Here is a 56,167-nt window from a genome sequence, read left to right on the forward strand (position 1 = left end):
GCCTGGTGCAGGTACCGGAGACGTCCGATGCTGCGCGTGACCTGGGCCGCTGCGTCCCCGTCGACGTCGAGCAGGGCGCGGGTGGCGTGACCCACCGCATCACCGGCGAGTTCGCACATCACGCCCAGATCGGCTCGCAGCGATTCGAGCTGCTGGCGAAAGTCGGTGCGCACGGGGGTCTCCTGGATGACGTGGCCGTCGTGCAGGCGAGGTACCCGGGATCCGGGGCGCCAAACCTCCGGACTAGCGGCGACGGCTGAGGTCCACGATCAGCGGCCGGTGGTCGGAGATGGGCATCTGCGGCGCACGGGCCTCGGTCGCGATCAGGCCGTCGTCGTCGGTCAGCAGGTGGTCGAGTTGGCGGCTCGGCGAGTCGAACGGAAACGTCGGCGTGGTCGCGAGTGCACGCATGCCCGAGGAACGCCGTGCCGCCCTGGGTCCCAGATTCAAGTCGCCGGCGATCACGTGGGGCCCGGGCAGGGCGCGAAGATCGTGGGTGAGGTGACGCAGCTGGCGCCGGTTCCAGCCCGGCACGAAGGACAGGTGCGTGTTGGCGACGGTGAGCGGGCCGAGTGGGGTCTGGAAGCAGCCGATCACCGCGGCGCGGGGTTCCTCGTCGATGACGATCACCCGGTTGAGCCCGCGCACGTAGACCGGCACCTTGACCGGGATCCTGGACATCCGTACCACCTGCCACGCCGTCGCCGGATAGCGCGACAAGAGCGAGATGCCATACGCGGCCGCACCGGGTCGTTCGTCACCGGTGGCAGCGCTCCACGCGGCGCCCGGCGTACCGGCGATCGCCGCGACGAAGCGATGGGTGACCGCGCCCATGGCCTCGGCCGCCGCCGCCGTCAGATCGGCGAGGTTGGACCGTGGCTGGTCGACGTCGACCTCCTGCAACGCCAGCACGTCGGCGTCGATGCTGCGCACGCATTCCTGGAGCCGCTGCACGTCGACGACGCCGTCACCCACCGTTCGGCCATGCAGGATGTTGAACGTCGCGAGCCGCATGCAGTCCTTCGTACCCCACGTCACCGTGTGCCCTGCGGCGGGGCGTTTCGGCGCGCAGCTGGCACGAGGCGTTAACGAGCGCCGCGTCACCCGCGTCGGCGAACCGTCACGCCGACCCGGCAGGCGCCCCGCCTATGGTGGGTAGGCGTGAAGTCCGCCCGCCGCGAGATCGTCGCCGCCGTCGCGGCAGTCCTACTGGTCGCCGCCGCGTTCACGGTCCCCCACCTCGGCCTGGGGATCGTCACGCCGCTGATCAACAGCACCGCACGCCAGATCTCGATGTACGCCCAGACCGCACCGATCTTCGGCTGGTGGAACGCCCACGTGGGCTGGGGCACCGTGCCTGCGATCGCGATCGGCCTGGCCACCGCGCTGTGGGGACCCGCGGCGGCCCGGCGTCTGCCGTGGCGAGCGGTGCCGTGGGTCGCGTGGGCGACGTCGTGCGCATGGGCCTTCTCGCTGGCGATGGTGGACGGCTGGTCACTGGGTTTCGCGCGTCGCCTCGAAACCACCAACGAGTACCTGCGGCAGGTGCCGTCGGTCACCGACATCCCGTATGCGCTGCGGACGTTCTCGTCGAGAATCCTCGACTTCCAACCCGATTCGTGGATCACCCACGTCTCGGGCCACCCGCCGGGCGCGCTGCTGACCTTCGTGTGGCTCGAGCGCATCGGACTGAGCGGCGGAGCGTGGGCCGCCCTGCTGTGCCTCCTGGTCGGCTCCAGTGCCGCCGCGGCGATCCTGGTCGCGGCGAAGACGCTCTCCGGTGAGGACCTGGCCCGCCGCGCGGCCCCGTTCGTCGCCGTGGCGCCGACGGCCATCTGGATCGCCGTCTCGGCCGACGGGTACTTCGCCGGGGTGGCGGCCTGGGGTCTGGCCCTGCTGGCAATTGCCGTCCGCAGCACGCCGAGGGTGGGGGTGCTGGCCGGGGCCGGGGCGGGTCTGCTGCTGGGCTGGGGCATCTTCCTCAACTACGGGCTGGGCCTGATTGCCCTGCCCGCGGTGGCCGTGCTGATCGCCGCCAAGGACGTCCGTTCAGCACTGCGCGCCCTCGTTCCCGCGGTGGTGACCGCCCTCGCCGTGGTGGGAGCGTTCGCGCTGACCGGATTCTGGTGGTTCGACGGTTACGTGCTGGTGCAGCAACGCTACTGGCAGGGCATCGCGATGAACCGGCCGTTCCAATACTGGGCGTGGGCCAATTTCGCATCGGTGGTGTGCGCCATTGGCCTGGGCACCGTGGCGGGGTTGACGCGCGTCTTTGACCTCAAGGCGATCAAGGCGCGCTCGGGGCTGCACCTGGTGATCCTGTTCGCACTGCTGGCCATCGTGCTGGCCGACCTCAGCATGCTCAGCAAGGCCGAAGTCGAACGAATCTGGTTGCCCTACACCGTCTGGCTGACTGCGGCCGGCGCGCTCCTCGCCCCGCGTTCGCATCGGTGGTGGTTGAGCCTCAACGTGATCGGCGCCCTGGCGCTCAACCACCTCATCCTGACGAACTGGTGACGAAGGTCAGGCGGCGGCGAGGCTGGCCAGCACGCGCTGTCCGATCGGCAGGACTTCCTTGACCGCCAGGCCGACGTCCTCGGCCAACTCCTTGGCGCAGTCGATTCCCACCGACGCCCAGGGGAACCACGGGCCGACGGTGGTGGCCGATTCCAGCCGGACCCAACGGGATTGAACACCGCTGATGTTCGGGTCGAACTCGGCCACGCAGCGACCTCCGCTGCGCATCAGTTCCAGGGCCCGCCGCAGCACGCGCGTCGGGTCACCGCCGAGGCCGACGTTGCCGTCGGCCAGCAGCACCGTGCCCCAGCGGCCGGTGCCGGGCAATCGGTCGAAGACGTCACGCCGCAGAGCCGGCGCGCCGCTGCGGCGGGCCAGTTCGACCGCGGTCTGCGACTGGTCCACGCCAAGGGCCGGTATGCCGAGCTTGGTCAGGTGGGCGACGAATCTCCCCGGCCCACAACCGAGGTCGATCGTGGGCCCGTCGCACATGTCGAGCACGGCCTCGTCGAAGGCCTTGTCGAGCCGCTTGCCGCCCGGTAGCCAGCTGTGCACCGGGAGGCCCTGAATGCTGCCGTCGTCGTAGCGAATCCAACATCGCTCACCCGTCAGCGCCTCGTCGTAGAGATTACCCAGCACGTCCCACCTCCACAGCCAAGGTCACCTGACTGAATCGACTGTTCGGCGGGCACGCCCGGCGAACTGCTTCGACGTCGTCGACGGTGTCGACGTCTGCCAACTCGGATACCAATCCCACGGTGAGCCCGGTGTCCCGAAGGGCACCAAGCGTTACGGCGCCTGTCTCCGACGTCGACATCGGCACCGCCCGCAGACACTCGGCGCTGCGCGGATCGGTGAGGCCAAGCACCCACCAGCCGCCGTCGCGGGCCATGCCCAGCACCGCATCGGTGGACATCAGCGTGGCGGCGCACTCGGCCAGCAATTCGGCGCTCACCTGCGGGGTGTCCATGCCGATCTGCAGAACGGGCAATCCCCCACCTGCCACGGCCGCATCGGCATGGGCGTTGGCGAGACGATCGGCGAAGTCGTCTCCGCGCTGGTCGACGACCGTGAAATCGGCCAGTCGAGCCTTGATTTCGGCACTGCGGCTGGCGGCGCCCAGATCGCCGGTCATCGCCACGACGCGCGCGGCGACGGGTGCCTCGGCGACGCTGTCGAGGGTGTCCAACAGGGCGGCGGCCGCGATGTCGGCGGCCGCCGCGTTGCCCAGCGTGGCGGCCAGCCGGGTCTTCGCCAGGCCGGGCACCGGGGCCTTGGCGACCACCAGCACTGCCACGGACAGCTCCGGCCTCAAGAAATCACCCGCCAAAAGTCAAGTATCGCAAAGAAACTGCCCCGCACCGATCCGCTCACTTTCGACTTGCCGCCGGTCCGCGAACCATAGGCCACGTCGCGCTCGGCTATCACCCAGCCCGCGGCGGCGGCCCGGACCAATAGTTCCAGCGGATACCCTGATCTGCGGTCTTCTACACCTAGCCCGACGACGGCGTCGCGGCGCGCCACCCGCATCGGTGCGATGTCGTGCACCGCGATGCCGTGCCGACGGCGCAGCCGCCAGCACACGACCTGCGTGCCGAGCCGGGCGTGCCACGGCCAGCCGACCCCGGGCAGGGGACGACGCCGACCGACGGCCATGTCGGCTCCGCAGTCGAGATCCTCGACGAGCTTGGGCAGTTCCCGCGGATCGAGCGATCCGTCGCCGTCGATGACCGCCACGATCGGCGTGGACGCGGCCACGACACCGGCGTTGACGGCCGCACCGTATCCGGGCACCGACTCCTGCACGACGGTGGCTCCGCATCGTCGGGCCACCTCGGCCGTGCCGTCGGTGCTGTTGTTGTCGACCACCAGGGCCCGGTACCCCTCCGGCATCAGCGCGATGACTCCGGGCAGCGACTCCGCCTCGTTCAGGCAGGGCATCACCACCGTCACCCGAGTTGGATCCACGGGCGCAAGGTTAACCACCCTTGCTGGTTGGCCGCGCTGCGAACGCTAACGAATCCGTGACGTGCCCTCGGGCATCGCCTTTGCCCGACTACTCTGAAACGTTGTGACCCGAGTCCTGATCGCCGACGACGACAACGTCGTCCGCGACGTCGTGCGTCGATATCTCGAGCGTGACGGGTTGGACGTGCTGGTCGCCCGTGACGGAAATCAAGCCCTGCGCATGCTGGGATCCGAGCAGATCGACGTTGCCGTCCTGGACGTGATGATGCCCGGACCCGACGGTTTGGCTCTATGCCGGGTGCTGCGTGAACGCGGCGGCTTCGCGGTGCCGGTGATCCTGCTGACGGCCCTCGGCGAAGAGGACGACCGCATCGCCGGGCTCGAGGCCGGCGCCGACGACTACCTGGTCAAACCGTTCAGCCCGCGGGAGCTGGCGTTGCGCGTGCGCTCGGTGCTGCGCCGCGCACCCGCCTCTCCCGGCACGCAACCGGTCGTGATCACCGTCGGCGACATGACCGTCTCGGCTGCCGCCCGATCGGTGACCGTCAACGGTCAGCCCGTCAGCCTCACCAATCGCGAATTCGACCTACTGCTGTTCTTCCTCACCCACACGGGCACCGTCTTTACCCGGGAAGAGCTGTTGAAGATGGTGTGGCAGTGGGACTTCGGTGATCTGTCCACCGTCACCGTGCACGTCAAGCGGTTACGCTCCAAGCTGGGTAACGAGCACCGGGTGCAAACGGTGTGGGGACGCGGCTACATGTGGAGCGAGGAGCGGTATGCCGTCGACTGACCTGTGGCAAATCGTCGGCTTCTCGCTGGCGTGCTCGGTGCCGGTGGTGGTGGCGGGCGCAATCCTGATCCGGTTGGCCCGATCCTGGTCGCTGACGCTGAGCATGGTCGTCCTGGTGCTGATCCCGACGGTGGCCACGTTCACCGGCGTGTTCGGGGCCAGCGGTTTCATGGCCTCGCCCCGGTACGAGGGCATCGCCGTCGTGCTGGTGATCGTGTCGGTGGTGACGATCCCGGCCGCCATCATGCTGGCCCGCTTCCAGGCCAGACGCACAGTGTGGGAACAGCAGATCCGCGAGGCCGACGAGATGGCCGAGCAGTCGCGGCGCCAACTCGTCGCATTCGTGAGCCACGATCTTCGCACTCCCCTGGCCGGAATCCGGGCGGTCGCCGAGGCGATCGCCGACGGCGTCGTCGAAGACGACGAGATTCGGGTGCACGCCAAGCACATCGAGCACGAGACCATCCGGCTCTCCGAGATGGTCGACGACCTGTTCGAGATGTCGAAGATCAACGCCGGCGCCGTCCAACCCGCCTACGACAAGGTGTCCCTCGACGAGGTGGTCGACGACGTGGTCTCCGCACACCGCATCGCCGCCGAGCGGGCGGGAGTGGCGCTGCGCGCGACGGTGCCCGCCACCCCCGTGGGGGTGATCGGAAGTGACCGGGCCCTGGTGCGGGTGTTGTCCAACCTGGTCGCCAACGCCATCGCCCACACCCCCGAGGGGGGCAGTGTCGAACTCGCCATCGGCTCCGACGGCGAGGGCGCCTGGGCAAGGGTCGACGACACCGGCGTCGGCATCAACGAGGCCGACCTCGCGCGCGTCTTCGACGTCGCCTACCGCGGGTCCAACGGCCGCGTACCGCGCGAGGACTCCTCGCTGCCCAGCGGATCCGGCCTCGGCCTGGCCATCGCCGCCGGGCTGGTGCACGCCCACCACGGCACGGTCTCGGCCTACAACCTGGAGAACGGCGCCCGCTTCGAGGTGCGACTCCCGTTGGCCGGCCAGTAGCGGGACCCGCTCAGTCGGGGACCGACGCACCCAACCGTTGCGCGGCCCCCAGGTAGTCCTCGATGAACTCCAGCACCACGGCACGCGCCGGCTTCACCTTGTTCATCAACCCCACGCCCTGTCCTACGAAATACGTGGCCAGCTCCTGCGCGCCTGGGTGACCGCTGGCGGCGAGCTTGTCGACGCGGCGCAGCGTGGGCTCGACCAGCATCGACTGCAGGGGCAGCGGAAGTGGTGTGCGCCCACCGGGATTGGGTGCCCACGCGTCGGTCCAGTCCGACACCAGTTGCCGCGACGGCTTGCCCGTGCGGCCGGCGGACCGGATGGTGTCGCGGGAGCTCGCGGCGAGCATCTTCTCCTTGGTGTGCGGTGCGGTCTCGGCCTCCTCGGTGGTCAGCCACACCGATCCCGTCCAGGCGCCCGCGGCGCCCATCGCCACGCACGCCGCCATCTGTCGCCCGGTGACGATGCCACCCGCGGCGAGCACCGGGATGTCGCTGCCGACCTCGGCCAGGGCGTCGAGCACCTCGGGCACCAGCACCAGCGTCGACACCTCACCGCAGTGCCCGCCGGCCTCGGTGCCCTGGGCGATGATGAGGTCGACGCCGGCGGCCACTTGCTTGAGCGCGTGCTCGCGGGCGCCGACCAGGGCCGCCACCGGGACACCGGAGGACCGACCGGCCTCGATCATGTAGGGCGGCGGCACTCCGAGGGCGTTGGCCATCAACTTGATCGGATGCCGCAGCGCCACCTCGAGGAGTGCCTCGCCGGTGTCGCCGGACAGGCTGCTGCCGCCCAGGCGCCTCTCGCGGTCGTCGGGAATGTCATGGGCGGCAAGCAGTTCGGCTACGTACTCCCGGTACTCGGCCGGGATCCTGTCGACCAGCGCACCGGCGGCGAGCTTCTCGCCCTTGCCCTCGAACTTGGCAGGCACGATGATGTCCACGCCGTACGGCTTGCCCCGGACCTGCTCGTCGATCCAGGCGAGTTCCCTCTCCAGCGCCTCCGGGGTGTACGCGGTGCCACCGAGGACACCGAGGCCGCCGGCGTTGGTCACCGCGGCGACGACGTCGCGGCAGTGACTGAAGGCGAACAGCGGGAAGTCGATTCCGTACTGCTCACAGATCGGGGTCGTCATCTCTGCAGTATTACTTGACGGGTGTCAAAGGCCAACAACCGCCCGGTCAATTGGTGCGCCGAGGCCCTCCGCAGCGGCCCTAGGGTGAAGGACGACGACGTCCACGACCGACGGGATGGCACGTGACCGTTCACCCACCCACCACCCGGGGCGGCCGGATCGCCGACGTGGTGGTGACCGTCGCGTTCCTCCTCGCGCAAGCCGGCCTGGCCGCGTTCTCCTTCACGAGCGTCATCGCGCTGCCGATGTCGACCGACAACTGCGCCTACGTCGACTGCGGCGACGAGACGTGGATTTGGTGGTCCATGGCGGCAGTCATCGGATCCGACGTCGTGGGCCTGCTCTTCGCCGCCGCCGCGATCGTCGCGTTGGCGCGTCGCCGGGTGGCGTTCTGGCTGCCCGTGCTGGGATGCCTGACTCAGGCCGCCATGATCGCCGCCGGGTGGGCGATGGCGGGCAACGCGGGCCCGATCTGACCGGCGGTCACCCCCGCAGCGGGGCGAACGCGAACTCGCGCAAGCCGTCGTCCGGGTCGATCGCCGCGCGAAAACCCAGCACCTCGGCGGCCGCGGCGGGATCGGCGACGATGTGGCGGACGTCGCCACTGCGGTACTGACCGGTGACCACCGGCGGTTGACCTCCGCGGGCGTCGCAGATCCTCGTCGCCACGTCCATGATGGAGATCGGCCGTCCCGAGCACACGTTGAAGGCCGCGAAGCCACCCGTGTCGGCCTCCACCGCAGCGGCGTTGACCGCCGCGACGTCGGCGACGTGGACGAAGTCCCGCATCTGACCGCCGTCCTCGAATACCCTTGGCGGCTGGCCTCTTTCGATGGCGGACCGGAAGATCGCCGCCACCCCTGAGTACGGGGTGTCCCGCGGCATCATCGGGCCGTAGACGTTGTGGTAGCGCAGCGCGACGACGGAGCCGCCCGTCGCCTCGGCCCATGCCAGCGCGTAGTGCTCCTGGGCGGTCTTGCTGGCCGCGTACAGGCTCCGGGGCCGCAGCGGCGCGTCCTCCCCCACCAGTCGCCAGGCCAACTCCTCGCCACCGATGGGGCAGCGGTGTTCGAACACCCCCGCGTCCAGATCCGCCGTCGTGCGCGGCAGCGGGTCGACCACGCCGTGGATCGGGCAGTCGAAGCCACCCTGGCCGTAGACCACCATCGACGACGCCAGCACCAGCCTTTGGATCCCCGCGGCGTACATCTCGGCCAGCAGCACCGTGGTGCCATAGTCGTTGTGGCTGCCGTAGTTCGGCGCGTCCGAGGCGTCCACCCCGGCACCGACCACCGCCGCCTGATGGCAGACGACGTCGACCCCCGGCAGCAGCGAGGCGATGCCCGACGCGTCGCGCACGTCGACCTCGAGCACGCCCTCGGGGGTGGTGGTCGCGTCGCCGTGGGCGGCGCTCAGCATCGCGTCGACCGCCACGACCTCGTGTCCGCGCGACCTCAGGGCCGCACACACCTGCGTGCCGATGAAGCCCGCGGCACCGGTGACGAGGACCCTCACGGCAGCTCGAACGGCAGGGTGACGCCGTGGTGGGGCAGGCAGTGGGTACAGGTGCGGTCCTGAGCCACGCTGCCGATCGCCTCGCGCACCAACTTCTTGAACGGAACCATGTTCTTCTCGAACTCGGCGAACACGTCCACGGCCGTCACCCCCGCGCCCGATTCGATGCCCGCGTCCAGGTCGGTCACCAATGCGATTGCGGCGTAGCACATCTCCAGTTCACGGGCCAGCACCGCCTCGGGGTATCCGGTCATGTTGACCAGCGTGAAGCCCTGGGAGGCGAACCAGCGACTCTCCGCGCGCGTCGAGAAGCGGGGACCCTGAATCACCACCATCGTGCCCCCGTCCACCACGCCGGGCAGTTCGGCGGCGTTGGCGCGCAGCGTCGGACAGTACGGATCGGCGAACCCGACGTGGATGCCGCCGGTGTCGAAGTAGGTGTCGGCGCGGGCACTGGTGCGGTCGACCAGCTGATCGGGCACCACCATCGACCCGGGCCCCAGCTCGGTGGTCAGGCTGCCCACGGCGCACGGGGCGAAGATTCGCCGCACCCCGAGCGCCCGCAGCGCCCACATGTTCGCGCGGTACGGCACGGTGTGCGGGTTGAACTCGTGGTTGGCGCCGTGGCGCGGCAGAAAGGCGACCTCGTGGGTGCCGACGGTGCCGACGGTGATGGCGCCGCTCGGCGAGCCGTACGGGGTGTCGACGCTGATACTGCGGGCATCCGAGCCGAAGAATGAGTAGAAGCCACTGCCACCGATCACTGCGAGCATCAGCCCATTGTCCGGTATCGCGTCCGACGCGCTCGTGCGGGCGCATCATGACGGTGGTGTGACGACCGGTCGTCGCGTTCACGCCGCGACCCCATCTGCTGACAACCTGAATCTGGCATCACCCACCGACCCGGCAAGGTACGCACTGACTACGTCCCCGACGGCAGGCCAGCGGATGACGCACCCGTGGCCGACGATGCTGCTCGGCCTCGTCGGCATCCTGGCCGCGCTGGCTCTGCCGTTCGCGCCCACCTGGGTCGACACCACCACCGTGACATGGCCCGAGCCGGGTCGGTCCGTGACCTCCAGTACGGCGGCGATCGTGCCGTACCGGCCCGCCACGCTGACCGCGACGGTCCCCTGCTCGGCGCTGCGGGCGGCCGGAGCAGATCGCACGGTGCTCGAGACGGGCACCGGTCCCGGCGCGCTGACCGTCACCGGTGCCGCGGTCCGAGTCGACGGCCAGACGGTGGACGTCGCACCCGTTGCCGGCGTCGAGTGCCGCGCCACGATCACCGCCGGGCCCGACGGCGTCACCGTCGACGCACCCGACGGACGGCGCACGGAACTGGCCGGCCGGCAGGTCCCCCAGGTGTTCGGGTTCCGCACCGATCTTGGCCCCGCGGCCGCCGCAGGCCTCTCCGTCACCGCCGAGGTCACCGATCCGTTCGCCACGACGCCGGGGGCGCTGAAGTACGCGCTCGTCGCGGTGCAGCTCTGTGCGGCCGCCGGCGTCGTGGCGCTGCTGCCCCGGTCGAGGCGCCGCCGGCGGCGCCCGCGCTGGCGGCCCGCCTGGTGGGTCGACGTCGCCGTGGTGGCGACGCTGGCCGGGTGGGCGGTGATCGGGCCGTTGGCGGTCGACGACGGATGGGCGTCGATGATCGCGCGCAACGTGGCGTCGACGGGCAGCCCCGGCAACTACTACCGCTGGTGGAACGCCCCCGAGACGCCGTTCGCGTTCAGTCAGGAACTGCTCGCGCCGCTGACGACCGTCAGCATCGCGCCCCTGTGGCTGCGCCTTCCCAGCACGTTGCTCGCGGCGGCCACCTGGTTCGTGCTGAGCCGCGGGGTCCTGGGCGCGACGCTGCCGGTGCGCGCCGCGACGGTTCGGGTCCGGTCGCTCGCGGCGGTGAGCCTGCTGGCCGCGTGGTTGCCGTTCAACCTGGGCACGCGGCCGGAGTCCTACGTGGCCCTCGGCGTGACGGTGGCCTTCGCCTTGGCGCTGCGGGTGCGCGACCTGCGGGGGCTGGGCATGCTCGCACTGGTGGTCGCCGTGACCGTGCCCATCAGCCCCAGTGGCGTCCTGGTCGCCGCTCCGATCGCGGTGTGCGCGCCGCGCCTGCTGTCCACCCTGCGCGCCGGCGCGCCCACCCGGACCCCACTGGCCGCCATCGTCGCGGCGCTGGGTTGCCTTGCCGCCGTTGGCCTGACGATCGTCTTCGCCGACCAGACCTGGGACGGGTTGCTCGTCGCGAGTGACTGGCACACGTTCTTCGGGCCCGCGTTGCCGTGGTGGGACGAACCCGACCGGTACCGCTACCTGCTGGGCACCGACCAGCAGGGCAGCGCGGCCAAACGGCTCCCAATCCTGCTGGCGGCGGCCATGATCGCCGTCGTCGGCCTGCTCGCGCTGCCCCGCGCCCGCCGCGACGTCGTCGGTCGGGCGGCCCTGCGGACGGCGGCAGTCGTCGTCGCCGCGTTGGCACTCTTCGCCGTGTCGCCGTCGAAGTGGTCCTACCACCTCGGCGCGGTGGCCGGCCCGGTCGCGGCCCTCCTGACGGTGGGGGTGGTACTGATCGTGCGGCGCGCGCGTACCCCCGACCGGTACACGAACGTCGCCGCCCTGGCGGGCACGCTGCTGCTGATCGGCGCCGCGGCCGTGGCCTTCGACGGGCCCAATGCGTGGTGGCTGCCCGTGGTCTACGACGTGCCCTGGGAATCGGAACCCGTTGCACCCCTTGGCTTCACGCTTGGCAATCCCCTGCCGTGGCTCGTCGCCGTCGTGGCGGTGTCGGTGACGTCGCGGCGCCACCGTCTGGCCCGGGCACCCGCCGTGACGACCGTCATCGCGCTCGGGGCCGCGCTGACCCTGCTGCTCGGGTCCTTCGCCGCCGCGCCGCTGCGCCGCAGCGAGGGATCGCTGGCGCGAATCAACCTGCACCGCCTCACCGGAGGCGGGGTGTGCGGCCTGGCCGACGACGTCGAGGTACTGCCCGACGGTCCGGTCCTGACGGCCTCGGCCGACGGAGGCGAGAAGCTCTCGGGCTTCGACCGCGGCTCCGGCTATCCCGCCGACGCCTCGCCGCCCGACCCACCGGGGACGGGCACGTCGACCTACCTGTGGGGCAGCCGCGTTCCCGACGACGCGGCGACCGGCGACGCGACGAGTCGCTGGTTCGTCCTGCCGCCCCAACCCGCCAACGGCGGGGTGACCGTGTCGGTCGCCGGCCGCACCGACGGCGGCAACCGCCTCGCCTTTCAGTTCGGCCGCGCCGACGGTACCGGCGTCACCTCGCTCGGCGAGATCGTTCCCGTCGACCGGCCCGCCGCCGACGAGGACCCCGCCCATCCCCTGTGGCGCTCCCTGGGCGTCGACGCGACCGCCTTTCCGGCCGGCGCCGACCGGGTGCGCGTCAGCGCCGTCGACGACCGGACCGACACCCTGGGGTGGCTGGCCTTCACCGGGCCACGGCTGCGATCGGTGATCGGGCTGACGGCGTTCCTCGCCGACAAGGGCCCCGTGCTCGTCGGCTGGCCGATGGCCTTCCTGTTCCCCTGCATCCGCGACGTCCCGCGGGTGACGGCCGGGGTGGCCACCACGCCGCTGACCGTGATCGACTCACCGCGGACCTCCCTCATCGAAGACCGGCGTCGCGACATCGGCGGGGTCTTCGCCACCATGACGGTCCTCGGCACTTTGCACGAGGTGCCCAGCCGCCTCGTCGGCAGGCCCGACGTCGACTGGGGCAGCGTGCAGGTCTTCGGCGGACTGGCCCGCGACGCGTACCGGCGGACGGTGACCAGGGAACTGGTGCCCGGCATCGGCGGCGTCGCGCACCTGCCCCCGGAGAGATGACGGTCGCCCATGCGACATGCCTCGCCGGTCGCCCATGCGACATGCCCTCCCGGTCGCCCATGCGACATGCCTCGCCGGTCGCCCATGCGACGATGACCCCCGTGGCATCTCTTGCGCAGTGGGTCGAGGGCGCCCGCCCCCGCACGTTGCCCAACGCCGTCGCCCCGGTGATCGCGGGCACGGGTGCGGCGGCCTGGCTGGGTGAGGCCGTGTGGTGGCGCGCCCTGCTGGCCCTGGTGGTGTCGCTGGCCCTCATCGTCGGGGTCAACTACGCCAACGACTACTCCGACGGCATCCGCGGCACCGACGACGTGCGGGCCGGGCCGCTGCGACTGGTCGGCTCGCGGCTGGCCTCACCGCGCGCCGTCGCGACCGCCGCCGCGATCAGCCTCGGCGTCGGCGCGGTCGCCGGCCTGGTGTTGGCCGTCGTCAGCCAGCCGTGGCTGGTCGCCGTCGGCGCGGTGTGCATCGCGGGCGCGTGGCTCTACACCGGTGGGTCCAAGCCCTACGGCTACATCGGGCTCGGCGAGATCGCGGTGTTCGTGTTCTTCGGGTTGGTGGCCGTCCTGGGTACGCAGTACACCCAGGCGCTGCGGGTGGACTGGGTCGGCGTCGCACTGGCGGTGGCGACCGGCGCCCTGTCCTCGGCCGTGCTGGTGGCCAACAACCTCCGGGACATCCCCACCGACACCGAGTCGGGCAAGATCACCCTCGCGGTGCGACTGGGCGACCGCCGCACCCGCGTGCTCTATCAGGTGCTCGTGGCGTCCGCGTTCGTGCTGACGCTCGCGCTGGTGCTCGCCACCCCGTGGTGTGCCGTCGGTCTGGTGGCGCTGCCGCTGGCCGTGCGCGCCGCCTCACCGGTGCGGTCCGGTCGCGGAGGCCGCGACCTGATCCCGGTGCTGCGCGACACGGGTCTGACGATGCTGGTGTGGTCGATCGCGGTGGCGGCTGCTCTGATCTTCGGCTGATGGCATCCTGGCCTCATGGGCATCGTGTTCCGATTGGCGGAGCTTGCGCTGATGCTCGTCCCCGTCGCCGGGGTCGTCTTCGCCGGAATCGGGATCTGGCGGCGCGTTGCGGGTTCCGCATCCGTGCCGCCCCCTGCCCCCGAGGGGCCGGCCTCCCCCGCCGCCGCGGGTGAGCGGCCAGCCGCACTCTGGCGCATCGTCACGCGCACGCTCGATGAGCACGCCCAGACCGACACCCGCTGGCTGGAGTACGAACTCGACGCCGCAAAGCTGCTCGACTTCCCCCTCATGACCGATCTGCGGGCCCCGCTGACCAACGACTTCCACAAGGCCAAGCTGCGTGCCGACCTGTTGCGCCCGGCGCGGGCCGAGGACCTGGTCGACGACCGCGAAGCCGCCGCCCAGTACCTCGCCGCGGTCGAGGACTACACGACGGCCTTCGACGCGGCCGAGACCGAGGCCATCCGACGCCGCCGCAGCGACTTCTCCCCCGAACAGCAGCAGCGCATCGCCCGCGCCCGCAGCCTTCTCAGCGTCGCCTCGGACACCAGCGCGACGCAGAACGAGCGCGGGCATGCCTACGAACTGGCGGGCAAGGAACTCGAGGGCCTGGTGGTGCTGCCCGCGACGACGCGGCTGGGCATCGAGCGCGGCATCGCCGGACAGCTCGACGGCTAGTTCGCCCTAGCCGGCCAGTGCGTCGACCAGCAGCTGCAGGTCATCCTCGGTGTTGTACAGGTGAAAGCCGACGCGCACCGCTCCGGCGCGCACCGAGGCCCGAATTCCGGCCTGCGCCAACGTCGCGGCGGCGCGCTCGGGATCACCCGGCACCGGCAGCGACACGATCGCCGAATCCCGGGACGGCAGCCCGAACTCACCACGCAGCCGACCGGCCAAGGCCAGGCAGTGCGCCTCCACGGCCCGGCGGTCCAGCGCGGCCAGCCACGGCATGGTCAGACCGGCACCGTAGACGCCGAACCACGCCGGCGACGTGTCGAACCGGCGGGCGTCGGGGGCCAGCCTCAGCGGCAGGCCGTAGATCGACGACCACGGCTCGGCGCCGGCGTACCAGTTGGCGAGATGCGGTGTCGTCGCCGCGGAGACCCTCCGGCTCAACGACATCCAGGCGGTGCCCCGGGGCGCCAGGAGCCACTTGTAGACCGCGGCGGCGGTGACGTCGACCCAGCCGAGGTCGAGTGCCTTCCAACCGACCGCCTGGGTCAGGTCGACGACGGTCAGGGTTTCGGTTCCCGCGACCGCGGCCCGCAAGCCGTCGGCGTCGAGCACCTCACCGGTGGCGGACTGCACCAGGCTCACCGTCACCACGTCGTAGTCCGCCGCGGAGGCGACCAGGTCCTCGGCGGACAACTCGGTGACGGTGACTCCACGGCCCGCCTGGCTGGCGAACGGAAAGGTGGTGCTGGTGAACTCGCCGGCGAGCGTGGCCACCCTGGCCCCGTCGGGCACGGCCGCCGCGACCACGCCCAGCAGGGCCGACACGCTGCCGCCCATGGCCACCGACTCGACCGGCACCCCGACGAGGTCGGCGTAGGCGGCGCGGCCGCGGCTGACCGACTCGTCGAAGGACGGTACGTCGAGGCAGCCCGCCTGCCACTGAGTGATGCGCGCGCTCAGCCCGTCGACGAGGAACGTGGGCGGCAGACCGTAGGTGGCGGAATTGAGAAATCCTGCGGCACCGGCGAATTCGGCCCCGAATGCCACCCGCGGCCCAGTGGTCATACTTTCGTCATCGTTGCGGGGGCTCGTCACCGCGTAGCCGCGACCGCAACTGCTCCTTGTCGCGGCGGCGACGCTCGTCGAACACCGCGATGCTGGCGGTGGCCCGGTTGCGCAGCGGCGCGAACAGCCAGATTCCCAACGGGAGTGCCAGCACGATCGCGAACAACATCGGTATGACGATCGGGAACTCGGTGATGCCGAGCGCCTTTCCGCCGAAGTAGATGGCGACGACGAGCACCACGACCAGCAGGATCCGGGCCAGTGTGTAGATCAGGACGTCGAGAACCATCCGCGACCCTGGGCGCGTCGCCGCGCGTGTCGCGTCACTCCTACCCTCTTGCGCATCAGACACGAACCCGAGCCTACCGACGGCGCGTATATTCATGTGTAGGAGGTTTTTGTGCTTCAGTTCGTTCTCCTCGTCGTCATCTTGGCGGGTCTGGCCTACGGGGCCTGGCGCCTCGTACGTGCGGCTGCCAACAGGCCGAGAACCAGGACCATCGGACCGGACGACGACCCCGAATTCCTGAACCGGCTCAACCACGGCAAGGACCCTCGCTAGGGTTCGCCGCTAGTTCGTGGCGGGAAATCCGCTGGCCACCACGGCCGCCAGTTCCATCAGCGCGTCGCGCGTCTCAGGCTTCAACCGCTCCAGGCTGATCTCCGCGCCTTCCTCCAAATGCGGATCGAACGGCACTTGCAGCACCGCCTTGCACCGACGGGAGAAGTGGTCCACGACCTTCTTCTGGTCGACGCGGGAACCGCCCCGACCCGATTGGGGCCGAACGGCGTTGATCACCGCGATCGAATCGACGACGAGCTGCTGATAGCCGTGCGCGTCGAGCCAGTCCAGGGTCGCCGACGCGCTGCGGGCGCCGTCGACCGAACCGGAGCTGACGATGATCAACACGTCGGCGTTGCTGAGCACCGCCGACATCGCCGAGTGCAGCATGCCCGTGCCGCAGTCGGTGAGCACCAGACTGTAGAAGCGCTCGAGCACCTCCAGCGTGGACGCGTAGTCGTCGCTGCTGAACGCCTCCGAGACGGCCGGATCGCTTTCCGAGGCAAGCACTTCCAGTCGGCTGGGCCCCTGGGAGGTGTAGTGGCGGACGTCGCTGTAGCTGTTGATGCCCTCGGCGTCGCGCAGCAGGTGCCGCACGGTCGACGGCGTCTCCAGCGGCACCTTTTGACTCAGCGTGCCCCGGTCGGGGTTGGCGTCCACCGCGATCACCCGGTCACCTCGCGCCGAGGCGAACGTCGCGCCGAGGGTCGCGGTGATGGTCGTCTTGCCGACACCGCCCTTGAGGGACAGCATGGCGATGCGGTAGCACCCGCGCAGCGGGCGGCTGGCCTGCGCGGTGAGCTCCTTGCGGCGCAACGCCTTGCGACCCTCGCCGAGGTTCACCAGGGTGAAGGTCGACAGATAGAGCCAGCGCCGCCACCCTGCTGTCGGCGTGCGCTTGGGCTGCCCCAGCAGCGCCACCGTCGACAGGTCCAGGTACGGCGACTGCGACGGAGACCCTGCCTCAGGCTCGGGCTCGGACGCGGGAGTGGGACGCGGCGCGGGCGCCTTGATGACGGGTATGCCGCGAGGCGGGGTCGGCGCGGTCCACTCCGGCGGAATGGCCTGCGAGGGATCGCTGAACCGTTGCTGCGCGCAGAAGTCCGACGGTGGTGGGGAGAACCGCCGAGAGCCTCGGGGGTGCAATCTCAGCCCACCCCGGCGTAGGAGTGCAACCCGGTGACGACGAGGTTGATGAAGAACAGGTTGAACACCATCGCCACGAAACCGACGACGTTGATGTAGGCGGCCTTGCGGTCGCGCCATCCCGCCGTCGAGCGGGCATGCAGATACGCGGCGTAGACCACCCAGGCGATGAACGCCACGGTCTCCTTGGGGTCCCAGCCCCAGTACCGGCCCCACGCCTCCTCGGCCCAGATGGCGCCGAAGATGACACCGAAGCCGAAGATCGGGAACCCGAAGATCGTCGTGCGATAGGCGATGCGGTCCAGGGTCTGGGCGTCGGGAAGCCGCGCGATGACCGCGGCCAGCCGGCCCGGCCGGCCGGGATCGCCCAGCGGTGACATCTTGGCCAGGAACAGCATGCTGGCCACGCCGGCGACCAGGAACACCCCGGACCCGAGGCTGACCACCGACACGTGGATGGGCAGCCAGTAGGACTGCAGCGCGGGCATCACGGGTGCGGCGTTGGAGTAGAGCCACTTGCCCGACACCGCCAGCAGGATCAGTACCGGCAGCAGCACGAACGCCCACAGCGCGCGGAACTTCGGGCGGCGCAGCGTGAACGCCGCGGCGACCAGCCCACAGAAGCAGGTCAGGTTGATGAACTCGTACATGTTGCCCCACGGCACGCGTGAGGTCGCCAGCCCGCGAAGCACGATGCAGGCCAGCAGCATGGCCGTGCCGACGTACACCAGCGCCAGGCCGGCCCGCCCGATTCGTTCGTCGGCCGGGCGCTTCGGGGCGTCGACGACGACGCCGGGGGTGCCGCCGTCGACGGACACGGTGCGCGCGTTCGCGGTCACCAGCTCGCGCGCGTCGGCCCGGCGGCTACCGCTGTAGGCCAGCTCGACGGCCAGCAGCAACAGCGCGATGACCAGCACCACGATCGTGGACGTGAACGCCAAGTCCGAATACCGGGCTAGCCCAACGTCGATGTGTGGACCGTTCATCTTCGCTCACTCACTCCCGCCTCGTTCGCCGACGGCACCAGCCGCGCCGTCAACTTCTCGAACTCGTCGCCCCACCCGGAGTTGTCGGTGCGGGCGAGTCCGCCCAGCTCGACCTCAACGGTACCCGGCGAGGCCGGTGACACCCGAACCCAGATCCGCCGCCGTCGCACCACCAGCGACACCAGCAACCCGGCCATCATCGTCATCGCCGACCCCAGCACCCATACCTGCGCCGGATCGTGGGATACCTGCACGTTGATGAACGGTGCCGCACCGTCGAACGTGATCACGGTGCCGTCGTTCAGCCGGGTCGACTGACCCGCCTTGAGATTCACCCGCACCTGCTTGTTGAGCCGCTTCTGCTCGATCAGTCGGGGGTCGAGGGTGAACAGGGACTGGGGGCGTCCGGTGTCCAGACCGGTGTCACCGCGGTATACGTCGATCGCCACCGCCGGATCGCGCAGCGCGGGAAAGCTCGACGACAGCAGCTTGCCGTCGAGCTGCTCGGTGGGCGCGAACAAGCCCTGGATCGCGATCTGGTTCTTGCGGCGCTCCCCGGCGTCGGGATAGGTGCCCGCGGGCGGGTCGACGCGAATCACCCCGGAGGACAGCAGCGTGATCGGGTCGTCGGGGCGCCACTGCACCGTCTGGGTGCGGGTGCGCCCGTCGGGGAAGGTGACCGTGAAGGTCGGCGCGTAGCCGTGCCCCTGCAGGTAGAGCCGGTCCCCGCCGAGGCGCAGGGGATGGTTGACTTCGAGCCGGTAGGACCGCCAGGTGTCGGTGGTGAGGTCGTCACCGGCTTGGTAGTCGACGTTGGCGGCGAAGCTCAGCGCCTGCCCGCTCGGGAGGTAGTCGGCGTCGAAGTCGTTGACGCGCAAGCAAATGGGGTTCAGCGAGGTGCCGTCGACGGTGTTGCCCGCCCGGAAGGAGTCGAAGGCCGCCGGGCTCGCCGAGCAGAATCCCGGCCCACCGTTGGCCACCACGATGACGTTGCCCTCGTAGCCGAAGAGCTTTCCGACCGCGATGGCGATCAACAGCGCCAGCAGCGAGAAGTGGAAGACGATGTTGCCGAATTCGCGGAAATAGCCCTTCTCCGCGGAGATCTCGGTGATCTCCCCGTTCGGTCCGACGCGGCGGCTCGTGTGTCGCCAACCCTTCAGCCGTTCCTCCACGGCGGTGGCGACCGCGTCGACCTCTCCCGCCGCGACGACGGTCTGGTGCTTGGGCAGCCGCGTCAGATTGCGCGGCGCGGCGACGGGGGTGGCCCGCATGCTGCGCACGTGCTCGGCCAACCGCGGCGTCAGGCAGCCCACCAGGGAGATGAACAGCAGGGCGTAGATGGCGGTGAACCAGAAGCTGGAGAACACGTCGAATGCCTGCACGCGATCCAGCCAGGGCCCGATGAGGGTGTGCTCGGCCAGGTATTCGTCGACCTTGCCCGCGTTGAGGCTGCGCTGCGGAATCAACGCGCCGGGGATGGCCGCCAGGGCCAGCAGGAACAGCAGGGCCAGCGCCGTGCCCATCGACGTCAGGGTGCGCCAGGTGTTCCTCGCATACGCGCCAAGGCGTGTGAGCAGCCTCATATCGGCAGCCGAACGTCGCTGACGAACGCGTCACGCACCCAGGAGATGAAGTCCGCCCACACCCCGGTCACCAGGGCGACGCCGACGACGATCAACAGCACGCCGCCGAGGATCTGGGTCGTCCTGGTGTGACGGCGCAACCACCCCAGGCCCCGCACGGCCCCGGCGGACCCGAAGGCCAACAGCAGGAAGGGGATTCCCAATCCGAGGCAGTAGGCGACGACGAGGACCGCGCCCCTGGCCACGTTGGCGCCGTCGGTGGCCGACGCCACCGCGATCACCGCGGTCAACGTCGGACCCAGGCACGGCGTCCACCCCAGGGCGAACACCGCACCGAGCAGCGGGGCCCCGCCGATCGTGGACAGCAGCTTGGGGGTGAATCGCGCCTCGCGCTGCAGCGCCGGGATGAAGCCGACGAAGACCAAACCCATCACGATGGTGACGACGCCGCCGATGCGTTGCAGCAGAAGCTGATTGATCAACAACGTGGTGGTCAGCCCCAGCACCGCGACGGTGCCGAGGACGAAGACCACCGTGAATCCGGCCACGAACAGCGCGGCCGCCCCGACCACGCGCAGCCGCGCCGTCTTGACCGTGACGGCCGACGCGTCGCGGTCGTCCACCCCGACGATGGCCGCGAGGTAGGACAGATAGCCCGGCACCAACGGCACCACGCACGGCGAGGCGAACGAGACGAACCCGGCCAGCACGCTGACGAGCACCGCGACGGCCAGCGGGCCGGCCGAGACCAGGGTGCCCACCTGGTCGAGACCCGCCGCGAGGACCGTCACTTCTCCCGTCACTTCTCGGCAGCCAACTTCTGCACCACGGGCATCAGGTCCTCGGCCAACAGTTCGCGCAGGAACACCGCCGCCACCCGGTGCTGACGGTCCAGCACGACCGTCGAGGGGATGACGGTGGTGGGGTACCGGCCGCCGAAGGCGATCATCGTGCGCATCGCCGGGTCGTAGATCGACGGATAGGTGACCTTGCGGTCGGTGACGAAGTCGACGGCCGCATCCCGGTCGTTGTCGCGCACGTCGATGCCGAGGAATTGAACGCCCTGCGCGCGGGTGGCCTCGAACACCTTCTCCAGTTCGGGCACCTCCGAGCGGCACGGCCCGCACCATTGACCCCACACGTTGACGACCACGACCTTGCCGGCGAAGTCGTCCACCGACACCGTCTTGGCCGGATCGGTCAGGGACGGCCCGCTGATCTTGCCCGGGCGGTGCCGGCTGTCCGGCGGGTCGTAGAAGATGTCGGTCTTCCCACCCGGGGCGACGAACTCGAAGCTGCCGCCCTGGGCGACGGCGTCGTCACCGGTCGCACATCCGGCGACCAGCGCCGATGCCAGGACCAGCCACGCCGCGATCCATCTCACTGGCCAGCCAGCTCCGAGTAACCCCAGCCGACCAGCGCCTCGTCGTGGAAGTAGAACGATGTCAGCGACGCGTGGTTGCACATCCGGTTGGCCGCGGTGGGCAGATGGTGCAGCGTCTGCCCGGTGAGTGACCGCCGCAGCGTGGCCGTCGGCAGTTGGTGGCTGACGCACACCGCCTCGTGGCCCATGGCCTGGTCCCTGGCCCGGAACAACGCGGCCTGCATGCGCTCGGCGATGTGGGTGTACGGCTCACCCCACGACGGGGTACGTGGATTGCGCAGGTGCCACCAGTTGCGCGGGTTGCGCAGCGCGCCGTCCCCCGGAGACACCCGCTCACCCTCGAAGACGTTCTCCGACTCGATGAGGTCGGCGTCGGTGGCGATGGCCAGCCCGTGCGTCGCCGCGATGGGTCCGGCCGTCTCCTGGGCCCGCTCCAACGGCGAGGCCACGACGTAGGTGACGTCGTGGGCGGCCAACCAGTCGGCGACCCGCGCGGCCTGGGCGCGACCCTTGTCGGACAGGTGGAAGTCGGGCAGGCGCCCGTAGAGGATCTGACCCGGGTTGTGGACCTCGCCGTGGCGCATCACGTGCACGACGGTCTTGCGGGGATCGGTCACGACGGCCTCTTCGCATCGGCTGCGGCGCGGGCCGCGGCGGGGAGGGCGGACGCGATGCGGTCGAACGCGTCGTCGTCGAGCACCGCGGAGACGAACCACGCCTCGAAGGCGCTGCACGGCGGGTAGACACCCGCGTCGAGCAGGGCGTGGAAGAACGGCGGGAATCGCCACGTGTCGGTGGCCTTGGCCGACGCGAAGTCGGTGACCTCGTGGTCGGCGAAGAAGACGCTGAGCATGTTCCCGGCCCGCGAAATACGATGTGCCACCGACGCTTCGGTCAGTGCCGAGGTGAGCAGACCGGCGAGCCGGTCGGCGTTGGCGTCCAGCGCGGCGTACACGGCGTCGTCGGCGGCGCGCAGCGTGGCAAGGCCCGCGGCCATCGCGACCGGATTGCCCGACAGCGTGCCCGCCTGGTACACCGGTCCCAGCGGGGCGAGTCGCTCCATCACCTCGGCGCGACCACCGAACGCGGCCGCCGGCAGACCGCCGCTCATCACCTTGCCGAACGCGAACAGGTCGGCATCGACGGGATCGATGCCGTACCAACCGGATCGGCTGACCCGAAACCCCGTCATGACCTCGTCGAGGATGAGCAGCGCGCCGTGTTCGGCGGTGATGCGGCGCAGCGCCGCGTTGAAGCCGGGCCGCGGGGGTACGGCGCCCATGTTGCCCGCCGCCGCCTCGGTGATGACGCAGGCGATCTCGGGGCCGAACTCGGCGAACGCGTGCTCGACGGCGTCGACGTCGTTGTAGGGCAACACGATCGTGTCGACGGTCGCCGCACCGGTGACCCCTGGCGAGGAGGGCAGGCCCAGGGTCGCGACGCCGGAACCGGCGTCGGCCAGCAGCGCGTCGCTGTGCCCGTGGTAGCAGCCGGAGAACTTCACGATCTTGGCCCGGCCGGTGAAGCCCCTGGCCAACCGGATGGCGCTCATCGTGGCCTCGGTGCCGGAGTTGACCAACCGGATCTTCTCCACGGCGGCGACGCGCCCGACGATCTCGCGGGCCAGGTCGCTCTCCGACGGCGTGGGCGCCCCGAAGCTCAACCCGTCGGCGGCGGCACGCTGGACCGCCTCCACGACGGCGGGGTGCGCGTGGCCGAGGATCATCGGCCCCCACGAGCACACCAGGTCGACGTAGCGGTTGTCGTCGGCGTCGGTGAGCCAGTAGCCCGCGGCCTTGGTGATGAACCGCGGCGTGCCACCCACGGAGTTGAACGCACGGACCGGCGAGTTGACCCCGCCGGGAATGACGGCGGAGGCCTCGGCGAAGAGCCGCGCCGAGGTGGTCGCCTGTGGGTCAACACGCATGTCCACCAGTGTCCCAGTCGGTCCCCCGCCGTCAACTACAGGGTGTAGGAGAACTGGGGAAACACCGTCACCGGGCGGCGAGGTCGACGGGAATCGGCCCCTTGGCGACCGTCGTATAGGGCACTTCGACGGGGAACTCGGCGGCGAACGAGCGGATCCGCACCGCGGAGACGATCGTCGCCAGCGCCAGCGTCGTCTCCAGAAGCGCGAAGTGCTGTCCGATGCAGGACCGCGGACCGCCCGAGAACGGGACGAACTGCCAGCGTGGCCGCCCGGCCGAGGCGTCCGGCGCGAAGCGGTCCGGGTCGAACGCCATCGGGTTGGGCCACAGGGTGGGATCCCGGTGCACGGCCTGGATGCCGACGGCGACGATGCTGCCCGCCTCGACGCGGTACCCGGCCACCTCGAAGTCCCGCAGCGCCATCCGCCCGACCCCGGCCGCGGGCGGACACAGCCGCAGCGACTCGTCGAGCACCTGGCGGGTGTAGCCCAACTGCGGCACGTCGGCGGGGGTCAGTTCGCGGGCCCCGGCGGCCGCGACCTCGGCGGCGATGCGGTCCTGCATGTCGGGGTGGTGTCCCAGCGCCCACAACGAGTGCGTCAGCGCCGTCGCGGTGGTGTCGTGCCCGGCGAGCATGAAGATCAGCAGGTCGTTGCACACGTCGCGGTCCGACAGGGCGGCTCCGGTCACCGGATCGGTGGCCGCCAGGAGGGCGCGGACCAGCGGCGCGTCGCGGTCGGGGTCGGCGCGGCAGGCCTGCAGCATCTCGTCGGCCACCTCCAACATGGTCGCCACCGCGCGACGGGCACGACGACGGGCGGGAGTCGGCAGCCAGCGCGGCGCCCGCACGGGCCGCAGCGCCCGGTCGGCGGCGTAACCGGACGCGACGTGCATGCACTCGGCGATGACGTCGGCGCGCTCGTTGAGGTCGACGCCGAGGACCGAGCGGCCCAGCGACTGCATCGTCAGCCGACGGCATGCCGGATCCAGGTCGACCCGCAGGCCGTGGGCCAGGTCGGCGGCGCGCCACTCGTCCACCAGTTCGTGGGCGGCGCGCGACATGTGGCCACCGAAGCGCCGGACGTTGTGGTTGGTGAACACCGGCTGCAGCGCCCGCTTCCGGGGCACCCACCGCTCGTTGGGAAGCACGAACAGGCTGTCTCCGGCCAGGTGCCGGACCTCGTCGTGGACGATGCATCGGTCGCCGAGGTCGTGGTTGCGGGCCAGTACGTCGCAGATGCCCTCCGGCGAGGTCACCACGACCAGCGGGGGCATCAGCCACCTGGGCCCGAACTGAATCCTGGTGACGGGGCCGCCGGCGGCACTGAGCACCTCACCGCCGGTGTGGAATTCGCGCATCGCCTCCAGCAACTGCCTCAGAGACAGCGGGTTGCGTGGGACCTCGGGGAGGCGACTGACGTCCGGCGCGGCCATGGAGGGGATTGTGGCGTGATCGGGTGTGGACGGCAAAGCGTTGCTACGACGCCGCCCACTGAAGCGGCGCGCCCTCGCCGGCCGTCATCACCGTTCCCGCCATCACTCGAAGCCGGTAGGGCGCCAACCGCAGGACGGCGAACTGGTCCGACGTTGGTCCGTCACTCCACATCGGGATGATGAACGGGTCGTAGCCGACCGGCGCGGGGGCCGTGGCGAAGGTCTCCCACACGGATTGGCACGTGTCGTCGTCGAGGTACCACTGCACCGTGGCCTCGGCGCTGCACGTGTCGTGACTCGGCGTCCAGTAGCTGACCGCCACCTCCGGGTGAGCGTCGAGATGAGCCCGTTTCAGCGGTGTGGGGACGGTGGCGATCCACCCAACCAGGTCGGTGCCGTTCCACTCCCAGTACGGATGGAGGATGCGCGAGCGGGGCCGACCGTCCGCATCGACGGTCGCCACCGACGCCCACACGATCTGGTGTGCCATGTCGCGAAAGGCCGGAGCGACCTCGTCGAGGGACTGCATCTAGCTCGACTCGTCCCCCGACTCGCCCTTGGGTTCGCTGCCCATGGTCTCCTCCCGAACGCCCATCACGTCTTCGCGCTTGACGCCACCGCCGTCGGCGACGTCGCCGAACTTGGGGCTGCCGTCCTCGTCGATCCACTCCGAGACCGCCTGGCCCGTCACGGTGTTGCTCGTACCCGGCAGACCGACGGTGGGGCGGTCGTCCTCGTAGGCCTTGGCCATCTCCTTGGCCTTCTCCCGATGCTCGTCGGTGACTTCCGGCTTCTCGGTGATCTGCTCGTTCGTTGCCATGCCCTTGGCTGCCCAGAAGTGTGACGTGCGAAACAGTCGCCGGTGACGGGCCTGCGGATCACACCGCGACGGCCCGCAGCGCCGCGGGCAGGCTGGGCACGAAGTGCCTTTCGGCGAAGGCGCGTAACTGCTCGGGGGTGTCGAGCGGTTCGGCGCTCGGCAGCAGCAGCACCACCGCGGCGTAGCGCAGGATCGTCTCGGCGAGGTCGTCGACGGCGGCCGCGCCGATCCGGTCGGCGAACCCGGCGGGGAAGATCACCCGAAGCGCGTCGGCCAACCGCTCGATCGCCGCGCCGTGATGCCGACGACCCAGTTCCAGCACCAGCGCGGGTTCCTCGGTGATCATCTGGTTGAGCACGCGGTGCCTGCGGAACATCAGGATCGACTGGGTGAACGCCTCGACGTAGTAGTTCGCCGGTTTGTCGGCACGCGACAAATTCGTCGCGATGTCGGCGAAGAGCACCACGTTCTCGCGCTCGATGACGGCGGCCACCAACTCGTCGCGGTTGGCGAATCGGCGATAGATGGTGGTGCGGCTGACCCCGGCCCGGCGGGCCACGTCGTCGAGTGCGACCCGCTGAAGGCCGTGCCGCTCGAATTCCACGAGCGCGGCGTCGAGGATGGCCCGCGTCGCGCTGTTGGTGGTGTCAACGACGCCCATAGCCGACCTGAGCGAACCTGTTGTAGCGCACGGTCATCGGCATGCGGTCCCATGCCCAGTTCACCGGCGCCGACCGCCACAGGGCCGCGAAGGCCTGGTACGCCCGCTCACGCCGGGGACCCCACGGCAGCTCCAGCAGATCCCGGGCGCGCGGCGGCATGCCGCCGGTGGTGAGGAAGGCGGCGACGGGGTCGAACACCGGCGACACCAACCGCCACGTCAGCGGTGAGACGCCCTTGGGCCGCGGGAAGCCCTTGGTGACGTAGCCGACGCCGTACTTCGCAGTGGGGTGGGCGACCATGACCTGGTCCATCATCCGGTCCCAATAGCGTTGGAAGCCGGCGTAATCGGCGGGCATCGGTCGGTCGCTGACGCCGTAGCGGCGGTACCACGTCTTCGACTCGAGGTAGATGCGCTCCTTCTCCTCGTCGGTGAGACGCTTGACGAAGGTGTCGGCGAAGTACAGCACCTGCTCGACGAACGTGGCGTGCGCCCAGAAGTACGTCTCGGGGTCCAGCGCGTGGTAGCGGCTCCCGTCTGGCATGTCACCCTTGATGCCGCGGTGGAAGTCGCGGACCTTGAGCCCCTCGGCGTCGTCGTCGGATCCGTAGACGGTCATCATGATCGGCGGAATGGAGCGCTTGACCCTGGCCGCGGTGTCGGAGAAGAACACCGAGTGGTCGAGTACGCCTTGCCCCAGCTCGGCGAGCATGTTCTGCAGGACGGCAGGCCGCGGGCCGATCAGGTACATCCGGTTGTCGCCGAAGTACTTCCACACAAGTGAGTCGGGCCCGAGCGGAAGGGCATCGGAGCGCTGGCTGTCCTCGGCGAGTTCGGTCACCGACACAGTGTTACAGATTCCGTACTTTGTACCCAGACCTCTGTGACCGGACTCACTCGGGGTCAGCGGCGGCGAAGCCTCGCGATGCCGAGCACCGCGAACACCGCCGCCACCACGAGCAGCACCATCGCCAGGACGATGAACGACGGGTCGTAGGTCACCGTGGGCATCGACGGTTCGGAGGCGATGACCGGCGCGGCCACGGCGGAGGACTTCGCCGCCAGCCAGCTCAGCACGCACCCCACCGCGGCCACCGCGGCGAGCACCAGTTCCAGGACGGCGCGGTTCTTCACGACACGACTCCCTCGTCGACGACGGAGACCAGCGCCGCCCGCAACTGCCGATGCCGGCGCGCCCACGCCTGGGCCCGGCGGTCGCTGCTGAGCTTCACGCCGATGCCGGTGCGGCCACGCGGCACCCCGGTCAGCTCGCCCAGGGCCCGGGCCGATTGCCATGCCGGCACCTCGGGCCCGTCGGCCTCCGGATAGATCCGGACGATCTCCGAGAGCAGGATCGTCTCGGCGCCCTGACGCAGGTAGGTCGGCGTCAGCTCGACCGAGGTGTGGATGCGGGCGGCCTTGACCTGCAACCCGAGGAAACCGGTCACCAGCACGAGGAACACCCCGGGCAGGAGGGGCTGCCAGCCGTATCCCGAGGACACCTGGATGAACATCATCGTCGCGGCGGCGATCGGACCGGCCGCCAGCCACCACAGCGTGGCACCCGGTTCGTGGTAGAGGATCTCGGGGTCGGCGCTCACGGGCGCTCCTGCGCGTCGTACCACTGCTGCGAGGTGCTCCGTTGGTTCATCGCCGAGCCGGTGACGAACAGCACCATGATCACCGCGACGATGAGCACGCCGACGGGCGCGATGCCGGCCACGACGAGCAGCACTCCCAGATACACCACCGACGCCATCGCAAGACCGACAGCGGCGCTCGCGAAGCGCTTCGACCCCCTGCGGGCCCGGCCCGCTAGGTAGCCCTGCGCCAATCCGGCGACGACCAGGATCAGCCCGGCCACCTGGAAGAGCAGCGCCGTGGTGAAGGTCGCGATCAGCATCCCGAACGCCGCGGCCAGGATCGCCGCGGCCAGCCAGCACCAGAACGCCATCGTCACCGTGCGCGGACGACTGGTGTCGGGCGGAGAGTCGGACATCGTCGGGCCAGCCTAGCGTCCCGCTCAGCGCGTGAAGTAGGCGTGGGCGTCGTTGCGGTGCAGCAGATAGATGCCGCCGGCGACGCACACCACCGCGACGATCGCGGTGACCGCAAAGACGAAGGCCGCCACCGCAGGTCGGTCGACGCCGAACAGGTTGGTCAGCGCGTAGACGATCGTCGCCGCCCCACCGCCGGTGAGCAGGGTGCGCGCCCAGCGGTATCCCTCGCGCATCAGGAACAGAAATGTCACGACGACCGACACGACGACGAAGAGGAAGACACCGGACACCCCGTAGACCACCGACGACGGGCCTGCCACGGGAACGGTTACCAGGTCGACGACGTAGCCGATCACCATCGTCGTCGTCGCCACCAACCACAGCCAGAAACCGGTGTCGACGTCGTCGGGACGGGCGATCGGCCCGGACTGCTCGGGTGGGCCCTGCGGTCCGGGCGGCGGACCGGCGTACGGGCCCTGCGGGGGGTAGGTCACGCCAGCCACTCGGCGACGTCGGCCGCCCAGTAGGACAGCACGATGTCGGCGCCCGCCCGGCGGATGCTGGTCAGCGTCTCCAGCGCGGTGGTGCGCAGGTCTATCCACCCGTTGTCGGCGGCCGCCCGGATCATCGAGTACTCTCCCGAAACCTGGTATGCGGCAACCGGAACCGGAGATATCTCGGCGGCCGCGCGCACGACGTCCAGATAGGCCATCGCGGGCTTGACCATGATGAGGTCGGCGCCCTCGGCGATGTCGAGTTCGATCTCGTGCAGCGCCTCCCGTGCGTTGCCGGGATTCTGCTGATAGGTCCGGCGGTCGCCCTGCAGACTCGAGCCCACCGCCTCACGGAAGGGACCGTAGAAACCGGAGGCGAATTTCGCCGCGTAGGCCAGGATCACCACGTCGGAGTGCCCGGCGGCGTCGAGGCCGGCCCTGATCGCCGCGACCTGACCGTCCATCATTCCGCTCGGACCCACCACGTGGGCACCTGAGTTCGCTTGCGCGACGGCCAGTTCCACGTAGCGCGCGTTGGTGACGTCGTTGTCCACTCGGCCGCGCACGTCGAGCACGCCGCAATGTCCGTGGTCGGTGAACTCGTCGAGGCACGTGTCGGCCATCAAGACCGTGTCCGACCCCAGATCGGCCGCCAGATCCCGCAGCGCGACGTTGAGGATGCCGTCCTCGGCCACGCCGGCCGACCCGGTCGGATCCTTGTCCTCGTCCTTCGGCACGCCGAAGAGCATCAGCCCGCCCACGCCGGCGGCGACCGCCTCGGCGGCCGCCTTGCGCAACGAATCACGGGTGTGCTGGTAGACCCCCGGCATCGAGTCGATCGGGCGTGGTTCGGAGATGCCGTCCGCGACGAACATCGGCAACACCAGATGCCGCGGCTCCAGCGAAGTCTGCGCGACGAGCCGACGCATGGCCGGCGTCGACCGGAGGCGGCGTGGGCGGTGGATGGGCATGCGGGCTCGCGCTACCTCCGACGACTCTTCTTGCGCGGAGGGGGCAGTGCACCTTCGGCGCGGAGCCGTGCGGCGTGCTCGGCCAGCGCCTCCACGAGCGGACCGACGGCGGCCGTCTCCGGCTGCACGTCGACCCTGAGCCCGAATTCGGCTGCGGTCTCGGCGGTCTTGGGCCCGATGCACGCGACGATGGTCCGGGCGTGCGGCTTGCCGGCGATGCCGACCAGGTTGCGCACCGTCGAACTGGAGGTGAAGCACACCGCGTCGAAGCCGCCGGTCTTGATCATCTCGCGCGTCTGCGCCGGCGGCGGGGCCGCCCGGACGGTGCGGTACGCCGTGACGTCCTCGATCTCCCAGCCCCGCTCGCGCAGGCCCTCCGCCAGGGTCTCGGTGGCGATGTCGGCCCGCGGCAACAGCACCCGGTTCACCGGGTCGAAGATGTCGTCATACGGCGGGAACTCGTCGAGCAGGCCCAGCGAGGACTGCTCACCCGACGGCACCAGCTCGGGGTTGATGCCGAACGCGCGGACCTTGTCGGCCGTGGCCTGTCCGACGCAGGCGATCTTCACCCCGGAGAAGGCACGGGCGTCGAGACCGAACTCGTTGAACTTCTCCCACACCGCACGCACGGCGTTGGTGGAGGTGAACACCACCCACTGGAACCGGCCGTCCACCAAACCCTTGACGGCCCTTTCCATCTGGGCCGGGCTGCGCGGCGGCTCGACGGCGATGGTCGGAACCTCGATGGGCAGGGCGCCGTGGGAGACCAGTCGATCGCTCATCTCGCCGGCCTGGTCCTTGGTGCGGGGCACCAGCACGGTCCAGCCGTAGAGCGCGCGGCTCTCCCACCAGTTCAGCTTCGCGCGGTTGGCGACGGTCTTGCCAATCGTCACGACCAGCGGGCCGACGAACGGACCCGCGGACTCGGCGGCCACCAGCGTCGCCTTGTCCTGCAGGCCCGACAGCGTGGCTTCGACCGAACGCTGTTGGCACGTCGTGCCGTTCGCGGTGACGACGCACGGCGTCGACTCGGTCAGGCCGTACTCGATGAGAGTGCGCGCGGCCTCTGGGAGATGAGATGCGGTGGCGTGCAGGATCAGTGGGCCCGGGGCCGCGGCCAGCGCGGCCCAGTCCACGTCGCCGCGGACGTCGGCCACGGTGTGCGAGGAGCCCAGCGGCAGACCGGCGTAGGTGGGGACCGCGGCGGCGGGCGCGAGGCCCGGCACGATCTCGAACTGCGCCTGCGTGCGCGCCAGTGCGCCGACCTCGGTGATGACCGAGTCGACCGAGAGCGGATCGCCCGCCACCAACCGCACGACGTCGACGCCGGTGCGCGCCTCGTGCACCAGGAGCTTGGCGACCTCGGTCGGATCACCCAGGGCGGGGCGGACATCCGCGCCGCCGGGGAGGGTGGTCGTGGCGACGGGGACGCCGGCGTCGGCCGTCGTCGCGTCGTCGTTCTGGGCGGCCTCCGCAGGGCCCGACGTGGGCGGCAGCTCGGAGCCAACTATGGCGAGCACCGCCTCGGGTACGTCAGGGTCCGTGAAGACCAGTGCCGCGTTGGCTAGAACCGTGCGCGCCCTCGTCGTCAGCAGGCCCGGGTCACCGGGGCCTGAACCGACGAACGTGATGCGGCCGGGCTTCAGCTTGCGCCCTCGGGTCGTCATCCTTCACTCCCGCTCTGTCGTCCGCTGATCCAACAACTCCCGTGCTCCCAGATCGAACAGCTCCGCGGCGACCGAGAGACCCAGCTCCCTGGCCCGTTCGGGGCTACCGATTCCGGACGCCCGGATCACGTCGGATCCGTCCAGCGTCGCCACGCAGCCGCGCAACGACAGCTCGTCGAAGACGTTGCCCTCCTCGTCGATGGACTCGACCACTTCCGCGATCGCACCCACCGGCGCGGAACACCCCGCCTCGAGCTCGGCGAGCAGGGTTCGCTCCGCGGTGACCGCGACGCGCGTGTCGGCGTGATCCATCTCCGCCAGCAGCGCGACGAGCTCCGAATCGCCCGCGCGACACTCCACCGCGAGCGCACCTTGGGCCGGCGCTGGCAACATCTGCACCGGCTCCAGGGTCTCGGTGACGTCGCCGTGGCGTCCGATGCGGAGCAACCCCGCCCGGGCGACGACGACGCCGTCGAAATCACCGTTGCTTACCCTGTTCAACCTGGTGTCTAGGTTGCCTCTTAGGGGGCGAATTTCCAAACCGAGACCCAGTGCTCTAAGCTGCGCCGTCCGCCGCGGGCTCGACGTGCCGATCACCGAACCGGCTGGCAACTCCCCCAGCACCAAGCCGTCGCGGGCCACCAGGGCATCCCTGGGGTCTTCGCGTGGCGGAATGGCGGCGATGGCGAACCTCGGGTCGGGAGCCGTCGGCAAATCCTTGTACGAGTGCACCGCGACGTCGACGCCGCCGTCGGCGATCGCGTCGCGCAGGGCCGCGGTGAACACCCCGATGCCGATGTCGGCGATCGGTCCACTGGAGCGGTCACCGGCGGTGGAGACGACGACGAGTTCCGCTGCGTGCCCCTTGGCGATCAGAGCGTCTCTGATGAGCCCGGCCTGAGTGGTAGCCAGAAGGCTGCCCCTGGTGCCGATCCGGATGGCCGTATCGCGCGAATATGACAAGTGCCTACTCAGCCTGACCAAGGTCGAACCGGGCGTCACCCGGGATCAATTCCGTTGCCACTAGCGGCAATTCGCCGCCGGAGACCGCATCGACGGCCTGGGGGTCGAGCTCGAAGAGCTCGCGCAGCGCCTCGGCGTAACTGTCGCCTCCCGGCGCGCTGGCCAATTGCTTGACCCGGACCGTCGGAGCGTGCAGCAGCTTGTCGACAACCCGGCGCACGGTGCGGGCCACCTCGTCGCGGTGGGCGGCCTCGAGGCCGGGCAGTCGGTTGTCCAGGCGCAGCAACTCGGCCTCGACGACGTCGGCGGCACGCTGCCGAAGGGCAGTCACGGTGGGGGTCACCTCCGCCATCCGTTGCCCGGCAAGGTAGTTGCCGACCTCCGCGGCAACGATCGCGCGGGCTTCTTCGGCGTCGGTGGCCGCCGCCCGCGCGGCGGGCTCGCGCTGGATGCGCTCCATGTCGACGACGTAGACACCCGGCAGGCCGGCAATGGCCGCGTCGACGTCACGGGGCATGCCGAGATCGCAGACCACGAGCTGCTTGGGTTCCTGGCCGTGCGCCAGACCCCTGTGCACGTCGGCGAGCGAGACGACGGGGCGCACGGCCCCGGTACACGACACCACGACGTCGGCGTCGGCGAGCACGGCGGGGATGTGGTCGAACGGGAAGGCCTGCGCCTCGACGCCCTGGGCCCTCAGATTCTCGACGAGGCGCTCGGCGCGTGGCAGCGAACGGTTGACGACGTGGACCCGGCCGATGCCGGCCCGCACCAGATGAGCGGCCGCCAGCGATCCCATCGACCCGGCCCCGATCACCGCGGCCGACCGCCCGGCCAGACCGGGCCGACTCCCCGAGTCGCTGCGCTGCCGCCCACCGGACAACTTTGCGTCGGCCATGTCCAGCGCCACTGACACCACCGACGCGCCCGCGGCGCCGATGTCGGTCTCGGACTGCACGCGCTTGCCGACCTGAAGCGCGCGTTGCGCCAGTTCGTGCAGGGTGCGGCCGACGGTCTGATGCGCTTCGGCCGAGGCGTAGGAGCGGCGCACCTGGCCCAGCACCTGCTGCTCGCCGATCACCGCGGAGTCCAACCCGCTGGTCACGGCGAACAGATGCTCGACGGCGGCCTCGGCGTAGCGGACGTAGGCGTGCTTGGTCAGATCGCCGAGTGAGAGGCCCGAGTGATCGGAGAGCACCTGACCGATGACGGACAGCCCGCCGTGGAACGCCTCGACCACCGCGTAGATCTCGACCCGGTTGCAGGTGGAGAGGACCATGGCCTCGGTGACGAGCGGGGACAGCAGGACTTCGTCGACGATCTTGGCCTGATCGGACTCGTCGGTGCTGAGACGTTCCAGCACGGAGACGGGGGCGCTGCGATGCGAAACCCCGAACAGAAGAACGCTCATGGCCTCGTCACCGTGCTACTTTCCCGTCGCTACGCCGCCCCGGATGACATCGAAGATAGTCGGCCATCTGTCCGCCAACCAAATTCGAGGCGAGGGTCACTCCGCCGTCATCCGCAACGCTCCCCCGGGTCGCTAGGCTCCTGCCCGCCGGGTCGACAGATCCGCCCGCAGACGCGCCTCGTCGACCTCCCAGTAGCCGTGCTGGACCCCGTCGAGCAGGACCACGGGCAGCAGATCCCCGTACTCGGCCCGCAACGAGGGATCGCCCGCCGCGGCCGCCGCGTCGACGTCGACGCTGGACAGGTCGAAGTCCAACTCCTCGGCGAGGCGGGTCAGAACCGCCGCCGCCTTCTCGCACAGGCTGCACCCGGCGCGGGTCAACAACTCGACGGCGTGCCTGCTCCCAACGTGGTCCACGGGACCGAGTATCCCGTGCCCTACTGTTGAAGGGTGTCCGAGTCAGGGGCTGACGCCAATCGGGAGGCCGACCAGGGGGCGGGCGCCTGGGCTGGTGACGAAGCCGACGCCGTCGACTACATCGTGGCCGACATCGTGGCCGACGAGGCATCCGCCACCGAGCCACCGCCGCCGGACCTGACCGCCGCCGCCTTCTTCGACGTCGACAACACCCTGGTTCAGGGCTCGTCGCTGGTGCACTTCGCCCGCGGGCTCGCCGCGCGCAAGTACTTCACCTACGCCGACCTGGCGCGGTTCGGCTACGCGCAGGCGAAGTTTCAGCTGACCGGCAAGGAGAACAGCGACGACGTCGCCGCGGGTCGCAGCAAGGCGCTGGCGTTCATCGAAGGCCGGCCGACCTCCGAGCTGACCGAGGTCGGCGAGGAGATCTACGACGAGATCATCGCCGACAAGATTTGGCAGGGCACCCGCGCGCTGGCCGAGATGCACCTCGACGCCGGCCAGCAGGTGTGGCTCGTCACCGCCACGCCCTACGAACTGGCGGCCACGATCGCCCGCAAGCTGGGGCTGACGGGAGCACTGGGCACGGTCGCCGAATCGGTCGACGGGGTGTTCACCGGACGGCTGGTCGGGGAGATCCTGCACGGGGCGGGCAAGGCCCATGCCGTTCGGTCGCTGGCCATCCGCGAGGGCCTCAACCTGCGCCGATGCACCGCCTACTCCGACAGCATCAACGACGTGCCGATGTTGTCGCTGGTCGGCACCGCGGTGGCGATCAACCCCGACGCCGCCCTGCGGGACGTCGCCCGCAAGCGGGGCTGGGAGATTCGCGACTTCCGCACCGCCCGCAAGGCCGCGCGCATCGGCGTTCCCTCGGCGCTGGCCCTCGGCGCGGCCGGTGGCGCGCTGGCCGCGGTCGTCTCCCGTCGCGGAAATGGCGGCTGACGGCCCGCTGATAGGCTCGGCGCCGCATCGAACAGGTGTCGCAGACACCATGTACCGCGACGACCAGCGACCAACCGGAGAGCCGAACCGACACATGAGCATCGCCCAGGACATCATCGGGACCCACTACCGGTACCCCGACTACTTCTTGGTGGACCGCGAGAAGGTGCGGGAATTCGCCCGCTCGGTGAAGGACGACCACCCGGCCCACTACGCCGAGGACGCGGCCGCCGACTGCGGGCAGGCCGCGCTGATCGCGTCGCTGACCTTCGTCGCGGTGGCGGGACGCCGGGTGCAGAACGAGATCTTCAACCAGTTCGACGTGCCGATCAACATGGAGCGCGTGCTGCACCGCGATCAGAAGCTGATCTTCCACCGTCCGATCGTGGTCGGCGACAAGCTGTGGTTCGACTCGTACCTGGATTCGGTCATCGAATCCCACGGCGCCATCATCACCGAGGTCCGCGCCGAGGTCACCGACGACGACGGCGCCCCGATCTTGACCAGCATCGTCACGCTGTTCGGTGAGTCGACCAACACCGACGAGCACGACGAGGTGACGGCGCAGATCGCCGCCGGCCGCGACGCGGCGATGAAGCGGATGATTGCCGGGCAAACCAAGACCGGCGTCTGACGGCGGTCAGCCGAGGAACGGATTCCGGCGGTTGGCCAGCAGCTGGTAGAGCGTCTGTTGAATGGTCTCGCGGACCTGGTCGGTCAGCTCGAAGGTGATCATCGGGTCGTCGGCCGCCGTCTCGTCGTAACCCTCGGTGGAGATGGGCTCGCCGAACTGGATGTGCCACTTCGACGGCAGCGGCACCAGACCCAGCGGTCCGGCGAGCGGGAACAGCGGCGTCACCGGGAAATAGGGCAGGCCCATCAACCGGGCGAGCAACTTCACGTCGGCGAGCATCGGGTAGATCTCCTCGGAGCCGACGATCGAGCACGGGACGATCGGCGCGTGGGCATGCAGCGCCGCCGAGACGAATCCGCCCCGGCCGAAGCGCTGCAGCTTGTAGCGGTCCCGGAAGTTCTTGCCAAGCCCCTTGTATCCCTCGGGGAACACCGCGGTCAGCTCGCCGGCGGCGAGCAGCCGGTGGGCGTCGGCGGTGCACGCCATGGTGTGCCCCGCCTTGCGGGCCGCGTGCCCCACCATGGGCATGTCGAAGACCATGTCGGCGGCGAGCAGGCGGAGGTCGCGCTGCTGGGGGTGGTTGTCGTGAACGGCGACCGAGGCCATCAGCCCGTCCATCGGGAGCACGCCGGCGTGGTTGGCGACGATGAGGGCCGCGCCGGTGTCCGGCAGGTTCTCGATACCGCTGACCTCGACCCGGAACCAGTTGCGAAACAGCCCACGAAGCAAAGGCAGGAAGATTGCCTCGTTGAGGTGCTTGTCGAAGCCGAACTCGTCGACCGTGTAATCGCCGGACATCCGCTTGCGGACGAATTCGGCGACGGTGGCGATGCGCTGACTCAGCTCACCGGGGCCCTCGTCGACGCCGGCCGCGCCGGCGACGGAATCGCGCCGGTCGTCGATCTCGTGGACCACCGCCGCGATCTGCTCGGCAGAGGCGCGTGAGCCGGGATCGTCGAGCAGGGACGGGTGCCTGCGGGCCCCCTCGCGCGCCGCGGCCCGTCGCTGCGCTGACGCTCGAGTCGAATTCGAGTGCAGCGGAATGACTTTCGCCTTGGACTCGCCAGCCACGTCCCTACCTCCCCCACACTTCGAAGTACAAGACTAACGCCGCAGTCGCCGTGCCGCCGAAATGGCGCGACTCTCGACCGAGCGTACCCATCGCGGATCGAGGATCGGCTGCAAACCTCGACCCCGCACGTAATCGTCGAAAGCCTCCGCCGTGGTCCACTTCGGGTTGTAGCCTAGGTCCTTGCGCATGCGCGCGGTGTCCATCACCCGGCCATAGCTCACGTAATTCAGCTGCTCCCGGTCCAGTTCGGTGTAGCGCGTCGCGCGTCTCAGCGAATCAACGGCAGAAAGCGCCGATCGAGGCACCGGCAGCGGCACCCGCCCGGACCGGCGGATCGCCTGCGACATCATGATGATTCCCGCGGCGCCCACGTTGAACGTGCCCGACCGACCCACCATCGTGGCCCGCTCCAGGACCCCGAGTGCGTCCTGTTCGTGCAGTAGTTGCAGTCGGGCGTCATACCCGAGCACCGACGGCACCACCGGACCGGCCAGGAAGCGCGAGAGCGCGGTGTCCATGGCCGGACCGATCATGTTGGCCAGCCGGAGGATGGTCACGCCCAGGTCGGGACGACGGCGCGCGAGACCTCGGGCATAACCCTCGATGTCGATGCTGTCCTTGGCGAAGCCCTCCCCGGGCGAGCGCCGCGAACTGCCGTCCTCGGTGAACATGACGGGGTCCCGAGGACTCGAGCCATACACCTCGGAGGTCGACTTGAGGACGACCCGCCGCACCGAGGGAGCCTTCTGGCAGGCCGCGAACAACTGCATCGCGCCCATGACGTTGAGTTCCTTCAGGGCCGCCCGCCCGCCGGCCCGCGGGGCGTAGGACGCCGCCGCGGCGTGCACGACGGTGTCCACTTCCCCGTTGCGAATCACCTTGGCGATGAACGGATTTCGGATGTCGGCCCGGACGAACTCGGCTCGACCCATGCGTCGGAGCAGATCCTTGCTCGGCGAGACGGCGTCGACCGCGATCACGCGGTCGATCGCCGGATTCTGCGCCAGCCGCGCCGTCAGATACCCGCCGAGGAATCGGCAGGCACCGGTGACCAAGACGACCTTCGGAGGCCCGACGGCGTCCTTGGCATCACCCGACGAATCCATTGGCACAGACTAGCGGGCAAGGACCCAGAGACTACTTACCGAGTTTTCTGCGCTGCACCCGAGTACGACGAAGCAACTTGCGATGCTTCTTCTTCGACATGCGCTTGCGCCGCTTCTTGATTACTGAACCCATGAACTCCGCTACCTAAGACATCTCCCGGGCATTTGCGCCAGGAGAACCGACCCGTCACCTTACCCGGGATGCACTCCGGCACGAAAACGGCCGTAATGAACCCGGGTAGCCACGACGGCGACCCGGGGTGTGCCGATCGGACCGATCTACCCTGCGTCGAAGTACGACGTCTCCAGGAGGTCGTGGACGGCCTTGGCGTGCACCCGAAACGAGCGACCGACGCGCACCGCGGGCAATTCGCCGTTGTGCACCAGTCGGTAGACCGTCATCTTGCTGACCCTCATCAAGCTCGCCACCTCGGCAACGGTGAGGAACTGCTGCCGGGCAGGCTCGCCGCCGGAGCCATCGCGCGCCGATTTACCACTAGCGGAATCACGTGCCGATGGCCCGTTCATAGACGTCATCGCAACCCAATCAATCAGGCACGTCTTGTCCAACGGCTTCCCCACCGCTGGCGCAGGAGCGCGCATACCTCAGGGAGAATAGCGTGGCCACTGGGGTTATTGCGACGGGTGTGGGTCAATCCGTTCAGATTGCCTGAACTACTCTGGTGTAATTCCTAGCTGCTCAGAGCGGGTTTTTGCCGCCGCGACCGCCTCGGCCACCGCCGCCCGCAGGCCCCCTCGCTCCAATTCGCGCAGACCAGCGGCAGTGGTGCCCCCCGGCGACGTCACGGTGGCCCGCAGCTGCGCGGGGCTGGTGTCCATCGCCGTACCCATGGCGCCGTCACCCGACGGATTGGCCCGATCGAGGCTCTCCAGCAGCATCGCCGCCGAGCCCGCCATCGTCTGAACCGCCAGATCGGTCGCCACGGCCCGCGGCAGACCCTGGGCGACGCCCGCGTCGACGAGCGCCTCGACCATCAGGAAGAAATACGCCGGCCCCGAACCCGAGACCGCGGTGACCGCGTCCAGCTGGGTCTCCGGCACCGTCAGGACGCCGCCGACGGCGTCGAAGATGGCCGAGACCTCCTTGAGCTGATCAGCGGTCGCGAACCGGCCGGGAGCCAGCGCGCTGACGCCGCCGCCGACGACGACGGGGGCGTTGGGCATCACGCGGATGACCGGCGATCCCGCGGGGAGGTTGGCTTCGTAGTACGCCGTGCTGACGCCGGCGGCCACGGTGACGAACACCTGCTCGGCGCTGTTGTTCTCGGCCCGTGCCGCGGCCTCGGAGATGTCGCCGATGACGCGTTCGACGTCCGACGGCTTCACGGCCACGATGACGTAGCCCGCGTTCTCGGCGGCGTCGGACACCGTGGTCACCAAGACCGAATAGGTCTCGGACAGATACTTGGCCCGGTCGGGGTGTCGCTCCGCGACGACCATGTCCTTGGCCTGCCTACCCGAGCGCAGCAGCCCGGAAAGCAGTGCCTCGCCGATACTTCCGCCACCGATGATCGCAATTCTCGCCACGTCGGCAAGCATTGCACGCCCCCGGCTCACACCTGCGACCGTGGTACCTCGCCGAAAGTACGGCCGATCGCACCTCTACTCGCAGTTCGGGTACGTCAACCGTGCACTCGGCGGCCTGGTCACTGCGCCGGCGGCACCAACGCGAGTTGTCGGGACTGCACGACGATGCGGCCCTCGCAGTCGACCACCACGTGGTCCTCGTCGAACCACTCCCGACCGATCTGCGTCGTCGTGCACATCACCCGCAACCAACCGTCGGCCGGGATCGCGCGCAGGTAGGCGGTGAGCTGAACCGTTGGTGCCCAACCCATTCGGTTCACGCCGAACGTGACGGGCGCGGACAGGTCTCCGCAGAGCAAGGCGAACAGGACGTCCGGGGAGGCATCCTTGGGCCGCACCCAGTACTCGATCACCGGCGGGCCTCCGTCGGCGCGCGGAGCGAGCGTCGTCAGCGACGGCCGGATGTCGCAGCCGTGCGCCAGGTGCACGACGTCGGCCATCGGATGCCCGGGCCCGATCGGTTCGAGCCCCGGCGGCGGTTCGGGCGTCATCAGCGGCACCACGGGGTTGACCGACAGCAACGGCGGGGCGTCGGGCTCGGGCACGGCGAGGGTGATGACCGCCCGCAGGGCCGTGCGCTCCCCCTGGTTCAGCTCGACGTCGACGACGCTGACCCGGCGGCCACGCTTGCGGATCGTGGCGACCACGCGCACCGGTCCCGGATCCGGGGCCCACAGGAAGCTGCCGGAGACCGCGATCGGCTCGACGCCCTGCCCTTCGGTACCACTCCCCGGGTCGCTCCGCTCCTGCCCTCCGGTGAACGCCCTCCTCGCCGCATTCGCACACAGCGCCAGCATCGCCCCGCCGTGCACCTTCGGGCCGATCGTCCAGTGCTCGTTGAGCTCACCGTCGAACGTGAAGCACCCCGCGCCAACGGCGCCCGCCGGGGACGACTCCGAGGACACCTCCGTCAACTTCATCGCCGCACCGAACGACGTCGACCCACCCATGGTGGCACCAGCTCCTAACGCAACAAGTTGATTCGGGCGAACTCCAGCGACTCGGTCAGCAACTCGTCGCGCTCGGCAGCCGTACGCGCACCCGAGGTCGTGACCTCCAGGATGACGTGCCCGGCGAAGTTGCTCGCGGCCAGCATCTGACAGATCTCGACGGTGGGCTGCGTACCGCGGCCCGGCACGAGGTGCTCGTCGGTAGACGCACCGCTGCCGTCGCAGAGGTGCAGGTGCACCAAACCCTCGCCCATGCGGCCGGCCATCTCGACGGCGTCGGTGCCCGCGGTGGCCGAGTGCGACAGATCCAGCGTGTAGTGGGCGTGGTTGCCGTCCAGCGGGTCGTAGGACGGCGCAAACGCCGACACCGCTATGCCCGGGCTGCCACCGCGCTTGCGCATCCGTGAGATCGACGGCTGACCCGTGCCGAAGATGCGGTCGGCGCGGAAGGGGAACATGTTCTCCACCGCGACCATCACCTCGCTGGACTGCTCGAGGGCCGCGATCTGGTCGGTGAACCCCTCGGCGTAGCGCCGCTGCCACCGAAACGGCGGGTGGACGACGACGGTCTGCGCCCCGAGCTCCTCGGCCGCCCGGACGCTGCGCTCGAGCTTGGACACGGGGTCGGCGCCCCACACCCGCTGCGAGATCAGCAGGCACGGCGCGTGCACGCTGAGCACCGGAATGCCGTAGCTCTCCGACATCCGGCGGACCGCCGGGATGTCCTGGCTGACCGATTCGGCCCACACCATGAGCTCGACACCGTCGTAGCCGAGCCGGGCGGCGTGCTCGAAGGCAGCCTCGGTCCTCAACGGATACACCGAGGCCGTGGACAGGCCGACCTTGATTGCGGGGCGCACTAGCCGACAGTGTGACGCGTCAGTGCGATTGAAGCAGTGCCAGGGGTCCCAACGTGACGAGAGCACCCACCGCCACCGCGATCAGCGTGCTGCCGATGTCCTCGGTCTTGCGGACGACGCGGACTCCGACGACCAGACCCAGGATGACGAGCACGGACAGGACCAGCGCGACGATGGTGTTCCACCGCCACAGCTGGTCGAAGGCGATGAACAGGCCCGCGCCGAAGGCGACGGCGAGGATGCACTGCACCACCACCCACACGCCCCGGACGAACGCCGAACCCTCCTGCGCGGGGTGCTCGTCGCCCTCCTCGACGGGCTCGACGGCCGTCTTCGTGGGGCTCCGGTCGCCCTCGCCGAGGTCGATGTCCTCGGGTCCGGGGGTGCGGCCGCGACGGGCCAGGTCGTCGGCCACGGACTGACCGCCGAACAGGGTGTCGCTGGTGGACCGCAGGTACGACGGCGTCTCCTGACCCAGATCGTCCTCGTCGTCGGTCGCGTGCTCGTCGAGGACGTCGCCGAACTCGGGCCCCAGGTCCAGCATCTCGTCGTCGTCATCGTCGACGACGGGGTCCGGGCTCATCTGCTCTGCACCGCTCTGCGCGGCGAATCCCCCCGTGGTGGACGCCTGCGGGCGGCGTGGGGTCGGGGTGAAGAAGTCGACGGGGTCGGGGTCGGCGTCGCGCTGGTCGAGGTGGGCCTGGTAGTCCAGTTCGGCCTCGGTGAGCTGGGGCTCTGGTTCGGACTCCGGCTCGAGTTCCGCCTCGGGTTCGACAGCCGGCTCGGGTTCGACGTCGGGTTCGGCGTGCTCGTCGGCCACCGGTTCGAGGTCCGGCTCGGCTTCGGGTTCGACCTCGGGTTCGACCACGGGCTCGGGGAGCGGTTCGGCTTCGACCTCGGCGACGGGCGGCTCGACCTCGGGCGCGGGCTCGGAGACCGGCTCACGGAACACGGGCATCGAGCCGGTGTTGACGATCGGGATCTCACCGGTGAGTTCGGCGACGGTCACCGCGTCGCTGTTGCCGCGTCGGCGACGGCGTCGACCGCCGGCCGGGGGCGCACCGATGGTGCCGTTCTTCGCCAGGAGTTCGGCGACCGAGATGGGCCGCGTGGAGGTGGTGTCGTCAGGATCGGTCATCGTCTCGCGCCTCTGGCTCTGGCCAGGCCGGCCGAGGTGCCGAACAAGGCGGTCCCGTCGGCCTCACTGTCGAGTTTCCGCAAGATCAACCCTTCTCGCAACGCCCAGGGGCAAATGTCCACGGTATCGATCGCAAGGGCCTTCATACTCGCTTCGGCTACCAGCGCGCCCGCCACGATCTGTGGCGCTCGCTCGGCGCTCACCCCTTCCAATTCCGCTCGATCGGCAGTCGTCATCCTAGAGATGAATGCTATGAGCTGACGAAGCCCCGATGCAGTCAGTGTCCTCTTCACCCGCGGTCCGGCACCGGAAGGCGCCGCACCGGTGAGTCGCGCCAGCGATCTGAAGGTCTTGGACGTCGCGACGGTCAGGTCGGGGACGCCTGCCTCGAGCACCCCGGCGCCCGCCTCGGCCATCTCCGTGGCCAGCCAGTCCCTGAGCATCGCGACCCGGCGCCGACCCGGCGGGTCGTCCTGCAGCCACTCCCTGGTGAGCCGGCCCGCGCCGAGCGGCAGGGACATGGCCACCTCGGGCTCTTCGTCGACGCCGCTGGAGAGCTCCAGCGATCCGCCGCCGATGTCGATGTTGATGATGCGACCGGCGCTCCAGCCGTACCACCGCCGGACGGCGAGGAACGTCAGGCGGGACTCGTCGACTCCCGAGAGCACCTTGAGGGCCACCCCGGTCTCCGAAAGCACCCGCGCCAACACGTCTTCGGAGTTCGTGGCGTCGCGCACCGCCGACGTCGCGAACGCCATCAGCTCGACGCAGCCGGAACTGGCGGCGATCTTGGCGAATTCGTCGACGGTGTCGACGAGCTTGTCGGCGCCCTTCCTGGTGAGCTTTCCGGACCCGTCGATGGCCTCGGCGAGACGCAAGGCGGCCTTCGTGGAGCTCATCGGGGTGGGGTGCCCACCTCGTCGGGCGTCGACGACGAGCAGATGAACCGTGTTGCTACCCACGTCGAGCACGCCCAATCGCACGAGACCCACGTTATCGGGTCTACCGTTGCGTTCCGTGAGCGGATCGCGCCCCGGTGCCAAGAACGGTGAGGTCGACTTGGACTTCGCCCGAGAATGGGTGGAGTTCTTCGACCCCGACAACCCCGAGCATCTGATCTCGGCGGACATCACCTGGTTGTGTTCGCGGTGGACCTGCGTGTTCGGCACGCCGGCGTGTCAGGGCACGGTGGAGAACCGCCCCGACGACGGGTGTTGCAGCCACGGCGCGTTCATGTCCGACGACGACGACGTCGCCAAACTGGACGACGCCGTCAAGCAGCTGACCGACGAGGACTGGCAGTTCCGGGACAAGGGCCTGGGCCGCAAGGGCTACCTGGAGATGGACGAGTACGACGGCAAGGACAATCTGCGCACCCGGAAGTACAAGGGCGCCTGCATCTTCCTGAACCGGCCCGGCTTCGCCGGCGGCATCGGTTGCGCGCTGCACTCCAAGGCCCTCAAGCTCGGCGTGGAACCGTTGACGATGAAACCCGAGATCTGCTGGCAGCTGCCGATCCGGCGCAGCCAGGAATGGGTGGAGCGGCCCGACGGCACCCAGGTGCTGCGCACCACCATCACCGAATACGACCGCCGGGGCTGGGGCGAGGGCGGTGCGGACCTGCACTGGTACTGCACCGGAGACCCCAACGCCCACGTCGGAACTCGGCAGGTGTGGCAGTCCTACGCCCCCGAACTCACCGAACTCCTCGGCGCAAACGCCTACGCCGAGCTCGCGGCGATGTGCAAGCGCCGCAGCACCCTGGGACTAATTGCGATTCACCCCGCTACCCGCGCCGCGCAGTAGGCCTCAGTCGATGATCGACAATTCAGGGATCGGGACGACGAAACGCCCGCCCCACGAACGAATGTAGGACGTCTCGCCGATTATCTCGTCACGCAGATTCCACGGAAGGATCACCACGTAGTCTGGCCGGGTTTCACGGAGGTGGTCGGGCTCGTAGATCGGGATATGGGTACCGGGCAGAAACTGCCCGTACTTGTGCGGACTTCGATCGACGGTGTAGTCGATCAAATCGTCGCGGATGCCGCAGTAGTTCAACAGGGTGTTCCCCTTGGCGGGGGCGCCGTACGCGGCGACGGTCTTGCCCGCCTCGCGTGCCTCGACGAGAAACGTCAGGAGCGCCCGTTTCGTGCGCTTCACCCGCTCGGTGTACGCGCGGTAGCCGGCCAGATCGTCCAAACCAGCGTCACGCTCGACCTCGAGCAATTCGGGCAGCCGCGTCGACGTGACGTGGGCGACGTCCTGGGTGTGGCACGCATGGATCCGCAGCGACCCGCCGTGCGTCGGCAGCCGGTCGACGTCGAACAACCGCAGGCCGTGGCTTGCAAAGACTCGGCTCACGGTCAGCAGTGAGAAGTACGAGAAGTGTTCGTGGTAGATGGTGTCGAACTGATTCTTCTCGATGAGTTCGAGTAGATGGGGGAACTCCATGCTGATGACGCCGCCGGGCGCCAGCAATCGCGCCAGGCCGGCCACGAAGTCATTCAGATCGGGGACGTGCGCCAGCACGTTGTTGCCGATGAGAAGGTCGGCTAGCACCCCGTCGTCGACCAGCTCATCTGCGAGGGCTTCACCAAAGAACCCGACCCGGGTGTCGATGCCACCTTCCATGGCGACGAGCGCCACGTTCTTGGCCGGTTCGATTCCAAGACAGGGGATCCCGGCGTCGACGAAGTTCTTCAGCAGGTAGCCGTCGTTGCTTGCGACTTCCACGACCTTGCTCGAGCCGTCCAGCCCGAATCGATTGATTGCGGAGTGCACGAACTTTCGCGCATGCTCCAACCAACTCTGAGAGTACGACGAGAAGTAGGCGTAGTCGCTGAAGATGGAGTCCGCCGACGTGAACTCGGCCAACTGGACGAGGAGGCACTCCGAGCACACGTAGGCATGCAGCGGATAGAACACCTCGGGGTCGTTGAGCCGATCTGCCGCGAGGTATGAGTTCGCAAGGGGTGACATTCCGAGATCGCAGAACGACTGCGTCAGAGGGTGTCCACAGAATCTGCAGTCGCTGTTCGCGCGGCGTGTGTCAGACATCGTAGGTCCGCCAGGGGGCCTTGTCGTTGTTCCACAACTCGTCTAGATAGATCTTGTCCCACAGTGTGTCCATGCCGCGCCAGAAGCCGTTGTGTCGATACGCGGTGAGTTCGCCGTCGGAGCTGAGACGCTCGAGCGGAGCCTGCTCGAATACCGTGTCGTCACCGTCGATGTAGTCCAGGATCGACGGCTTCGCCACGAAGAACCCACCGCTCACCCAGCCGCTTCCGCCCTGGGGCTTTTCCTCGAATTGCACTCGATCGCCCTCGAATCCGAGCGTTCCATAACGCGCCGGCGGTTGAACTGCAGTCACCGTGGCTATCGACCCCGACTTCTCGTGGAACGCGGCTACTTTGCGAATGTCGATGTCGGACAGACCATCCCCGTAGGTGAAGGAGAAGACGTCGTCACCGATGTGATCCCTGGCGCGGAGCAGACGTCCGCCTGTCATCGTTGTCTCTCCGGTGTCAAGGAGTGTGACTGTCCACGGCTCGGTCTTGGACTCCAATGTCTGGATGGTGTCGTTCCTCAGATCGATCCGGACGTCGGACATGTGCAGGAAGTAATTCGCGAAGTACTCCTTGATCATGTAGCCCTTGTATCCAAGCAGGATGACGAAGTCCGTCACTCCCGCGGCGCCGTAGGTTTTCATGATGTGCCAGAGAACCGGCTTGCCGCCGATCTCGACCATCGGCTTCGGTCGGCTTTGGGATTCCTCGCTGATCCGAGTTCCACGTCCTCCGGCGAGGATGACAGCCTTCATAGTTCTTCCTTACCCGAGAGGAATAGTTGCAACAGGTCGCACACGTGATTGACTTGAGACTCGTTGAGCGCGAGAGCCGATGGCAGATTGATGGCACGCGACGCGATGTCGTATGCGACGGGGTTGCCCCGCGCGGCGTCGGAGGCAGTTTGGTATCCGGCGAAGGCCGGAAGTGAACTGAGTGGCGGAAGGAACGGCCGCGTGTCGACGAACTGCGTGTCGAAGAGGTCCATCAGTCGTCGAGTGGAGAGGTCGTAGGAGGAGTCGACGACGACGGTCACCATCCAGAAGGCATTCTCGACATCCGACTGACGGCTGTTCAGCGCTATTCCGGGAACCATGCTCAGACGTTCCTCGTACCATCCGAAGATCTGCTTCTTCTTCTCGAGCAGCTCGTCGATTCGGGACAACTGGGCGCGCCCGAAAGCTGCCTGCAGGGAACTCATCCGGTACTTGAAGGCCAGCTCGCTGGTTTGGAAGAACTTGAAATCAGCTGCGGTGCGGCCATGGTCACGCAAGCGGGAGATGCGCTCGAAGACGTCATCACGCGCCGTCACCACCATTCCGCCCTCGCCGGTGGTCATCGTCTTGGTTCCGTGAAAACTGAATGCTGCGACGTCACCCAAGGTGCCGGCCGGCCGGCCGTGCCACTTGCCGCCGATGGCCTGGGCAGCGTCCTCGATGATCGGGATGCCCGACGCCACGGACTCGATCGCGTCCATGTCGGGCATGCCACCGTAGAGATCTACCGTCACGATGGCCTTGGTGCGTCGACTCAGACGCTCCGCGACGGAGTCGGCCGACATGCACCAGGTGCTCGCGTCGACGTCGGCAAAGACCGGTGTCGCTCCGAGGTAGTGGATGGGAGCGGCCGTCGCCACCCAGGTCGACTCCGGGACGATCACTTCATCGCCGGGCCCGATGTCGAGTGCGGCCATCGCGAGGTGCAAGGCCGAGGTGCCGTGTGGTACGGCCGCCGCGTGACCGACGCCGAGATAGTCGGCGAACTCCGTCTCGAATGCGGTCACCGACCGACCTGCGCCGGCGTACCAGTCCTCTGCGGCAGCTTGCGCGACGTAGCTGACTTCGAGGTCGGTGACCCACGGACCGGCAATGGGAATACGTTCGGTCATGTCGGCTGCAGCTCCGGTGTCGCGGCATGGGAGTGCGCACGTGTCCACCTCAGCTGCGGGTCGAGCTCACCACGCTCGAGAAGTCCCGTGATGGTGCGCAGCCGGAAGTACTTCGGACCCGTGAACCTCTCGAGCGTCATGCCGCCGTGTCGATACGCAGCAAGTAGCTGTTCGATTCCGGCCCGCACAGTCCACTGCGGCCGGTAACCAGGCAGCTCTCGTTCGATCCTGGTGAAGTCGACGCGATAATCCCGGATGTCTGGCATTGCACCTTCGGCGCACGTGACGACGCACTCCGGGGCCAGCTCGGCCACCAGATTCGCGACGTCGCGTATCTGGTAGTTCTCGCCGACCCGGCCCACGTTGAATGCCCTGTCGTTGATCGCATCTCGGGGTGCCGCCAAGGCCGCCGCGAAGGCCGCGGCGATGTCGAGAACGTGCACGAGCGGTCGCCATGGCGAACCGTCACTCTGCAGCATCACCTTTCCAGTCGTCACGGCGTGACCGACGAGGTTGTTGACGACGACGTCGGCGCGGAGGCGCCGAGACAAACCGTAAGCGGTCGCATTGCGGAGGTAGACGGGCGAGAAGGACTCGTCGGCGAGTTCGGACAGCGCCTGCTCGACCCGGACCTTCGACTCGCCATACGGCGTGACCGGGTTGAAGGCTGCGCCTTCGTCCAATTCCTCGTTACCGGCCTTGCCGTAGAGGCTGCACGAGGACGAGAACAAGAACCGGCTGACCCCGGCGGCCTTCGCGGCCTCCGCCAGCTTGACGGATGCGACGTGGTTGATGTCGTAGGTGAGGCTCGAGTTCAGGTCGGACAGTGGATCGTTCGACAGCGCCGCCAAGTGGATCACGGAGTCGAAGCCGTTGAGATGTTCCGGCGTCACGTCGCGTAGGTCGATGCCGATGTTGGGAACCGCGTCCGGGGGAGCCAAGAAATCGCCCGCCCCGAAGTAGTCGGTGTCCAGCCCGACCACGTCATGGCCGAGTCGACGGAGAACCGGGGTGAGTTCGGCGCCGATGTACCCGAGATGGCCGGTGACCAGAACCCTCATGAGCCGACACCGAGAACCGACGGATCGAAGACGAGCACGCCGTTCGCGCTACCGCCGTGGTCGTACCGGGAAATGACCTCTTCGGGCAGGGCGTCGAGTGTGTCGGCGCGCCGGTAGTCACGCAACGACGTTCCGGTCGAGTGCGAGTCCACGTTTGGCGGTCCTGCGTTCGACACCAGATCGTCGAGGTGCACTGTTCGGAAGTCGATGCTGAAGCGCGCTTCGCGAGTCGTGTTCGGCACCGTGGCATGCAGTTGAGCGCCTGAGAACGACAGGACTGATCCGAGGTCGCCCAGAATTCGCACTCCACTACCGGGTCCCGTGCCGCTCAACCTGGGATGCGGCCGCGGATCGTTCTTGACGTAGAGCGCCGCGTCGCGACGTGAGGACTGATTCCACTCATAGGCGTCGAACTCGGCACTGGTGTTGTCGGCCGGTCGCTGCCAGTACTCGGGGTGAAACACCATGCAGGACTCGTCAGTCACGCCACGGATCGGTGCCCACCAGTTGTTCTGACTTTGCGGCGACGAGTACCAGGTGTCCCGGTGCGGCGTGTAGTTGTACCCGAGGCCAGCGTTCAGGTAGGACGCCGGCGGTACCACTCGGAGCTTGGGCACGTCGAAGTAGGTGAGAGAGAGGTCGGCTCCGAAGTCGGCGATGATCGCCCTGAGCAGTTCCTTGGACCGGGGGCTGTGCGTGAACCCGGTCTTGAGAGGACCGAGGATCTTCACGTACTCCTCGACGGCCAGCGAGTCGTGCGCGGTGGCCGGATCGATGTCACCGAACGCCGCCACGATCATTTCCCAGGCGAAATCCGCCAGTGCCGCGACCGTGTCGCGAGGCGGCATGCAGAACACTTCACCCGAGTAGATCCGCGACCGCCTGTCCTCGTCGGTGACGGTCGATTCGGTGGATATGACGAATGCCATTGGGTCTTCCCTTCACGTAACGGGTTTTTGAGAATCTTCACGGTCCGGCCGAAGGCTCGACGTCGTCGTCGTGGCCTGAGCGTCGGCGCCGCCCGCTCGGCACCGGCGAGATGCCCGAGCAGAGCTCATCAAGAAGAGGACGTCTCGCCTCACCTGCTTGTCCAACATGTTGGCGAATCCGACCACGCGATCCGGGGTGGAGATCCGCCAGCGAGGATCGCCAACGAGGCGCCGAACGAACTCGATTTGCTGCCCCAGTTGGGACCGCGCCGACGTCAGCGCCGTCATCGATCCTGAACCAATTCGGAAGGAAGCCAATGTCTTTGGCAGTCCGTAGAAGTCGCCATGTCGGATCAGCCGGACCCAGAGGTCGAGTTCCATCGGGAATGGCAGGTCGCCGTTGAATCCGCCACACAGATCGAAGTCGGAGCGACGGAACAGCGCCGCGACCGGCGGACCGATCGGATTGGTACCGCTGCGGACGACGCGCCTCACGGTGCGCTGCGCCGACTGCCGCCCGGCGATTCCTCGTAAACCCTTGCCGGGACGGAGGATGTCGCCGACATCGTCGATGAAGTCAGTCTTCACGGAGACCAGAGCCACACCCGGGTGGGCGTCCATGATCCCAACCTGTTGTGCGATGCAGTCCGGCTCGAGGGTGTCGTCAGCGCAGATCAACTTGACGTAGTGACCCCGGCTCTGGGTCACCGCTCGGTTGAAGTTCTCGGCAATCGGCAGGGTCTCGGTGTTCCGGAGGACTCGAACACGTCTGTCGTGTACCGAAGCCAGGATGTCACCGGTGTGATCGTCGCTGTTGTTGTCGACGACGACGATTTCGATGTCGTCGTAGGTCTGAGCAAGAACGCTGTCGAGGGTCGCCCGCAGATGTCGCTCGGCCTGATAGGCCGGAATGCAGAGGGACACTCGGGGGCTGGTGCGCGGGGCCGTATCGGTCGTCATGGCGCGGACACCTCGCAACGGCGACATGCCGAGCGTTCGTTACCGCACACCAGTGTCACGTTGACGCCCCCACTTGATCGGAGTCGAGGTAACCGAACGGTCGCCTGCTCGCACCGCGGGACCCGATTCAGCGTTCAGCTACCAGAGCGGGAACGTGCGGTGCCCTTGAAATGTAACGTCATCGTTCGATTTTCGCAACTGCAAATAGACAGTCTCTAGACGCGCTGACGCACTTTTCGCAAACAGATGGCCGAAGCCAGCCTCCATCGGGCAACGACTTCCAGGAAGCGCTGAGGCTCGATGTCGTCAGCATGGGGATCCCACATCCCCGCCATGCGCCGGGAGTGCTCCAATACCTCCGTAAGTAGATCTTGAACTGGTCTTATGTTAGTTCTGACGCCTTCGTCGTCGCGTGTCACCACGGCCGTGCCCACGGGTTGGCGGCATCGAACGACAGCCCCTGGCTGGGATTCCCCATCACGTTCCAGCAACATGACACAAGTCGTTCAGCAAGCGCTGGACCCTTTGCGTAGGTCTTTCACAGCAACTTTTGCCCGAGTGCGTGTCAGTGCTCGTCTGCGCATCTGTCAACGCCGCCACTGGCTAGCGGCACGATCAACTACCGAGGTGTGAGACGACGTCGTCGAATTGCTCGCGGACACGGACTGTAGGACCGGCTGAGCAACCCCATTACACTGACTGCAAATGTCGAACGACGTCGTACTGTGCCGGTGTGGACATGCCAAGACCGCGCACCGGCACTACCGACGAGGCTCGGACTGCGCCCTGTGCGAGTGCCAGCGGTTTCGCAGACGCGCATGGTCGAGCCCACCCGCGGCACGCAAACTGCTGAGACGAATTCTGCGCGGATAGGCACTGCGCCGATCCAGCGGAGGCACGATCATCTCCGCACTCGCTGCGTCTGTCTATCGGCCGCGGATGAACTCGAAGATCGTCGTGACGTCATTGGTCCGATAGACCCGCCATGAACCACTGTTTCGTAGCTGATCCTCGAACGTGGTGATCGACCCCGGCGGGAGATACCCGTAGTAGTCGAGGGCAAGGTTCGCCTGCTGGTCGAAGACGATGTATGTCTCGCCGGGAAAACTCGCCGCCGACGCCGAGATGTCCTGGAGTTGGTTCGCATTCGGGAAGTTGCGCAGGAAGTCGGTGGGCAGAGCGGGTATGGCCTGATCGAAGTCCTTGTCCTGCTCGGTGAAACGAAAGTAGTCCGCCGTCGAGCGAGTGGGCAGTCCGCCGCCAGGATAGAGTGACATCACCTTGATCGGTGCCTGCGCCTGCGCCATCAACTCATCTCCGAGCGCAATCTGAGACCGGTGCTCCAGGACTATGGGCCACAGACCGTAATAGCCCTGCAGTCCTGCCAGCGTAGCCAACCCCATCAGGGTCATCACGCCTGCGCCTACCGCGCGTTGCAGCACCGCCCGCTTCGACCGAAACATGATCGCTTGCAACAGAAGTGGAGCAATCAAGATTGCGCATCCCGGTATTGCGTAGAGGTAGACGCGAAAGATTGCCTCGCCACCATAGCTCTGTCCGGCTAACAGAGCGAAGGAGCTGAAGGCCATCACCGCAGCGATGAGACATGGCTTGCGCTGGCGCCACCAGAGGATCGCGCACACCAAGGCCAGGAGGACCACTGCGGCCGACAACGATCGGCATGCGAGCGAGGTGAAGAACTTCCCGAAGGAGCCCTCGAACTCGACGTTGCTTTGGGCGTTGGCAACGGGATTGAACGAGAAGATTCCATAGGGCGCCACGATCGCGAGTCGCGGCATCAGGTATGCCACGAGCAGGCCGATGAACGGAATTGGCAACCACCTGGGCCGAACTCGTCCGGCGACGGCCAGCACGGTCGCGACGCCGCACAACCAATATGGCGTCAGTTGATGAAGCGGAACGAGGGCAGCGAACAACGGGATCGACAGAAGACCGGCCACTCGGTGGCTCTTCGAGGCGATGAGAAGGGCGACGATGCCCAGCGCCATCACGAATGCCACTGCCTGGGGCGAGAAGTAGTCTTGGCCTACCCAGTTGACCAATTCGCAGATCATCGCCGCCGTGAGCGCGACCTTCGAATTCAATCCGAGAAGCTTCGCGATCGAGACGACCTCGACGGCGATCAGCGCGTGGATGACTGGTGCGAAGACGTGAGCGACGACGATCGGTTCCATGCCCGACACCTCACCGAACCAGGCGAAGGTGGTGAAGAAGCTGGGCCACAAACCGTAGATGTCGCTGCCACCAGGAAGGTCGTGAAAGCGCTGGATGTAGTCGACGACGCCGAGGTGCTTGTAGGCCCAGTTGTAGATCGGTACGTCGGTGACGAGCGTGACGGTCAAGCGCTGCACCGCGATGACGGCGACGATCGCGAGTCCGGCGGATGTGAGGGAGTCCCGTCGCAGTGCTAGGACGAACGCGCCCAACGCCACCACCGTGCAGATCGCGATCGCGGGCCCCGTGCCGACGAAGAGCAGTCCGAACTGCGAATAGGGCACGTGCCGTAGCCCGGGGAGGGCTGCCAGCCAGGCCGCGATTGCGACGGCGAGCAGCAGCGCCGGCCCCTCCCGCGCGCTCGCCCGCACGTCGGCCACCAGATCGAGAGCCAGCCGACGTGCGCCCGCGGCGGTTGGTCGAGGAAGTGCCGTCTCAGCCGGTCGGCGCAACATCGCGATCGTCACCAGCACGAGCAAAGCCAAGTGCAAGATGGGGGCGGCCGACTGGTGGAACCAGGCGAGGACCGTTGTCGCACCGGAGACGACGGCTAGGCCGATGACGGGCACCGCCGCGATCACAGCCGCCTTCGGGAGCGACAATCGCATCACCACGGCGGTACCCGGCCCAAAGAGCACGAAGAGAGCAAGGAAGATGGCCCTGAGGCCAGAAGGCAACGGCACCATGGCGGCGACGCCGGACGCGACGGAACACCAACCGATGAGGGCGGGCGTGTAGACGGACGGGCCGGAGCCCGGAGCCGCTTCGTCCTGAATCGACATCGCGCTGCGCTCGCGCAGCAGAGATGCGGTCATGACGGTTTCACCCGAACCCAATCCACGAGCATCGTCGACGTCGAGGGTGTGCGTGCGCTCGCCGGCCCGGGATATTCACCACCCACGGCAATGTTGAGTAGCAGGAAGAAGGGCTTGTCGAACACCCACTCGTTCTGAGCTCCAACTGTGTCGGCGTTGAGCGAACACGTGGTCGTGTCGTCGATCCCCATGGTGATACTGCCAGGCGCGCGCCGGACCCAGTAGGTGTGGAAATCCGACGAGAGCGAGCCCGGCCACGCGCCGCCATCGCCGGCCTGCCAGTCCCCGCCGTTCTTGGTCGGCCCATGGATGGTGCAACTGTTGGCCGCCGCATCGTTGACGGTCTCGATGACGTCGATCTCACCCGCGCGTGGCCAGCCGACTTCATCGATGTCCGAGCCGAGCAACCAGAACGCCGGATGCAAGCCATCTCCGGCAGGCAGTTTGATCCGGGCCTCGGCCCTGCCATAGGTGAAGGCGAACTTTCCCTTCGTGGTGAGTCGCGTGGACGTGAACCGACCGTCGCCATCGCGGACGGCATTGATTTCGAGGTGGCCGTCGCCGTCCAGTCGAACGTTGTCAGGACTATTCGTGTAGTCCTGCACTTCGCCGTTACCCCAGCCGCCTCCGCCGAGATCGTAGGACCAGACTTTGGAACTCGGCGCTGAACCGTCTGCGCCGTCGAAGTCGTCGGACATCGCGCCATCGCCGATGACCGCATCGGCTCGGCTGATGGAGCAGCCGGTCGCGATCGTCACCAAGGCGAGTGCCGCGACCATCGACACGACCGCGCTGCCGCGGGTCGCCCCGGAATTCGCCAACGAAGAGCGCGTGACGCCTCTTCCGGCGATGTCATCCCGCGGAGTCCGCCGGGAGAGACTCTCCCGCCACATGAGGCACACGAAGCCGATGACGACCGAGTACGCCGTCACCCGCTCCATACCGCCGGGCCCAAGGCCTGCCTGCCAGTTGCCGTTGAAGGCGAAGTAGCCGGCCACGGCGACGCAGCCACACACGGTGGCGAGCCTTGGCGCAACCTCGAGGAGCGGCCACGAGCGAGCAGCCTTGGCCGGGCTGGCTCCCCAGGCTGACAGCCCGACGGTGATCAAATAACACCCGCCGAAGAGGAAGAACAAACTAGCTCCCAGAGCGTGAACGCTCCAGAGCGAATTGGAGGGAACCAGCCCGACGACGACCGCGCCGATCCCTGACACCGCAAGAAAGAAGTTGCCGGCCAAGGGTTGCGAGGGCCGACGAAGCAAGACCGCTGCGGTCAACAGCGCAACACCTACGAGCACCACCGACCCATCCATCAACATCCAGCTGCGACTGCACGGCTCGGTTCCCTGCATTCCGCAGTAGGGCACCCCAAGATCGCTGATCAGATTTTGACCATAGCTGTAGTGACCGCGCCAGCTCCCGACGACCAAGAACTCGCAAACGAAGAACTGCAGCACCGCGCAGATGAGAATCTGCGGCAGTCTCCGCGCTGTTCTACTTCTGATTCCGTGACGCGCCATCAGTCTCTCATCCGTTGTGCAACTAAGGATTCCGGTTCGCCCGTCACGTCGTCGAGGACGGATTGAATGACATCGGGCGAGAATACGTTGGAGTGGAAGGACGCGCTTACGTCGAAGTCGGACGCTCGGCGAGTGATCGTGAAGACGATGGCCTCCGGGTCCTTCGGTTCGTTGATGCAATTGCCGAATCGTTGCGCGTCGTCGCCCTTGGTGCCCATGAAGATGCTTCCGACGTGGGAGAACACCAGCTTTGCGCGCGGGGTCGCCGCGACGTCCACCACCGAGGAGTAGGCCTGTCCGTGTTTGTATCGACTGTGAAACTTCTGAGCGTTGAGAAGGAGAGCGGCCAATGGCCGACCGCACGAGGCTGTTTCAGCGATACCACGGTGAAGCTGCATTGGAACAGCGGGGTCGGGTACCGAGACGTCGACGCCCGACACGAAGTTTCCGAATACCTTGCTGTTCTTCGGCAGATATCGCCGGCAGTCGTAGACGACGTTGACCGAGTCATCCACCTCGATCCCACGCGATCGGACCGCGACCACGAGAGCGGAGAAGATGATCGATGCGATCGAGAGATCGGAGGATGTCCGGTCCCGCAACCGCCGTAGCCGCTCGATCGTCGCATCCTCGGAGCGGGATGCGACCATGATCGGAGCACGTTGCCACGGAACTCGTTCCACGTCGCGAGCAGCGGCGACCTCTCCGTGATGGCGACTTCGCAGCATCGAGCACACGCGGCGCGGTCTGGAGGAGTAATACCTGGCGATTGCCTGACCGAGCGGGTTCCGCGTTGGAGCAGCGCACGACCAGTCCGGAAGGGAGCCTGGCCGAACATTGCTTCCGAGAGCGGAGTTGAGGAGATTGACCAAGTTGGCGTCGCCGAGCCCGTGCGACATGTCGACTACGAGGTACTCGCCGGCGACGGCGATGTCGACGGCGTGCGCACGGTTGCCCGACCGCGCACGTCGAGTGAGCAAGGAAGGCAGATCGTCTGCGGCGCAACCTGATAGAGCTTCAACCTCACCGACGAAAGCCTCGGGCGCGTACTGCCAGACATTGGTCTCGGTACTCGGCAGCAGCCCGAAACGGGTGTTCGGTCCGCCTCGCACCGCGAGCTCGTGCACCGTCTGCACGATCTGCTCAGTACGCCCGACATCGACGGGTCCCACCGCACTGATGATTCGGTTGTCCGCCCACATCATGTCCAAGGGACCGATCTTGACCGTGCTCATCGAGCACCGCTCACGGTGCCCTGCGGAGCCGAGCCACTCGGACGAGGTTCCACGGACTCCCGGGAACCCACTTTCAGCTCACGCAACCAACGGATCAGAGGTCCTATGAGGATAGCGGCCGCCAAGATCTCGGCAGCCAGGTAGGACACACCTATGCCGAGAACCCCGAGCGGCTTCGTCGTCACTGCGGACCCGACGATCACCACTGCGGTG

At 68.3% G+C, this 56,167-nt stretch carries 61 protein-coding genes (2 of these 61 running past the window's edge); 11 read left to right on the top strand and 50 right to left on the bottom strand.

The genetic code is table 11. The annotated features are described in order from the left end of the window. Together ABZ195_RS14130 and ABZ195_RS14135 are read right to left on the bottom strand one after the other, a co-directional pair. A protein-coding gene (locus ABZ195_RS14130) for a PhoU domain-containing protein (protein ID WP_355218659.1) crosses the window boundary here: on the bottom strand, positions 1–173 show its 5' portion. It extends 487 nt beyond the left edge of the window; the window shows 173 of its 660 coding nt (coding positions 1–173); the start codon lies at positions 171–173; its stop codon lies off the left edge, out of view. A gap of 70 nt (positions 174–243) precedes the next feature. After that, entirely contained in the window at positions 244–1,014 is a 771-nt protein-coding gene (locus tag ABZ195_RS14135; RefSeq protein WP_355218661.1) for an endonuclease/exonuclease/phosphatase family protein, read from the bottom strand. Between the two features lie 147 nt (positions 1,015–1,161). Here ABZ195_RS14135 and ABZ195_RS14140 point away from each other — a divergent pair, with 147 nt between their 5' ends. Continuing rightward, a complete protein-coding gene (locus ABZ195_RS14140) occupies positions 1,162–2,517 on the top strand; it encodes a hypothetical protein (RefSeq protein WP_355218662.1) in 1,356 nt (451 codons plus the stop codon). 6 nt (positions 2,518–2,523) lie between these two features. On the opposite strand, the gene ABZ195_RS14145 is transcribed toward ABZ195_RS14140, so the two are convergent. Genes ABZ195_RS14145 through ABZ195_RS14155 form a run of 3 tightly spaced genes read right to left on the bottom strand, consistent with a single transcriptional unit; the run spans position 2,524 to position 4,485 of the window. Beyond that, entirely contained in the window at positions 2,524–3,156 is a 633-nt protein-coding gene (locus ABZ195_RS14145) for a methyltransferase domain-containing protein (protein ID WP_355218663.1), read from the bottom strand. After that, the gene (locus ABZ195_RS14150; RefSeq protein ID WP_355219210.1) at positions 3,146–3,820 is read right to left on the bottom strand and encodes a DUF2064 domain-containing protein; all 675 of its coding nucleotides are present in this window, start codon (positions 3,818–3,820) and stop codon (positions 3,146–3,148) included. Before ABZ195_RS14150 ends, ABZ195_RS14145 begins: the two co-directional genes overlap by 11 nt. A gap of 8 nt (positions 3,821–3,828) precedes the next feature. Next, a complete protein-coding gene (locus tag ABZ195_RS14155) occupies positions 3,829–4,485 on the bottom strand; it encodes a glycosyltransferase family 2 protein (protein ID WP_355218665.1) in 657 nt (218 codons plus the stop codon). A 103-nt stretch (positions 4,486–4,588) separates the two neighbouring features. Between ABZ195_RS14155 and ABZ195_RS14160 the strand changes: the two genes are divergently transcribed. Next, entirely contained in the window at positions 4,589–5,278 is a 690-nt protein-coding gene (locus ABZ195_RS14160) for a response regulator transcription factor (protein ID WP_355218666.1), read from the top strand. Next, a complete protein-coding gene (locus tag ABZ195_RS14165; RefSeq protein WP_355218668.1) occupies positions 5,265–6,290 on the top strand; it encodes a HAMP domain-containing sensor histidine kinase in 1,026 nt (341 codons plus the stop codon). The genes ABZ195_RS14160 and ABZ195_RS14165 overlap by 14 nt, the downstream gene beginning before the upstream one ends. 10 nt (positions 6,291–6,300) lie before the next feature. Here ABZ195_RS14165 and ABZ195_RS14170 read toward each other — a convergent pair whose 3' ends face one another. Next, positions 6,301–7,428, bottom strand: a complete 1,128-nt coding sequence (locus tag ABZ195_RS14170; protein ID WP_355218670.1) for a nitronate monooxygenase — start codon at positions 7,426–7,428, stop codon at positions 6,301–6,303. A 122-nt stretch (positions 7,429–7,550) separates the two neighbouring features. On the opposite strand from ABZ195_RS14170, the gene ABZ195_RS14175 reads away from it, so the two are divergent. Beyond that, entirely contained in the window at positions 7,551–7,904 is a 354-nt protein-coding gene (locus tag ABZ195_RS14175) for a hypothetical protein (RefSeq protein WP_355218672.1), read from the top strand. 7 nt (positions 7,905–7,911) lie between these two features. On the opposite strand, the gene ABZ195_RS14180 is transcribed toward ABZ195_RS14175, so the two are convergent. Both ABZ195_RS14180 and ABZ195_RS14185 read right to left on the bottom strand, forming a co-directional pair. After that, a complete protein-coding gene (locus tag ABZ195_RS14180; protein WP_355218673.1) occupies positions 7,912–8,943 on the bottom strand; it encodes an NAD-dependent epimerase/dehydratase family protein in 1,032 nt (343 codons plus the stop codon). Further along, the gene (locus ABZ195_RS14185; RefSeq protein ID WP_355219212.1) at positions 8,940–9,719 is read right to left on the bottom strand and encodes an S-methyl-5'-thioadenosine phosphorylase; all 780 of its coding nucleotides are present in this window, start codon (positions 9,717–9,719) and stop codon (positions 8,940–8,942) included. Before ABZ195_RS14185 ends, ABZ195_RS14180 begins: the two co-directional genes overlap by 4 nt. 172 nt (positions 9,720–9,891) lie before the next feature. Here ABZ195_RS14185 and ABZ195_RS14190 point away from each other — a divergent pair, with 172 nt between their 5' ends. From ABZ195_RS14190 to ABZ195_RS14200, 3 genes are all read left to right on the top strand, one after another. Then, positions 9,892–12,792: an arabinosyltransferase domain-containing protein gene (locus ABZ195_RS14190; protein WP_355218675.1), complete on the top strand. Its 2,901-nt coding sequence runs from the start codon at positions 9,892–9,894 to the stop codon at positions 12,790–12,792. Between the two features lie 101 nt (positions 12,793–12,893). Then, entirely contained in the window at positions 12,894–13,763 is an 870-nt protein-coding gene (locus ABZ195_RS14195) for a 1,4-dihydroxy-2-naphthoate polyprenyltransferase (protein ID WP_355218677.1), read from the top strand. 15 nt (positions 13,764–13,778) lie between these two features. Beyond that, positions 13,779–14,441, top strand: coding sequence for a hypothetical protein (locus tag ABZ195_RS14200; RefSeq protein ID WP_355218679.1), 663 nt, complete (start codon positions 13,779–13,781; stop codon positions 14,439–14,441). A 6-nt stretch (positions 14,442–14,447) separates the two neighbouring features. Here the strand turns inward: ABZ195_RS14200 and ABZ195_RS14205 are convergent, their stop codons facing one another. Together ABZ195_RS14205 and ABZ195_RS14210 are read right to left on the bottom strand one after the other, a co-directional pair. Then, positions 14,448–15,503 carry an aminotransferase class V-fold PLP-dependent enzyme gene (locus ABZ195_RS14205; protein ID WP_355218681.1) on the bottom strand — a complete coding sequence of 352 codons (1,056 nt, stop codon included), beginning with the start codon at positions 15,501–15,503 and terminating at the stop codon, positions 14,448–14,450. Positions 15,504–15,510: 7 nt separating this feature from the next. Then, a complete protein-coding gene (locus ABZ195_RS14210) occupies positions 15,511–15,792 on the bottom strand; it encodes a DUF4229 domain-containing protein (protein ID WP_355218682.1) in 282 nt (93 codons plus the stop codon). Between the two features lie 111 nt (positions 15,793–15,903). On the opposite strand from ABZ195_RS14210, the gene ABZ195_RS14215 reads away from it, so the two are divergent. Then, the gene (locus tag ABZ195_RS14215) at positions 15,904–16,065 is read left to right on the top strand and encodes a hypothetical protein (RefSeq protein WP_355218684.1); all 162 of its coding nucleotides are present in this window, start codon (positions 15,904–15,906) and stop codon (positions 16,063–16,065) included. A 9-nt stretch (positions 16,066–16,074) separates the two neighbouring features. On the opposite strand, the gene ABZ195_RS14220 is transcribed toward ABZ195_RS14215, so the two are convergent. The 21 genes from ABZ195_RS14220 to ABZ195_RS14320 form a co-directional block, all read right to left on the bottom strand. Continuing rightward, positions 16,075–17,211, bottom strand: coding sequence for an AAA family ATPase (locus ABZ195_RS14220; protein WP_355218686.1), 1,137 nt, complete (start codon positions 17,209–17,211; stop codon positions 16,075–16,077). A gap of 2 nt (positions 17,212–17,213) precedes the next feature. Continuing rightward, on the bottom strand, positions 17,214–18,197 hold the full coding sequence (gene ccsB / locus ABZ195_RS14225; RefSeq protein WP_355218688.1) for a c-type cytochrome biogenesis protein CcsB: 984 nt from the start codon (positions 18,195–18,197) through the stop codon (positions 17,214–17,216). Next, positions 18,194–19,780: a cytochrome c biogenesis protein ResB gene (locus ABZ195_RS14230; protein ID WP_355218690.1), complete on the bottom strand. Its 1,587-nt coding sequence runs from the start codon at positions 19,778–19,780 to the stop codon at positions 18,194–18,196. The genes ccsB and ABZ195_RS14230 overlap by 4 nt, the downstream gene beginning before the upstream one ends. After that, positions 19,777–20,541: a cytochrome c biogenesis CcdA family protein gene (locus tag ABZ195_RS14235; protein ID WP_355219214.1), complete on the bottom strand. Its 765-nt coding sequence runs from the start codon at positions 20,539–20,541 to the stop codon at positions 19,777–19,779. The genes ABZ195_RS14230 and ABZ195_RS14235 overlap by 4 nt, the downstream gene beginning before the upstream one ends. A gap of 38 nt (positions 20,542–20,579) precedes the next feature. Further along, positions 20,580–21,164 (bottom strand): TlpA disulfide reductase family protein, encoded by a 585-nt coding sequence (locus ABZ195_RS14240; RefSeq protein WP_355218691.1) that lies wholly within the window; start codon positions 21,162–21,164, stop codon positions 20,580–20,582. Then, positions 21,161–21,748, bottom strand: coding sequence for a histidine phosphatase family protein (locus ABZ195_RS14245; RefSeq protein ID WP_355219215.1), 588 nt, complete (start codon positions 21,746–21,748; stop codon positions 21,161–21,163). Before ABZ195_RS14245 ends, ABZ195_RS14240 begins: the two co-directional genes overlap by 4 nt. 29 nt (positions 21,749–21,777) lie before the next feature. Further along, entirely contained in the window at positions 21,778–23,091 is a 1,314-nt protein-coding gene (hemL, locus tag ABZ195_RS14250) for a glutamate-1-semialdehyde 2,1-aminomutase (RefSeq protein ID WP_355218693.1), read from the bottom strand. A gap of 67 nt (positions 23,092–23,158) precedes the next feature. Further along, the gene (locus ABZ195_RS14255) at positions 23,159–24,526 is read right to left on the bottom strand and encodes a cytochrome P450 (protein WP_355218695.1); all 1,368 of its coding nucleotides are present in this window, start codon (positions 24,524–24,526) and stop codon (positions 23,159–23,161) included. Between the two features lie 43 nt (positions 24,527–24,569). Further along, positions 24,570–25,055: a pyridoxamine 5'-phosphate oxidase family protein gene (locus tag ABZ195_RS14260; protein WP_355218697.1), complete on the bottom strand. Its 486-nt coding sequence runs from the start codon at positions 25,053–25,055 to the stop codon at positions 24,570–24,572. Beyond that, on the bottom strand, positions 25,056–25,346 hold the full coding sequence (locus ABZ195_RS14265) for a hypothetical protein (protein WP_355218699.1): 291 nt from the start codon (positions 25,344–25,346) through the stop codon (positions 25,056–25,058). 58 nt (positions 25,347–25,404) lie between these two features. Further along, complete coding sequence (locus ABZ195_RS14270; RefSeq protein WP_355218701.1) at positions 25,405–26,007, bottom strand: helix-turn-helix domain-containing protein; 603 nt, start codon at positions 26,005–26,007, stop codon at positions 25,405–25,407. Next, a complete protein-coding gene (locus ABZ195_RS14275; protein ID WP_355218702.1) occupies positions 25,994–26,848 on the bottom strand; it encodes an oxygenase MpaB family protein in 855 nt (284 codons plus the stop codon). Before ABZ195_RS14275 ends, ABZ195_RS14270 begins: the two co-directional genes overlap by 14 nt. Before the next feature lie 62 nt (positions 26,849–26,910). After that, positions 26,911–27,141 (bottom strand): hypothetical protein, encoded by a 231-nt coding sequence (locus ABZ195_RS14280; RefSeq protein ID WP_355218704.1) that lies wholly within the window; start codon positions 27,139–27,141, stop codon positions 26,911–26,913. Continuing rightward, complete coding sequence (locus tag ABZ195_RS14285) at positions 27,138–27,608, bottom strand: DUF3093 domain-containing protein (protein WP_355218706.1); 471 nt, start codon at positions 27,606–27,608, stop codon at positions 27,138–27,140. The genes ABZ195_RS14280 and ABZ195_RS14285 overlap by 4 nt, the downstream gene beginning before the upstream one ends. Beyond that, complete coding sequence (locus tag ABZ195_RS14290; protein WP_355218708.1) at positions 27,605–28,006, bottom strand: hypothetical protein; 402 nt, start codon at positions 28,004–28,006, stop codon at positions 27,605–27,607. The genes ABZ195_RS14285 and ABZ195_RS14290 overlap by 4 nt, the downstream gene beginning before the upstream one ends. Before the next feature lie 24 nt (positions 28,007–28,030). Next, positions 28,031–28,501, bottom strand: coding sequence for a hypothetical protein (locus ABZ195_RS14295; protein WP_355218710.1), 471 nt, complete (start codon positions 28,499–28,501; stop codon positions 28,031–28,033). Next, positions 28,498–29,472: a porphobilinogen synthase gene (gene hemB, locus ABZ195_RS14300; RefSeq protein WP_355218712.1), complete on the bottom strand. Its 975-nt coding sequence runs from the start codon at positions 29,470–29,472 to the stop codon at positions 28,498–28,500. Before hemB ends, ABZ195_RS14295 begins: the two co-directional genes overlap by 4 nt. 11 nt (positions 29,473–29,483) lie before the next feature. Further along, positions 29,484–31,139, bottom strand: coding sequence for a bifunctional uroporphyrinogen-III C-methyltransferase/uroporphyrinogen-III synthase (locus ABZ195_RS14305; protein ID WP_355218714.1), 1,656 nt, complete (start codon positions 31,137–31,139; stop codon positions 29,484–29,486). Between the two features lie 3 nt (positions 31,140–31,142). Then, positions 31,143–32,078 (bottom strand): hydroxymethylbilane synthase, encoded by a 936-nt coding sequence (gene hemC / locus ABZ195_RS14310; protein ID WP_355219217.1) that lies wholly within the window; start codon positions 32,076–32,078, stop codon positions 31,143–31,145. Between the two features lie 28 nt (positions 32,079–32,106). Further along, the gene (locus ABZ195_RS14315) at positions 32,107–33,513 is read right to left on the bottom strand and encodes a glutamyl-tRNA reductase (RefSeq protein WP_355218716.1); all 1,407 of its coding nucleotides are present in this window, start codon (positions 33,511–33,513) and stop codon (positions 32,107–32,109) included. 132 nt (positions 33,514–33,645) lie between these two features. Beyond that, positions 33,646–33,930 (bottom strand): glutaredoxin family protein, encoded by a 285-nt coding sequence (locus tag ABZ195_RS14320; RefSeq protein ID WP_355218718.1) that lies wholly within the window; start codon positions 33,928–33,930, stop codon positions 33,646–33,648. A gap of 120 nt (positions 33,931–34,050) precedes the next feature. On the opposite strand from ABZ195_RS14320, the gene ABZ195_RS14325 reads away from it, so the two are divergent. Both ABZ195_RS14325 and ABZ195_RS14330 read left to right on the top strand, forming a co-directional pair. Next, positions 34,051–34,875: an HAD-IB family hydrolase gene (locus ABZ195_RS14325; RefSeq protein WP_355219219.1), complete on the top strand. Its 825-nt coding sequence runs from the start codon at positions 34,051–34,053 to the stop codon at positions 34,873–34,875. A gap of 94 nt (positions 34,876–34,969) precedes the next feature. After that, positions 34,970–35,509 (top strand): MaoC family dehydratase N-terminal domain-containing protein, encoded by a 540-nt coding sequence (locus ABZ195_RS14330; protein ID WP_355218720.1) that lies wholly within the window; start codon positions 34,970–34,972, stop codon positions 35,507–35,509. A 6-nt stretch (positions 35,510–35,515) separates the two neighbouring features. Here ABZ195_RS14330 and ABZ195_RS14335 read toward each other — a convergent pair whose 3' ends face one another. The 9 genes from ABZ195_RS14335 to ABZ195_RS14375 form a co-directional block, all read right to left on the bottom strand. Next, entirely contained in the window at positions 35,516–36,580 is a 1,065-nt protein-coding gene (locus ABZ195_RS14335; RefSeq protein ID WP_355218721.1) for a lysophospholipid acyltransferase family protein, read from the bottom strand. Positions 36,581–36,613: 33 nt separating this feature from the next. After that, complete coding sequence (locus ABZ195_RS14340; RefSeq protein WP_355218723.1) at positions 36,614–37,687, bottom strand: SDR family oxidoreductase; 1,074 nt, start codon at positions 37,685–37,687, stop codon at positions 36,614–36,616. 31 nt (positions 37,688–37,718) lie between these two features. After that, positions 37,719–37,820 (bottom strand): AURKAIP1/COX24 domain-containing protein, encoded by a 102-nt coding sequence (locus tag ABZ195_RS14345; protein ID WP_003402602.1) that lies wholly within the window; start codon positions 37,818–37,820, stop codon positions 37,719–37,721. Positions 37,821–37,966: 146 nt separating this feature from the next. Further along, a complete protein-coding gene (locus tag ABZ195_RS14350) occupies positions 37,967–38,224 on the bottom strand; it encodes a helix-turn-helix domain-containing protein (RefSeq protein ID WP_149477769.1) in 258 nt (85 codons plus the stop codon). A 138-nt stretch (positions 38,225–38,362) separates the two neighbouring features. After that, the gene (proC, locus tag ABZ195_RS14355) at positions 38,363–39,235 is read right to left on the bottom strand and encodes a pyrroline-5-carboxylate reductase (protein ID WP_355218725.1); all 873 of its coding nucleotides are present in this window, start codon (positions 39,233–39,235) and stop codon (positions 38,363–38,365) included. Positions 39,236–39,354: 119 nt separating this feature from the next. Next, the gene (locus ABZ195_RS14360; protein WP_355218727.1) at positions 39,355–40,245 is read right to left on the bottom strand and encodes a thioesterase family protein; all 891 of its coding nucleotides are present in this window, start codon (positions 40,243–40,245) and stop codon (positions 39,355–39,357) included. 14 nt (positions 40,246–40,259) lie between these two features. Then, complete coding sequence (locus tag ABZ195_RS14365; protein ID WP_355218729.1) at positions 40,260–41,105, bottom strand: sugar phosphate isomerase/epimerase; 846 nt, start codon at positions 41,103–41,105, stop codon at positions 40,260–40,262. 19 nt (positions 41,106–41,124) lie between these two features. Next, positions 41,125–42,243, bottom strand: coding sequence for a hypothetical protein (locus tag ABZ195_RS14370; RefSeq protein ID WP_355218731.1), 1,119 nt, complete (start codon positions 42,241–42,243; stop codon positions 41,125–41,127). After that, positions 42,240–43,226: a Ppx/GppA phosphatase family protein gene (locus ABZ195_RS14375; protein ID WP_355218732.1), complete on the bottom strand. Its 987-nt coding sequence runs from the start codon at positions 43,224–43,226 to the stop codon at positions 42,240–42,242. Before ABZ195_RS14375 ends, ABZ195_RS14370 begins: the two co-directional genes overlap by 4 nt. A gap of 34 nt (positions 43,227–43,260) precedes the next feature. On the opposite strand from ABZ195_RS14375, the gene ABZ195_RS14380 reads away from it, so the two are divergent. After that, positions 43,261–44,049: a hypothetical protein gene (locus ABZ195_RS14380; protein ID WP_355218734.1), complete on the top strand. Its 789-nt coding sequence runs from the start codon at positions 43,261–43,263 to the stop codon at positions 44,047–44,049. 3 nt (positions 44,050–44,052) lie between these two features. Here ABZ195_RS14380 and ABZ195_RS14385 read toward each other — a convergent pair whose 3' ends face one another. From ABZ195_RS14385 to ABZ195_RS14430, 10 genes are all read right to left on the bottom strand, one after another. Beyond that, positions 44,053–45,303: a class I SAM-dependent methyltransferase gene (locus ABZ195_RS14385; RefSeq protein WP_355218736.1), complete on the bottom strand. Its 1,251-nt coding sequence runs from the start codon at positions 45,301–45,303 to the stop codon at positions 44,053–44,055. Next, positions 45,296–46,066, bottom strand: coding sequence for a glucose-1-phosphate cytidylyltransferase (rfbF, locus tag ABZ195_RS14390; protein ID WP_355218738.1), 771 nt, complete (start codon positions 46,064–46,066; stop codon positions 45,296–45,298). Before rfbF ends, ABZ195_RS14385 begins: the two co-directional genes overlap by 8 nt. Beyond that, positions 46,063–47,199 carry a DegT/DnrJ/EryC1/StrS family aminotransferase gene (locus ABZ195_RS14395; RefSeq protein WP_355218740.1) on the bottom strand — a complete coding sequence of 379 codons (1,137 nt, stop codon included), beginning with the start codon at positions 47,197–47,199 and terminating at the stop codon, positions 46,063–46,065. The genes rfbF and ABZ195_RS14395 overlap by 4 nt, the downstream gene beginning before the upstream one ends. After that, positions 47,196–48,260, bottom strand: a complete 1,065-nt coding sequence (locus tag ABZ195_RS14400; protein WP_355218742.1) for an SDR family oxidoreductase — start codon at positions 48,258–48,260, stop codon at positions 47,196–47,198. Before ABZ195_RS14400 ends, ABZ195_RS14395 begins: the two co-directional genes overlap by 4 nt. Then, on the bottom strand, positions 48,257–49,189 hold the full coding sequence (locus tag ABZ195_RS14405) for a hypothetical protein (RefSeq protein ID WP_355218743.1): 933 nt from the start codon (positions 49,187–49,189) through the stop codon (positions 48,257–48,259). The genes ABZ195_RS14400 and ABZ195_RS14405 overlap by 4 nt, the downstream gene beginning before the upstream one ends. Positions 49,190–49,201: 12 nt before the next feature. After that, the gene (locus ABZ195_RS14410; protein ID WP_355218745.1) at positions 49,202–50,149 is read right to left on the bottom strand and encodes a glycosyltransferase; all 948 of its coding nucleotides are present in this window, start codon (positions 50,147–50,149) and stop codon (positions 49,202–49,204) included. A 926-nt stretch (positions 50,150–51,075) separates the two neighbouring features. After that, entirely contained in the window at positions 51,076–53,199 is a 2,124-nt protein-coding gene (locus ABZ195_RS14415) for a hypothetical protein (protein WP_355218747.1), read from the bottom strand. After that, positions 53,196–54,656, bottom strand: a complete 1,461-nt coding sequence (locus tag ABZ195_RS14420) for a family 16 glycosylhydrolase (protein WP_355218748.1) — start codon at positions 54,654–54,656, stop codon at positions 53,196–53,198. The genes ABZ195_RS14415 and ABZ195_RS14420 overlap by 4 nt, the downstream gene beginning before the upstream one ends. A gap of 62 nt (positions 54,657–54,718) precedes the next feature. Further along, positions 54,719–55,234, bottom strand: coding sequence for a hypothetical protein (locus ABZ195_RS14425; protein WP_355218750.1), 516 nt, complete (start codon positions 55,232–55,234; stop codon positions 54,719–54,721). A 716-nt stretch (positions 55,235–55,950) separates the two neighbouring features. Further along, positions 55,951–56,167 carry the 3' end of a lipopolysaccharide biosynthesis protein gene (locus ABZ195_RS14430; protein WP_355218752.1) on the bottom strand. The gene runs 1,094 nt beyond the window's last position, so the window shows 217 of its 1,311 coding nt (coding positions 1,095–1,311); its start codon lies beyond the right edge, outside the window; its stop codon occupies positions 55,951–55,953.

The sequence above is a fragment of the Mycobacterium sp. NPDC006124 genome (assembly GCF_040614235.1).
Classification (GTDB): Bacteria; Actinomycetota; Actinomycetes; order Mycobacteriales; family Mycobacteriaceae; genus Mycobacterium.

Excerpts from the sequence above, each read along its gene's own strand:
- ABZ195_RS14135 (WP_355218661.1), bottom strand. The coding sequence starts at position 1,014 with ATGCGGCTCGCGACGTTCAACATCCTGCATGGCCGAACGGTGGGTGAC.
- ABZ195_RS14165 (WP_355218668.1), top strand. The coding sequence starts at position 5,265 with ATGCCGTCGACTGACCTGTGGCAAATCGTCGGCTTCTCGCTGGCGTGC.
- ABZ195_RS14170 (WP_355218670.1), bottom strand. The coding sequence starts at position 7,428 with ATGACGACCCCGATCTGTGAGCAGTACGGAATCGACTTCCCGCTGTTC.
- ABZ195_RS14190 (WP_355218675.1), top strand. The coding sequence starts at position 9,892 with ATGACGCACCCGTGGCCGACGATGCTGCTCGGCCTCGTCGGCATCCTG.
- ABZ195_RS14200 (WP_355218679.1), top strand. The coding sequence starts at position 13,779 with ATGGGCATCGTGTTCCGATTGGCGGAGCTTGCGCTGATGCTCGTCCCC.
- ABZ195_RS14205 (WP_355218681.1), bottom strand. The coding sequence starts at position 15,503 with ATGACCACTGGGCCGCGGGTGGCATTCGGGGCCGAATTCGCCGGTGCC.
- ABZ195_RS14210 (WP_355218682.1), bottom strand. The coding sequence starts at position 15,792 with ATGGTTCTCGACGTCCTGATCTACACACTGGCCCGGATCCTGCTGGTC.
- ccsB (WP_355218688.1), bottom strand. The coding sequence starts at position 18,197 with ATGAACGGTCCACACATCGACGTTGGGCTAGCCCGGTATTCGGACTTG.
- ABZ195_RS14230 (WP_355218690.1), bottom strand. The coding sequence starts at position 19,780 with ATGAGGCTGCTCACACGCCTTGGCGCGTATGCGAGGAACACCTGGCGC.
- ABZ195_RS14245 (WP_355219215.1), bottom strand. The coding sequence starts at position 21,748 with ATGCGCCACGGCGAGGTCCACAACCCGGGTCAGATCCTCTACGGGCGC.
- hemL (WP_355218693.1), bottom strand. The coding sequence starts at position 23,091 with ATGCGTGTTGACCCACAGGCGACCACCTCGGCGCGGCTCTTCGCCGAG.
- ABZ195_RS14255 (WP_355218695.1), bottom strand. The coding sequence starts at position 24,526 with ATGGCCGCGCCGGACGTCAGTCGCCTCCCCGAGGTCCCACGCAACCCG.
- ABZ195_RS14260 (WP_355218697.1), bottom strand. The coding sequence starts at position 25,055 with ATGCAGTCCCTCGACGAGGTCGCTCCGGCCTTTCGCGACATGGCACAC.
- ABZ195_RS14265 (WP_355218699.1), bottom strand. The coding sequence starts at position 25,346 with ATGGCAACGAACGAGCAGATCACCGAGAAGCCGGAAGTCACCGACGAG.
- ABZ195_RS14270 (WP_355218701.1), bottom strand. The coding sequence starts at position 26,007 with ATGGGCGTCGTTGACACCACCAACAGCGCGACGCGGGCCATCCTCGAC.
- ABZ195_RS14290 (WP_355218708.1), bottom strand. The coding sequence starts at position 28,006 with ATGTCCGACTCTCCGCCCGACACCAGTCGTCCGCGCACGGTGACGATG.
- hemB (WP_355218712.1), bottom strand. The coding sequence starts at position 29,472 with ATGCCCATCCACCGCCCACGCCGCCTCCGGTCGACGCCGGCCATGCGT.
- ABZ195_RS14305 (WP_355218714.1), bottom strand. The coding sequence starts at position 31,139 with ATGACGACCCGAGGGCGCAAGCTGAAGCCCGGCCGCATCACGTTCGTC.
- ABZ195_RS14315 (WP_355218716.1), bottom strand. The coding sequence starts at position 33,513 with ATGAGCGTTCTTCTGTTCGGGGTTTCGCATCGCAGCGCCCCCGTCTCC.
- ABZ195_RS14330 (WP_355218720.1), top strand. The coding sequence starts at position 34,970 with ATGAGCATCGCCCAGGACATCATCGGGACCCACTACCGGTACCCCGAC.
- ABZ195_RS14340 (WP_355218723.1), bottom strand. The coding sequence starts at position 37,687 with ATGGATTCGTCGGGTGATGCCAAGGACGCCGTCGGGCCTCCGAAGGTC.
- ABZ195_RS14345 (WP_003402602.1), bottom strand. The coding sequence starts at position 37,820 with ATGGGTTCAGTAATCAAGAAGCGGCGCAAGCGCATGTCGAAGAAGAAG.
- ABZ195_RS14350 (WP_149477769.1), bottom strand. The coding sequence starts at position 38,224 with ATGACGTCTATGAACGGGCCATCGGCACGTGATTCCGCTAGTGGTAAA.
- ABZ195_RS14360 (WP_355218727.1), bottom strand. The coding sequence starts at position 40,245 with ATGGGTGGGTCGACGTCGTTCGGTGCGGCGATGAAGTTGACGGAGGTG.
- ABZ195_RS14370 (WP_355218731.1), bottom strand. The coding sequence starts at position 42,243 with ATGACCGATCCTGACGACACCACCTCCACGCGGCCCATCTCGGTCGCC.
- ABZ195_RS14385 (WP_355218736.1), bottom strand. The coding sequence starts at position 45,303 with ATGTCTGACACACGCCGCGCGAACAGCGACTGCAGATTCTGTGGACAC.
- rfbF (WP_355218738.1), bottom strand. The coding sequence starts at position 46,066 with ATGAAGGCTGTCATCCTCGCCGGAGGACGTGGAACTCGGATCAGCGAG.
- ABZ195_RS14395 (WP_355218740.1), bottom strand. The coding sequence starts at position 47,199 with ATGACCGAACGTATTCCCATTGCCGGTCCGTGGGTCACCGACCTCGAA.
- ABZ195_RS14400 (WP_355218742.1), bottom strand. The coding sequence starts at position 48,260 with ATGAGGGTTCTGGTCACCGGCCATCTCGGGTACATCGGCGCCGAACTC.
- ABZ195_RS14405 (WP_355218743.1), bottom strand. The coding sequence starts at position 49,189 with ATGGCATTCGTCATATCCACCGAATCGACCGTCACCGACGAGGACAGG.
- ABZ195_RS14410 (WP_355218745.1), bottom strand. The coding sequence starts at position 50,149 with ATGACGACCGATACGGCCCCGCGCACCAGCCCCCGAGTGTCCCTCTGC.
- ABZ195_RS14415 (WP_355218747.1), bottom strand. The coding sequence starts at position 53,199 with ATGACCGCATCTCTGCTGCGCGAGCGCAGCGCGATGTCGATTCAGGAC.